General features: G+C 52.8%; 57 protein-coding genes (2 of these 57 only partly in view). 37 read left to right on the top strand and 20 right to left on the bottom strand.

The features are described 5' to 3' along the window. Positions 1-508: the 5' portion of a DegV family protein gene (locus tag HMPREF9412_RS30670; RefSeq protein WP_009595793.1), read on the bottom strand. The gene continues 350 nt to the left of window position 1, outside the view; the window shows 508 of its 858 coding nt (coding positions 1-508); it begins with the start codon at positions 506-508; its stop codon lies beyond the left edge, outside the window. Positions 509-682: 174 nt separating this feature from the next. Between HMPREF9412_RS30670 and HMPREF9412_RS30665 the strand changes: the two genes are divergently transcribed. Further along, positions 683-1573 (top strand): hypothetical protein, encoded by an 891-nt coding sequence (locus tag HMPREF9412_RS30665; RefSeq protein WP_009595822.1) that lies wholly within the window; start codon positions 683-685, stop codon positions 1571-1573. A 79-nt stretch (positions 1574-1652) separates the two neighbouring features. Here HMPREF9412_RS30665 and HMPREF9412_RS30660 read toward each other — a convergent pair whose 3' ends face one another. After that, positions 1653-2564 (bottom strand): molecular chaperone DnaJ, encoded by a 912-nt coding sequence (locus tag HMPREF9412_RS30660; RefSeq protein WP_009595782.1) that lies wholly within the window; start codon positions 2562-2564, stop codon positions 1653-1655. Between the two features lie 269 nt (positions 2565-2833). Between HMPREF9412_RS30660 and HMPREF9412_RS30655 the strand changes: the two genes are divergently transcribed. The 5 genes from HMPREF9412_RS30655 to HMPREF9412_RS30635 all read left to right on the top strand — a co-directional run bounded on the left by HMPREF9412_RS30655 (position 2834) and on the right by HMPREF9412_RS30635 (position 8350). Continuing rightward, the gene (locus HMPREF9412_RS30655; protein WP_009595696.1) at positions 2834-3583 is read left to right on the top strand and encodes a DeoR/GlpR family DNA-binding transcription regulator; all 750 of its coding nucleotides are present in this window, start codon (positions 2834-2836) and stop codon (positions 3581-3583) included. Then, positions 3583-4494: a 1-phosphofructokinase gene (gene pfkB, locus HMPREF9412_RS30650; RefSeq protein ID WP_036674171.1), complete on the top strand. Its 912-nt coding sequence runs from the start codon at positions 3583-3585 to the stop codon at positions 4492-4494. The genes HMPREF9412_RS30655 and pfkB overlap by 1 nt, the downstream gene beginning before the upstream one ends. An 81-nt stretch (positions 4495-4575) precedes the next feature. Beyond that, positions 4576-6546: a PTS fructose transporter subunit IIABC gene (locus HMPREF9412_RS30645; protein ID WP_009595748.1), complete on the top strand. Its 1971-nt coding sequence runs from the start codon at positions 4576-4578 to the stop codon at positions 6544-6546. A gap of 234 nt (positions 6547-6780) precedes the next feature. Continuing rightward, entirely contained in the window at positions 6781-7635 is an 855-nt protein-coding gene (locus tag HMPREF9412_RS30640) for an MBL fold metallo-hydrolase (protein WP_009595833.1), read from the top strand. A gap of 112 nt (positions 7636-7747) precedes the next feature. After that, positions 7748-8350, top strand: coding sequence for a YitT family protein (locus tag HMPREF9412_RS30635; protein WP_009595800.1), 603 nt, complete (start codon positions 7748-7750; stop codon positions 8348-8350). Positions 8351-8458: 108 nt separating this feature from the next. On the opposite strand, the gene HMPREF9412_RS30630 is transcribed toward HMPREF9412_RS30635, so the two are convergent. The 3 genes from HMPREF9412_RS30630 to HMPREF9412_RS30620 all read right to left on the bottom strand — a co-directional run bounded on the left by HMPREF9412_RS30630 (position 8459) and on the right by HMPREF9412_RS30620 (position 10523). Beyond that, a complete protein-coding gene (locus HMPREF9412_RS30630; RefSeq protein ID WP_009595706.1) occupies positions 8459-9130 on the bottom strand; it encodes a bifunctional 2-keto-4-hydroxyglutarate aldolase/2-keto-3-deoxy-6-phosphogluconate aldolase in 672 nt (223 codons plus the stop codon). A 65-nt stretch (positions 9131-9195) separates the two neighbouring features. Then, positions 9196-10158, bottom strand: a complete 963-nt coding sequence (locus HMPREF9412_RS30625; RefSeq protein ID WP_009595734.1) for a sugar kinase — start codon at positions 10156-10158, stop codon at positions 9196-9198. 158 nt (positions 10159-10316) lie between these two features. Next, positions 10317-10523 (bottom strand): DUF1657 domain-containing protein, encoded by a 207-nt coding sequence (locus HMPREF9412_RS30620; RefSeq protein ID WP_009595791.1) that lies wholly within the window; start codon positions 10521-10523, stop codon positions 10317-10319. A 161-nt stretch (positions 10524-10684) separates the two neighbouring features. Here HMPREF9412_RS30620 and HMPREF9412_RS30615 point away from each other — a divergent pair, with 161 nt between their 5' ends. Further along, the gene (locus tag HMPREF9412_RS30615) at positions 10685-11545 is read left to right on the top strand and encodes a DUF421 domain-containing protein (protein WP_009595817.1); all 861 of its coding nucleotides are present in this window, start codon (positions 10685-10687) and stop codon (positions 11543-11545) included. Between the two features lie 167 nt (positions 11546-11712). Here the strand turns inward: HMPREF9412_RS30615 and HMPREF9412_RS33750 are convergent, their stop codons facing one another. From HMPREF9412_RS33750 to HMPREF9412_RS30590, 7 genes are all read right to left on the bottom strand, one after another. Next, positions 11713-11796, bottom strand: coding sequence for a putative holin-like toxin (locus tag HMPREF9412_RS33750; RefSeq protein WP_223260591.1), 84 nt, complete (start codon positions 11794-11796; stop codon positions 11713-11715). A 274-nt stretch (positions 11797-12070) separates the two neighbouring features. Continuing rightward, positions 12071-13186, bottom strand: coding sequence for a GerAB/ArcD/ProY family transporter (locus HMPREF9412_RS30610; RefSeq protein ID WP_009595731.1), 1116 nt, complete (start codon positions 13184-13186; stop codon positions 12071-12073). Between the two features lie 32 nt (positions 13187-13218). After that, entirely contained in the window at positions 13219-13422 is a 204-nt protein-coding gene (locus tag HMPREF9412_RS30605; RefSeq protein ID WP_009595850.1) for a hypothetical protein, read from the bottom strand. Between the two features lie 11 nt (positions 13423-13433). Further along, entirely contained in the window at positions 13434-13922 is a 489-nt protein-coding gene (locus HMPREF9412_RS33535; protein ID WP_009595808.1) for a Ger(x)C family spore germination C-terminal domain-containing protein, read from the bottom strand. Between the two features lie 10 nt (positions 13923-13932). Continuing rightward, on the bottom strand, positions 13933-14601 hold the full coding sequence (locus tag HMPREF9412_RS33530; protein WP_009595715.1) for a Ger(x)C family spore germination protein: 669 nt from the start codon (positions 14599-14601) through the stop codon (positions 13933-13935). After that, a complete protein-coding gene (locus tag HMPREF9412_RS30595; RefSeq protein ID WP_009595769.1) occupies positions 14601-16061 on the bottom strand; it encodes a spore germination protein in 1461 nt (486 codons plus the stop codon). The genes HMPREF9412_RS33530 and HMPREF9412_RS30595 overlap by 1 nt, the downstream gene beginning before the upstream one ends. 205 nt (positions 16062-16266) lie before the next feature. Continuing rightward, the gene (locus HMPREF9412_RS30590; protein WP_009595805.1) at positions 16267-16794 is read right to left on the bottom strand and encodes a DUF2062 domain-containing protein; all 528 of its coding nucleotides are present in this window, start codon (positions 16792-16794) and stop codon (positions 16267-16269) included. Positions 16795-17027: 233 nt separating this feature from the next. Here HMPREF9412_RS30590 and HMPREF9412_RS30585 point away from each other — a divergent pair, with 233 nt between their 5' ends. From HMPREF9412_RS30585 to HMPREF9412_RS30485, 21 genes are all read left to right on the top strand, one after another. Continuing rightward, on the top strand, positions 17028-17378 hold the full coding sequence (locus HMPREF9412_RS30585; protein ID WP_009595802.1) for a PadR family transcriptional regulator: 351 nt from the start codon (positions 17028-17030) through the stop codon (positions 17376-17378). A gap of 2 nt (positions 17379-17380) precedes the next feature. Next, positions 17381-18061, top strand: a complete 681-nt coding sequence (locus tag HMPREF9412_RS30580; RefSeq protein ID WP_009595723.1) for a permease prefix domain 1-containing protein — start codon at positions 17381-17383, stop codon at positions 18059-18061. Beyond that, the gene (locus tag HMPREF9412_RS30575) at positions 18058-18630 is read left to right on the top strand and encodes a DUF4825 domain-containing protein (protein WP_009595816.1); all 573 of its coding nucleotides are present in this window, start codon (positions 18058-18060) and stop codon (positions 18628-18630) included. The genes HMPREF9412_RS30580 and HMPREF9412_RS30575 overlap by 4 nt, the downstream gene beginning before the upstream one ends. A 26-nt stretch (positions 18631-18656) precedes the next feature. After that, the gene (locus tag HMPREF9412_RS30570; protein ID WP_036674166.1) at positions 18657-19979 is read left to right on the top strand and encodes an LLM class flavin-dependent oxidoreductase; all 1323 of its coding nucleotides are present in this window, start codon (positions 18657-18659) and stop codon (positions 19977-19979) included. 256 nt (positions 19980-20235) lie between these two features. Further along, the gene (locus HMPREF9412_RS30565; protein WP_009595781.1) at positions 20236-21216 is read left to right on the top strand and encodes an aldo/keto reductase; all 981 of its coding nucleotides are present in this window, start codon (positions 20236-20238) and stop codon (positions 21214-21216) included. A gap of 78 nt (positions 21217-21294) precedes the next feature. Continuing rightward, positions 21295-22641, top strand: coding sequence for an LLM class flavin-dependent oxidoreductase (locus HMPREF9412_RS30560; protein WP_009595847.1), 1347 nt, complete (start codon positions 21295-21297; stop codon positions 22639-22641). A gap of 5 nt (positions 22642-22646) precedes the next feature. After that, the gene (locus tag HMPREF9412_RS30555) at positions 22647-23423 is read left to right on the top strand and encodes an ABC transporter permease (RefSeq protein WP_009595767.1); all 777 of its coding nucleotides are present in this window, start codon (positions 22647-22649) and stop codon (positions 23421-23423) included. Between the two features lie 41 nt (positions 23424-23464). After that, positions 23465-24481 (top strand): ABC transporter substrate-binding protein, encoded by a 1017-nt coding sequence (locus HMPREF9412_RS30550; RefSeq protein WP_009595709.1) that lies wholly within the window; start codon positions 23465-23467, stop codon positions 24479-24481. Between the two features lie 21 nt (positions 24482-24502). After that, positions 24503-25276, top strand: coding sequence for an ABC transporter ATP-binding protein (locus tag HMPREF9412_RS30545; RefSeq protein ID WP_009595814.1), 774 nt, complete (start codon positions 24503-24505; stop codon positions 25274-25276). A gap of 34 nt (positions 25277-25310) precedes the next feature. Further along, entirely contained in the window at positions 25311-26153 is an 843-nt protein-coding gene (locus HMPREF9412_RS30540) for a sulfurtransferase (protein WP_009595773.1), read from the top strand. Between the two features lie 137 nt (positions 26154-26290). Next, entirely contained in the window at positions 26291-27070 is a 780-nt protein-coding gene (locus HMPREF9412_RS30535; RefSeq protein ID WP_009595843.1) for a helix-turn-helix domain-containing protein, read from the top strand. 163 nt (positions 27071-27233) lie between these two features. Continuing rightward, positions 27234-28130, top strand: coding sequence for a phytanoyl-CoA dioxygenase family protein (locus tag HMPREF9412_RS30530; RefSeq protein ID WP_009595777.1), 897 nt, complete (start codon positions 27234-27236; stop codon positions 28128-28130). Between the two features lie 209 nt (positions 28131-28339). Further along, positions 28340-29188, top strand: coding sequence for an AraC family transcriptional regulator (locus HMPREF9412_RS30525; protein WP_254664142.1), 849 nt, complete (start codon positions 28340-28342; stop codon positions 29186-29188). Between the two features lie 289 nt (positions 29189-29477). Next, complete coding sequence (gene bglS / locus HMPREF9412_RS30520; protein WP_009595710.1) at positions 29478-30248, top strand: beta-glucanase; 771 nt, start codon at positions 29478-29480, stop codon at positions 30246-30248. Between the two features lie 225 nt (positions 30249-30473). Continuing rightward, positions 30474-31352, top strand: coding sequence for an AraC family transcriptional regulator (locus tag HMPREF9412_RS30515; protein WP_036674163.1), 879 nt, complete (start codon positions 30474-30476; stop codon positions 31350-31352). A gap of 133 nt (positions 31353-31485) precedes the next feature. Then, positions 31486-32439 (top strand): ABC transporter permease, encoded by a 954-nt coding sequence (locus tag HMPREF9412_RS30510; RefSeq protein ID WP_009595807.1) that lies wholly within the window; start codon positions 31486-31488, stop codon positions 32437-32439. Between the two features lie 22 nt (positions 32440-32461). After that, entirely contained in the window at positions 32462-33355 is an 894-nt protein-coding gene (locus HMPREF9412_RS30505; RefSeq protein WP_009595815.1) for a carbohydrate ABC transporter permease, read from the top strand. Positions 33356-33428: 73 nt separating this feature from the next. After that, positions 33429-35096, top strand: a complete 1668-nt coding sequence (locus tag HMPREF9412_RS30500; protein WP_009595840.1) for an extracellular solute-binding protein — start codon at positions 33429-33431, stop codon at positions 35094-35096. A 105-nt stretch (positions 35097-35201) separates the two neighbouring features. Continuing rightward, positions 35202-36194: an N-acetylglucosamine kinase gene (locus HMPREF9412_RS30495; RefSeq protein WP_009595693.1), complete on the top strand. Its 993-nt coding sequence runs from the start codon at positions 35202-35204 to the stop codon at positions 36192-36194. Beyond that, the gene (locus HMPREF9412_RS30490) at positions 36179-37492 is read left to right on the top strand and encodes a 6-phospho-beta-glucosidase (protein WP_009595828.1); all 1314 of its coding nucleotides are present in this window, start codon (positions 36179-36181) and stop codon (positions 37490-37492) included. Before HMPREF9412_RS30495 ends, HMPREF9412_RS30490 begins: the two co-directional genes overlap by 16 nt. Positions 37493-37723: 231 nt before the next feature. Beyond that, entirely contained in the window at positions 37724-38242 is a 519-nt protein-coding gene (locus HMPREF9412_RS30485) for a DinB family protein (protein WP_009595775.1), read from the top strand. A 74-nt stretch (positions 38243-38316) separates the two neighbouring features. Here the strand turns inward: HMPREF9412_RS30485 and HMPREF9412_RS30480 are convergent, their stop codons facing one another. Next, the gene (locus HMPREF9412_RS30480; protein WP_009595842.1) at positions 38317-39345 is read right to left on the bottom strand and encodes a LacI family DNA-binding transcriptional regulator; all 1029 of its coding nucleotides are present in this window, start codon (positions 39343-39345) and stop codon (positions 38317-38319) included. Between the two features lie 329 nt (positions 39346-39674). Here HMPREF9412_RS30480 and HMPREF9412_RS30475 point away from each other — a divergent pair, with 329 nt between their 5' ends. The 3 genes from HMPREF9412_RS30475 (at position 39675) to HMPREF9412_RS30465 (ending at position 44171) form a co-directional block, all read left to right on the top strand. Beyond that, positions 39675-40724, top strand: coding sequence for a 2,3-butanediol dehydrogenase (locus HMPREF9412_RS30475; RefSeq protein WP_009595713.1), 1050 nt, complete (start codon positions 39675-39677; stop codon positions 40722-40724). A 205-nt stretch (positions 40725-40929) separates the two neighbouring features. Then, a complete protein-coding gene (locus HMPREF9412_RS30470) occupies positions 40930-41688 on the top strand; it encodes an ABC transporter ATP-binding protein (RefSeq protein ID WP_009595730.1) in 759 nt (252 codons plus the stop codon). Then, on the top strand, positions 41685-44171 hold the full coding sequence (locus HMPREF9412_RS30465) for an FtsX-like permease family protein (protein ID WP_009595837.1): 2487 nt from the start codon (positions 41685-41687) through the stop codon (positions 44169-44171). The genes HMPREF9412_RS30470 and HMPREF9412_RS30465 overlap by 4 nt, the downstream gene beginning before the upstream one ends. A 110-nt stretch (positions 44172-44281) precedes the next feature. On the opposite strand, the gene HMPREF9412_RS30460 is transcribed toward HMPREF9412_RS30465, so the two are convergent. Then, positions 44282-45286, bottom strand: coding sequence for a FecCD family ABC transporter permease (locus HMPREF9412_RS30460; RefSeq protein WP_009595749.1), 1005 nt, complete (start codon positions 45284-45286; stop codon positions 44282-44284). 2 nt (positions 45287-45288) lie between these two features. Further along, positions 45289-46329 carry a FecCD family ABC transporter permease gene (locus HMPREF9412_RS30455; protein WP_009595839.1) on the bottom strand — a complete coding sequence of 347 codons (1041 nt, stop codon included), beginning with the start codon at positions 46327-46329 and terminating at the stop codon, positions 45289-45291. Between the two features lie 151 nt (positions 46330-46480). Here HMPREF9412_RS30455 and HMPREF9412_RS30450 point away from each other — a divergent pair, with 151 nt between their 5' ends. Then, on the top strand, positions 46481-47497 hold the full coding sequence (locus tag HMPREF9412_RS30450) for an iron-hydroxamate ABC transporter substrate-binding protein (protein WP_009595844.1): 1017 nt from the start codon (positions 46481-46483) through the stop codon (positions 47495-47497). Positions 47498-47731: 234 nt separating this feature from the next. On the opposite strand, the gene HMPREF9412_RS33070 is transcribed toward HMPREF9412_RS30450, so the two are convergent. Beyond that, positions 47732-47875: a hypothetical protein gene (locus HMPREF9412_RS33070; RefSeq protein ID WP_009595787.1), complete on the bottom strand. Its 144-nt coding sequence runs from the start codon at positions 47873-47875 to the stop codon at positions 47732-47734. 250 nt (positions 47876-48125) lie between these two features. On the opposite strand from HMPREF9412_RS33070, the gene HMPREF9412_RS30445 reads away from it, so the two are divergent. Then, positions 48126-48878 carry an exodeoxyribonuclease III gene (locus HMPREF9412_RS30445; protein WP_009595796.1) on the top strand — a complete coding sequence of 251 codons (753 nt, stop codon included), beginning with the start codon at positions 48126-48128 and terminating at the stop codon, positions 48876-48878. Positions 48879-48988: 110 nt separating this feature from the next. On the opposite strand, the gene HMPREF9412_RS30440 is transcribed toward HMPREF9412_RS30445, so the two are convergent. Next, on the bottom strand, positions 48989-49888 hold the full coding sequence (locus tag HMPREF9412_RS30440; RefSeq protein WP_009595694.1) for a LysR family transcriptional regulator: 900 nt from the start codon (positions 49886-49888) through the stop codon (positions 48989-48991). Between the two features lie 144 nt (positions 49889-50032). Here HMPREF9412_RS30440 and HMPREF9412_RS30435 point away from each other — a divergent pair, with 144 nt between their 5' ends. Continuing rightward, positions 50033-50782, top strand: a complete 750-nt coding sequence (locus HMPREF9412_RS30435) for an SDR family NAD(P)-dependent oxidoreductase (RefSeq protein WP_009595792.1) — start codon at positions 50033-50035, stop codon at positions 50780-50782. A gap of 222 nt (positions 50783-51004) precedes the next feature. Next, a complete protein-coding gene (fabV, locus tag HMPREF9412_RS30430; protein WP_009595788.1) occupies positions 51005-52195 on the top strand; it encodes an enoyl-ACP reductase FabV in 1191 nt (396 codons plus the stop codon). A gap of 115 nt (positions 52196-52310) precedes the next feature. Here the strand turns inward: fabV and HMPREF9412_RS30425 are convergent, their stop codons facing one another. Next, positions 52311-53003, bottom strand: coding sequence for a GyrI-like domain-containing protein (locus tag HMPREF9412_RS30425; RefSeq protein WP_009595764.1), 693 nt, complete (start codon positions 53001-53003; stop codon positions 52311-52313). Between the two features lie 95 nt (positions 53004-53098). Here HMPREF9412_RS30425 and HMPREF9412_RS30420 point away from each other — a divergent pair, with 95 nt between their 5' ends. Next, positions 53099-53593, top strand: coding sequence for a GyrI-like domain-containing protein (locus tag HMPREF9412_RS30420; protein ID WP_009595804.1), 495 nt, complete (start codon positions 53099-53101; stop codon positions 53591-53593). Positions 53594-53769: 176 nt separating this feature from the next. Here the strand turns inward: HMPREF9412_RS30420 and HMPREF9412_RS30415 are convergent, their stop codons facing one another. Together HMPREF9412_RS30415 and HMPREF9412_RS30410 are read right to left on the bottom strand one after the other, a co-directional pair. Beyond that, positions 53770-54627, bottom strand: coding sequence for an AraC family transcriptional regulator (locus HMPREF9412_RS30415; RefSeq protein WP_009595758.1), 858 nt, complete (start codon positions 54625-54627; stop codon positions 53770-53772). 133 nt (positions 54628-54760) lie between these two features. Beyond that, the gene (locus HMPREF9412_RS30410; RefSeq protein ID WP_009595841.1) at positions 54761-55873 is read right to left on the bottom strand and encodes a DUF3626 domain-containing protein; all 1113 of its coding nucleotides are present in this window, start codon (positions 55871-55873) and stop codon (positions 54761-54763) included. A 246-nt stretch (positions 55874-56119) separates the two neighbouring features. On the opposite strand from HMPREF9412_RS30410, the gene HMPREF9412_RS30405 reads away from it, so the two are divergent. Continuing rightward, positions 56120-56716: the 5' portion of an SDR family NAD(P)-dependent oxidoreductase gene (locus tag HMPREF9412_RS30405; protein ID WP_009595827.1), read on the top strand. Its footprint extends 165 nt past the window's final position; only the first 597 of its 762 coding nucleotides appear in the window; its start codon is at positions 56120-56122; the stop codon falls past the right edge of the window.

Below are 56716 nucleotides of genomic sequence, written 5' to 3'. Positions count from 1 at the left end.
TATACAAATAATCCAGCGTATCGACAACGAATTCGCACTCCACTTCGTTTACGGTACGGCTTAATAGCTCCACAATTTGCGGTATGGACGAGCCTTCATTGGCCGCGTGAACAGCCTTCATCACAAGCAGTCCGATGCCGGAGGAAAGATTGCGCGAATCAAACACGGTAACCCGTCCCTCGGGCAGCTCGCCTGCAGCTATCAACGCATTTTGGTAGGTGGAAGAAAGCTCTGACGAAATGCTGAGGAACAGGATATCCTCACCCTGTTCAATCGAAGGCGAGAAGGCCGCAATGAAGTCGGACGGAGAAGGTGCCGCTGTTTTGGGCAGGCTGCCGATCTGATCGACTTTGGCATACAACTGTTCCGGTGTAATGTCGACTCCATCCCGTAAGGATTGTTCTCCGAATACGACGTAGAGCGGAACGATGCCGATATTATATTCGTCTATCCACGAAGGTGGTAAGTCGCAGGTGCTGTCAGCAAAAATTTTAATTTTACCAGGCATGAACATCTCCCTTTATCAACTATTTGAGTCTGTATTACTACTAGAATACCTTGTTTGATCAGAAAAGGAAATGCTCTTGTCGTTTTGAACGCGAATGCGAAGGAATCGCCCAAAAAGCGGGAATTGTGCAACATTAACCCCAGGATTCCCGTTAATCATAATGGAGGTGGTTATATGGCAAAGCGAAAGCATTGGAGCAAAATAATCACAGCAGCTGCCGCAGCTATGCTGATCATGGCAATGACGGCATGCAGCGGCGAAGGCCCGACTTCTCAGCCGCCGGCGGATCCGAATCCAGTCGAGGATGACGTGAAGGAACCGGCTGAACCTGCAGAAGAGCCCAAGTACGAGATAAAGCAAGGAACCGGTACTTACGTAGGTCAAATCGATAACAATTCGATCGAAATCGAGACGGCCGACGGTCCGACCGCATTCCGGCTGGGCGAGGGGATGGATCAGGTCATATCCAAACTTCAGGGAGAAGAGTCCGTCTCCTATGAGTACAAGGAACAGCCGGTTGAAGGCGAGGAAGATTTGAAGCAGCTGATCCTCATCGAATTGACGGTGGACGATGAAGGCGGCGGCTCGGGTTCCGAGAACGCGCAGCTTCCGGAAACCAAGGATTTCGAGCTGGAGCTGGAGGGCATGAAAGAAACCAAAGCAGCCAAACTGGCCGAGGGTGACGGCTATGCGCTGTATATATTCGATATTTTTTCCTTTGATGCAAAAACCGACAGGCTGACCATGAATGTGGACCCGGATTATTACGTCGAGATTACGAAGCTGCCTTCGGATTACAACGCGGACATACTCAAGCTTGAGGGGGAGAAGGAGCTTGCGGAGGTTGGCAAAGTCCATGAAGCTGAGGGCAGTGAAAGGCACAAAGTCATAGAGGATGCATCCGTGTATATGATAGGCGAAGGCGAGGGCCTGACCAAGATGTACATTGTGGATGAGTTTGACGGCCAGGGTTATATATTCCGCGTAAATAACCCTCACCGCGAACCTTCCGAAGGATTTGCTACACATGCTTTTACATCCTTGAGCTCGATTGTTAATCGATAACGCTCATGCAAACAGCCCCTGTCGTTTGGCCATAAGGCCAAGCAGCAGGGGCTGTTTCGATATTAGAGGGGGTCCGACGTTACTTGGACGTCTCCAAGTACTGCTTAATGAAGCGCAGTGCATTCGCATCGCGTTCCGTGCCTTCGCGAATCCCCGCAAACATTTCTTTCTTCAGGACGGGCAGTTCTTCGCCAAGCGGGCTGCCCATAATATCCACGGCATACACATGCTCCGCGCCGTCTTCCTCATTTGTACCCTTCACCAGCATCTCCGGCGTAAGCAGTTCCTTCAGTTCGCCTTCGACTTCCCCTTCGAGCGGGCGTACCATGCCTTGATTGCCAATCCAATCAAAGGCGGTTTGGTCCATGATATACAGATCAGGACGTTCGGTGGACAGCACCAGCAGTGCCTTTTGCAGCATGGCGGCATCCTGCGGATTGTTGGAATCCAGGGGAGGCACGTAGTTAATGTTAACGGTTACGCGTTTCCAATCGGGAAATTGGGCCAAAATCGCGTCTTCGATCGGTTTAAGGTCCTGTCCGCCATCCTGGCTCATATAAGAACCGAGGAACATGACTTCCAGGTCAACCGGGGGCAGGCTGGCCAGCCGTTCCTTCTCTGCCTGATGGTTGAAAATGCTGATCACGATATAAATGAGTACGCCCACCAGGGCAATGCCGCCGAGCACGTGGAATTTATAATAACGGAAGAAATGGTCGGTTTTCTCCGCCGTCCCGGCAAACCTCTTGTATTTACCGTACCGTTTCAGATTCATCTCTTCCAAAGCTTTACGGTTCTCTTCTTCAAGGATGAATTTATAGGCTTTGGTGATTTCGGCAAACTCGGCTTCGATCTCCTCCACCCGGTCCGGCTCCCGCCTTTGATGCGAACGGGTTTGGCGCATGAGCAGCGTATACCGGTCGTCAAGCTGTTCCTTGGTTGCATCCTCCGGCAGACCGAGCCGCTCATAGGCTTCTTTCAGTTGGTCCATTCATGTCACCTCTTCTATACTGTGAGAGTTTCCTAGTTACCAGTATATAGTGTAGAGGCAGCAGGTTACAAACGTTTATGAGATGTTTCGACGCTTCTCGGCTTGCTATGGGGCAAACTGTCATCCATAAGAGGAAACCATCCGACTTGACAGCTTGCCAGGATGGTAAATCATTCATCGATTTCCTGAATGATTGTGAATGTTTTTGAAAGTTTTAGATTGTTTTTTGAGGCGAATATGATACTATATGCTGTAGAGGGGGATTCATTATGCTGACGGAAGAAAGATACCGAATCATATTAGAGCGCTTACAACAGCGAGGTGTCGTGAAGCTGCAGGAATTGGTAGAACTCCTTGAAGCTTCGGAATCGACGGTAAGGCGAGATTTGATCGACCTTGAAGAACGTCAATTGCTAAAGCGTATTCATGGCGGAGCCGCTCTGCCGAGCCCAAAGATACAAGAACCTGGAATTGAGGAAAAAACGTTCAAAAACATTCAACAGAAAAATGCGGTTGCCCGGCTGGCTGCTGCACAGGTTGAGGATGGAGAGAGCATTTACCTGGATGCGGGTACGACCACGCTAGCCATGATTCCGTTCATCGACGCCAAAGACGTCACGGTTGTCACGAACGGTTTATCCCATATCGAAGCGTTGGTCAGCAAACGGATCAAAAGCTATCTGCTGGGCGGCATGATGAAGATTCATACCAAAGCCGTCATCGGAAGCATCGCGCTGCAAAATATGGACAATTTCCGTTTTGACCGGTGCTTTCTGGGCACGAACGGCGTGGATGCGGAGATGGGCTACACCACCCCCGATCCGGAAGAAGCCTTGATCAAGCGGCGGGCCCACCAGCTGTCCGCTTCCAGTTACGTCCTTGCGGATTCCAGCAAAATCGGAGAGGTTTCCTTCGCCAAATTGCTGGACCTGAGCGAAGCAACGCTGATTACCGAGTCCTTGTCGGAATCATGGAAGAAGGTCATTTCACAGAAAACCAAAATAATTGAGGGATCATGATGATATATACGGTTACACTGAATCCTTCCATTGATTACATCGTGGAAGTTGAACATATCGAGCTTGGCGGATTGAACAGAATGACCCGGGACATGAAGTTTCCTGGCGGGAAAGGAATTAACGTATCGCGTGTGCTGAACCAGCTGGGAGCCGATAATACGGCTATCGGTTTTCTTGGCGGTTTCACCGGCCGTTATATCGACGAGATGCTCGGTAAGGAAGGAATCCGCACGGATTTCGTGAACATCGCGGACGATACCCGCATCAACGTTAAGCTGAAGCATGGCGGAGAGACCGAGATCAACGGCTTGGGACCCGATATCCGGGAAGACGAAACGAAAGAGCTGCTCCATAAGCTGTCACAACTTGAAGCCGGCGATATCGTTGTGCTGTCAGGCAGCGTGCCGCCTTCGCTGGGCTCGGATTTTTATGGCCGTCTGATCGAAGCCTGCCGAAAGGGCGGCGCCGAATTCGTCATGGATACCACCGGCGAGGCTCTAATGAGGGCATTGGCCTATAAGCCGCTCCTTGTGAAACCGAACCACCACGAGTTGGCCGAGTTGTTCGGCGTTGTCATTGACTCGAGGGAGCAGCTTGTGGAGTGCGGACGAAAACTGCTTGAGAAGGGCGCGCAGCATGTCCTGATTTCCATGGCCGGAGAAGGGGCGCTGTTCATCACGGCCGATCGGGTCTATCACGCCCATGTTCCGCCGGGTACCGTCCGTAATTCGGTCGGTGCCGGCGATTCGATGATTGCCGGATTCGTCGGCACGCTTGCGAAGGGCCAGGGTCCGATCGAGGCATTCCGGACGGGGGTCGCCTCTGGAAGCGCTACGGCGTTCTCGGACGACTTGGCGGCAAGGGAAGCGATTGATGAGCTGCTTCCTCTGGTTAGGATCACGGAGTGGTGAGCCGCTTCACATCAAATAACCGGTAATGGGCGGTTATGGCGCGGTTATCACCGCGAAGATTTCAAGGGAGTGTGAATCAGCATGAGAATTACGGATTTAATGATACAAGCAACGATGATCATGGATCTGAAGGCGGCCACGAAGGAGGCTGCCATCGATGAACTGATCGGGAGTCTGGCCGCCAGCGGGCGGATCAACGATCCGGTTTTGTTTAAAGAGATGATCCTGAAGCGTGAAGCCGAATCCAGTACGGGGATCGGCGGCGGCATTGCGATGCCCCACGCCAAGACGAAAGCGGTTAACGAGCCGACCGTCGTGTTTGCCAAGAGCAGCGGGGGCGTGGATTTCGAAGCGCTGGACGGTGAGGCGGCGCATGTATTTTTCATGATCGCCGCTCCCGAAGGAGCGGGGAATACGCATCTGCGTACCCTTGCAGCGTTATCGAGGCTGTTGATCGATGCGGAATTCATCGCGCAGTTGATGAAGGCGGAGACGCCGGCGGAGGTAACGGCTTTATTCGACTCCAAGCAGACGGTTGAAGAAGCCGCCAAGGCTGAGAGGGAAGCGGCCAAAAAAAGGGAAGCCGCACAAAAAGAAGCGGAGAACAAGCATCGGGAATCCGACATTGCAGCCCAAGCTGACCAACGGGATGTTTCCGCCGGGGACTCGACTCCGTTCGTGGTTGCCGTAACGGCTTGCCCGACCGGCATTGCCCATACGTTTATGGCCGAAGACGCCCTTAAGAAGAAAGCCCAGGAGATGGGCGTCGAAATCCGGGTGGAAACGAACGGCTCGGAGGGCGCGCAGAACGTATTGACGGAAGAGGAAATCCGCAGGGCCTCAGGCGTCATCATTGCCGCCGACAAAAACGTGGAGATGGCCCGCTTTAACGGAAAACCCGTTCTCCAGCGTCCTGTCAGCGACGGCATCCGCAAATCGGAGGAGCTGATCCGCAAAGCGATGGGCGGCGATGCGCCGATCTACCGCAGCGAAGGCGGCGGTGAGCCGAAGGCGAAGGACGCGGAGAAGGGCAGCATAGGCACAAAAGTGTATAAGGACCTGATGAATGGTATTTCGCACATGCTGCCGTTTGTCGTGGGCGGCGGCATTCTTCTCGCCATCTCCTTCCTGATCGAGCAGCTTGCCGGCGAGGATCATCCGCTCTTCCAGCTGCTGCAAACGATCGGCGGAGGAGACGGTGCCTTCCACTTCCTGATTCCGGTTCTGGCGGGCTTCATAGCGCTCAGCATAGGCGATCGTCCGGCATTGATGCCCGGCATGGTCGGAGGCCTGATGGCCCTCAATTCCAATTCGGGATTCCTTGGCGGTCTTGCGGCAGGTTTCTTGGCCGGTTACGTGGTTATCCTGCTGCGCAAAGCGTTTGCGGGGCTGCCCCGAGCGCTTGACGGCTTAAAGCCGATTATGTTGTACCCGGTCGTCGGCCTGCTTATTACCGGAACGATCATGTTCTACTTGTTCGATCCGTTCTTCAGCTGGATCAATCTCGGCCTGATTGATATTCTTAACAATTTGGGTACCGGCAACGCGGTGATTCTCGGTCTGATTCTGGGCGGGATGATGTCGATTGATATGGGCGGTCCCTTCAATAAAGCGGCTTATGCATTTGCGATCGGCGTATTCACATCCAGCGGCAACACGAACGGAGCCATGATGGCTGCGGTCATGGCCGGCGGGATGGTGCCTCCGCTGGCCATTGCTCTGGCCACGACGTTCTTCAAGCATAAGTTCACGGAGCAGGAACGCAAATCAGGCGTGACCAACTATGTGATGGGCCTTTCCTTCATAACGGAGGGGGCGATCCCGTTCGCCGCGGCCGACCCGCTGCGCGTACTGACATCCTGTATTCTCGGTTCCGCGGTGGCAGGCGGGCTGACGCAGCTGTGGAGCATCAACGTTCCGGCCCCGCACGGGGGAATCTTTGTCGCTGCTCTTGCCAATCATGCGCTCCTATTCCTGCTCTCGGTTCTCATTGGTTCGGTGATCTCGGGTGTGCTGCTTGGAGTTTGGAAGAAGCCGCTTGAACGAAAATAGACTCAATTACACGGGTTCAGGGTAAGCCATTCAGCTTACCCTGAACCCGTTTTTTCTTTTGACGGCAGGTCCTGATTTTCTGAATAAGAACGCTTAGGAATGGTGTACCGAGCGGGAATAAACGGGGGATCCGCGATTTTATTGGGGAACAGAATCTATGAACATCCGGATTTCTACTGGGTACGTCATGGTATAATCTAGTCATGTTAGAAACAGGAAGGAGAGAGGACAGAGATGAGAGAACAGAACAACAGCAGCCGGGGGCCTGAGCAGCTGATCGATGAAATCAACCGGACGTCTACAACCGATGGGATGGCAGCCGTATGGTTTTTGGGTCAGGAGAGCGTTGTCCTGAAGGGCGGAGAGGTCGTTATCTATATCGACCCTTATATGTCAGCCGACCTGGAGCGCAAAGCGGGATTTCAGCGAGCGTTTCCGGCTCCGCTGCAGCCAGAGCATATTACGAATGCAAACATGGTCCTGATCACCCATGAGCACGATGATCATATGGATCTCGGAACGATTGCGGTCATCGCCAAACAGAATCCGGAAACAGCGTTTGTAGCGCCGGCATGCTGCCATGAAGCGATGCGCGGTGCCGGCGTGGCGCCGGAGCGGCTGTTTGCGGCCGTATGCGATGAATGGCAGCAGTTTGACGGCTTTCGTCTGATGGCGATTCCGGCTGCCCACGAGACCTTGGATGAGCATGAAGAGTTTGGACACCGATTCGTCGGTTACCTGGTGGACATCCAGGGCATGTTGATCTACCATGCGGGAGATACCGTAGTTTATCCCGGATTGGTGGAAAGGCTGCAGGCGCACTCCATCGATATCGGGATGGTGCCGATCAATGGGGGAGATGCCTTCCGCCGGAAGGACGGCATCGTCGGGAACATGGGCTTCCGGGAAGCCGCAGAACTTGCCGCAGCGTCGGCATTCGATTTGACCATTCCGATGCATTACGATATTTTTCCATGGAATGGAGAGAAGCCGGGGTACTTCGTGGATTATTGCTATGAGAATCATCCGTATATGAAAACCAAAGTGATGGCGCGCACCGAGCGTTTGCTTTATGTAAAAGCCGAATAAGCGATAGACATTCCGATGGAATTTTTTTTCAAATGCGGGACAGCGAGTTCGCAATTTTTCGAAATGACAAGCATATGAATAAGACATGCCTTTATAAATGGAGATGTGGGATATGCTGTCATTTCGAAAACATGTCATTATCGTGATCGGAAGCTTCCTGATCGCGATGGGGACAAATTTTTTTCTTGTCCCGCATAAAGTTCTGGATGGCGGAGTTATCGGGATTGCTCTGATCGCCAACTACGTGTTTGACCTACATATCGGATTCGTAATCATTTTGTGCAGCATCCCCATGTTTATCGCCGCCTGGATGTTAAATCGCGAAATCTTTTACAACAGTCTGTCAGGCATGCTGATATCTTCGTTTGTCATCGATTTGCTCTCCCCGTTGCAAACGGATTTTTTGCGTTTTTTTGCTCCCCATGTGATAATCAGCGCGCCCATAGGCGGTGCGTTGATCGGAGCCGGGCTAGGATTGATGCTGAGGAATGATGCAAGCACGGGCGGAACGGATCTGTTGGCTCATTTTCTGGCAAGGTATGTGCCATTGAATGTAGGCGTCATTATTTTGCTGATGGATGCCGTCATCATCGGATTCGGCGGCGTTCTGCTCTCGGGAAGCACCTTCGTGTACTCCATTCTGACGATTGTTGCAGGCGGTTTTACAACGGGCATGATTACACAGAAACGATGGTTTTCGAAAGAGAAGGATTAAATAACAGACAAGCCTATCAAGATCGACTTGATAGGCTTGTCTGTTATTGATGAAGATGAAACATGCAGCGATCGCCATCTATGAATTACTACGGCATGTGCATAAAGATTATTTATGGGAGGTTTGAGCTTCCTGAAAGGCGTGGATATAAGCACGGGCCTTCTCCGTAATCAAATTGAAGTCTCCGCTCTTAAGCGCGTCTTTGGTCAGATCGGACCCGATTCCGACCGCGAATGCCCCGGCCTTGATCCATTCATGCAGATTGTCCAGATTCACGCCTCCGGTCGGCATGATATTGGCCTGCGGCAGCGGGCCCTTCAGAGACGGTATGACGGACGGAGAGTACAGATTACCCGGGAAGAGCTTAACGACATCGACGCCAAGCTCAAGCGAGGCAACGATATCATGAACGGTAACGGCGCCCGGCATGACCGGAATGCGATATCGGTTGCAGAGCATAATCGTATCGCGGTCGAACCCTGGGGAGACCACGAACTCGGCACCGGCCAGGATCGTGATTCTGGCTGTTTCTGCATCCAGAACCGTTCCGGCTCCGATGATGGCATAGTTGTCTGCCTGCGGGTCTTTGGAAGAGTACATTTTGGATAACGTCGTAATGGCTTCCGTAGCGAACGGTACGGTCATGGTCACCTCGATGACCTTGATGCCGCCTTCAATCGCGCGTTTGGCAATCTCTACAACCTCATCGGGAGAATCGCCGCGCAGGACCGCGACAACGCCAGCCTGATGGATCTGTTCGATTAGTTTCAATTTTTTCATGTTATACACTCCTTCTTAATCTATGCATTCTATTAGATGATGGCTTGATATCCAATCATAGCGGGTCAACGTTCGATATGGGCGGCATTTCCTCGCCGCTGTTGAACTTCCTCCCAGGTCGGAAGCGCTTCCCAGTCACCTGGGGCTTGGATGACCAGGGATCCGGTTAATCCGCCTAGGGACAAGGCCTCCTCCGGTGTCCAGCCTTTGGCGATGCCTGCCAGGAAGCCTGCGCAGAAGCCGTCTCCCGCGCCAACGGTATCCACTACGTTATCCACACGCTCAAAAGGAAGGGAGTAGGTCCCGGTTTCCCGAACAATAACGTTGTTTCCGTCGAAACTCTTGATCACGGACATGCCGGGCAGCTGACGCAGACGGTCCAGGATCACCTGCTCGTCCTCCGTTTCGAACAACAGCTTGCATTCATCATAGCCAGGGAGGAAATAATCACAGCTTTCGGCAAGCTCCAGCAATACGGGGCGAGCCTCCTCAATGTTCCACAGCTTCAGCCTGAGGTTCGGATCAAAGCTGATCTGGACGCCATGCGTTTTGCATACGGAAATGACATGCCGTATCGTCTCCAGGCAGCTGCTGCTTAAGGCGGCGGTGATGCCCGTGAAATGAAGGATGCGGGCCTTGGCTATGTATTCGGAGTCTACATGGTCCGGCGTCATTTGGCTGGCGGCAGAGCCCTTGCGGTAGTAATAGACGGAGGATTGACCGCGAACGTTCTGTCTCAGCATAAGGCCGGTCGGTGCCGCATCCGTTTGTCTGGCGCTGGAAACATCGACCCCTTCACCTCGAAGCGTTTTCAAAATGCCGGTTCCGATCGGATCGTTGCCGAGCTGGCCGAACCATCCGCTGCTGCAGCCAAGCCTGGAAAGCCCGATGGCGAGGTTGCTTTCGGCGCCCCCGAAGGACTGGGCCATGGTTCCTCCCTGGCCAATGCCTCGTGTGCCTTCGGGATATAATAATCCCATCGATTCGCCGAACGTGATGACATCGATAGGACGCATACCATTATTCATAGAATTTACCCCCTTATATTCAGTCTCCGTTATTAACACTTTACCCTGATGGTGATGATAACTCAATAAAAAATAACACAATATAAATAACCTCCTATCCGAGAAAGATAGGAGGTATGCATGGGCTTTCAGCATAGGAGAAAGCAAAAAAATAATGCTTAGAAACCTTTATACTGAGGCTCTTCCTGTTCAAGCTGCTGAACCCGCTGGGCTACTTGGTCTACGACTTGCTGCGTTTGTTGTGCCGCGGTAGTGAACAGGTCCTTGGCATTTTGATCTTGCGTAGACAGCGCAAATTGCTCAAGGCTAGCCTGAGCGCTTTTTAAGGATGAGAGGCATGTTTTCACATCGGAAGCTACGGTCATTGGTTTTTATCACTCCTTTCATGCGTAATAATGTACGCATTTTGGAGAAGAACATGCATGAAGCATGGCAAGGAAAATAATGGTGTGATTTCAAATAGGATATTTGACAATAATCTATATAGTGATTGCTATGTCATTACATCGAAAGGAAGGTCGTTGTTGTGCCTCAATGGTTGGAAATCGTACTTAGAACCGTATGTGCCGTGGTCGTGCTGTTCCTGATGACGAAACTGCTTGGCAAGCGTCAGGTGACGCAGCTATCTTTTTTTGAATATTTAACAGGGATCACGATCGGTAGCATAGCTGCCTATATATCGTTGGATCTGGAAGCAAACTGGTATTTAGGGCTCGTGGCTCTGGGCGTCTGGGTTGCCTGCTCGCTTCTCATCGAATTCCTGCAAATCAAGAGCAAAAAGGCAAGGGATTTTATCGACTTTAAATCAACCGTGCTCATTCAAGGCGGCAAGATATTAGAAGATAATTTAAAGAAGGAAAGGCTGTCGACCGACGAGCTGATGCAGCAGCTCCGCAAAAAAGACGTGTTTCAGGTCGCCGACGTGGAATTTGCCATCATGGAATCCAGCGGTGAGATCAATGTCCTGCAGAAGCGCGAAAGTTTGCCTTTGACTCCCAAGGATCTAGGTATACAGGTAGCGCCGGAAAAACCTGGGCAGGTTGTGATCATGGATGGGGAGGTCATGGATGAACCGCTGCGCGTCTCGGGCTTCAATCATGGATGGCTGGTGGAAGAGCTGGACAAGCAGGGCGCCAGGATCAAGGACGTATTCCTTGCTCAAGTCGATACCTATGGACAATTAACCGTCGATTTGTATAACGATCAGATCCAGGTGCCCCAAAATGAGGAACGGAAGCTCTTGTATGCAAATTTAAAGAAATGCCAGGCGGATTTGGAATTGTTCAGTCTCAGCACGAAAAGTAAGAAAGCTAAGAAAATGTATGAGGAGAGCTCCAAACGGATGGAGAAAATTTTAGCCGATGTACAGGCGATTCTGAAGACGTAATGGGTGTCGCCGAGTCATAAATCCGCAAAAACCGGAATAGGATATTTTTGTGTATCACAAAAGGAGCCGGTTGCCGCCGACTCCTCGTACAGCAGATCTTCGCCCGCAAGGTGGATTTTTGCTTGCAACCAGACGTAAGAAATAGATTCATCTGTTCCAGGACGGGTCTATTTCTTATTATGGAAGGCAAGGATCGAAACGACCAGAGTGGCGAACGAAATCATTAAAGCCAAAGCTTCATTCACGCCCATGCCTATCACCTCCTGCTGCCACCCTTGCTTAGCTGGTCTACTGTACTATATAATATGCCAATTGCTTACAATAAAAGAACCTTTTTGTAGGAAGCGCTTACATAAAATGTTGGTTTTTTGACGAGATCAGAAAGCATAAACATCGGAGGATTGTCATACTTTCCGGGAAAATTTTCCCTTAACCCATAAGATGGGAGCGGCTGACGGCCGCTCTTTTTCATGTTGAAATTCGAACGTAGAACAGGATGGAAGGGGCATTACAAGTTCTAGACTCTCAAGCGGTTTTTTGGTCAGGCTTTGGTCTTGATTTTGGTTTACGCTTACGTTTATGGAACAGGGAGGCAATCCAATAGAAAATCGGGATTAACTCCATGAGAATGAAAAATACCGCCATCCCGAAGGAATTGAAGTCTTGCTGAAAAAGGATCGGATTTTGCGAATACTGGTACGCAATTACGATAGCGGTTCCCCCAATGATCGCGATCAGGGGACCATCCATTTGTTTCAGGTTAAGGAGTTTCGCCATACACCTTACGCTCACGTGGATGAGGAAGGCACTGTGGAAGAACATCGAGCTGCTCCATAACCCAATGATCAGCGGATCGGAATTGCCGAGGAACCCGCTGGCTGCACGCATTAATTCGACGAGCGGATACTGCATCTCGCGCCCTAGATAGGGGCCGAAATTCAGCAATGCCGATGCCCATTGGAGCATTACGCCTATGGTGACCAACAGTCCTGCCGCAGCAAGGTTGCGAAAGGATTTTTTGTTGAATTGGATATAAGGAGCGAGAAAGAGGAACACGATCCATTCCGCGAAGAATGAAAGACAGAACAAACTGTCCTTGATCGCCGACTCATAATTGTGATGCCTGACCATCGCGATCATCATATCCCAATGCGCTTCCTTGAAGAAAAACATATTCATGGCAACAATGGCAACAACGATGACAAGAAACAGCCCGTCGGAAATATAAATCATCGTCTCCATGCCCCACCTAGCCGTAACCATAACGACCAGGCCCACAATCAGGAGGATGAACCACTGGGGAGATTCCCGCATGTAATTGGTATCGAAGAATAACGTGAAACCTTCGATATCCATCCCTATGTAATTGATGGACCAGAAGAATACCAAAGCGACGACAGGGAAGTGAATCCACTTGCTGACCAGGGCACTGCCAAAATCGATCCAGGGTTTCCGAGGATCCCACAGCCCGACCTTCAGCATAAACCACAAGAAGACCAAACTCATCGCATAACCGCCCAGAATCGAGGCCCATCCCAAATATGCCGAGTTCCACAAGAGAGGAGTGACTAGAAATCCCGTAGGTATGGCGTTAAGATAGACAAATCCGAGACGAAACAGCTGCCAGGGCGTATTGCGCATGTCGGGTTCGTACCCCTTTCGTTTTATAGATGTTACAGCTTATCCAGCCAGCCGAACAGCAGCATGATCAGATGGTTGGGGGTCAGCCACTCGTAAGAATACAAGGCGATTATATTCCAGACGGAAAAGGCAAGGATCAGAATGAGCATCGTCCATTTTTCACGGCGTGACCTTACTTTTTTCTTCGCGAAGTACCATTCCGTCAAGGCGTAGACGAGGAACAGAAGAGCCAGCATGACACGCCTCCTTATTTCGGATTCGTTTTGAGTACGGCCCCGAAGTTTCGAACCTTAATGTCGGTGACCACCTGAATCTCCACTTCGTTTTTGTAATAATCAGACCAGTTGGAGCGAACCTTCTGCCAATGATCAGGGTAGTTCCAGTCCACCAGCATTCCGAGCTGCAGGACGTCTGCGCCGACTCGCTGCGAGGTGCGGAGCGCCTTTCGGAGATGACCTGCAATGAGCTCGTTGAGCTCACGCTCAATAAGCTCTTTCGCCTGAAGGGTATCCAATTGCTTATGAATGTTTTTGTAAACAATATCGCCTGTTCCGCTCAGCTTGACGGTGAATACCGGATGGCCCGAAACCATGCGTACGGATTTGCTGGAGCGGGTTGAAATCAGGAAAGCGCTGGCTTTTCCTTTTTCACCCCATGAAACGGTATACAGGGGGGCTTTTAATTCATTCACTCCCCAACTGATGGCAAGCGACTCTTCCATAGGAAGGGTGGCCAACAGCTTATCCTTATCGAAACAGCGCCGTGCCTTGAATCCCCGTCCACGGCTCCAGCTTCTCCTGATCAGCGACCATAGGCTTCATGCCTGCCGCCAAGTAGGTCAGGGCATATCCTTGATTGCCCGAATCGGCAAAGAGGCAATCCTTCAGGTTCGTGGTGATCATGTTGTGCTGGTCCGCAAACCGGATGAGCACCTCCGAAGGCATCTGTTCAAAAACCGGCGTCAGCTCGGCGACCTTTTTCGCGTCTCCAGGCGCAACCATGATATAGATGCTCATATTCGTTGTCGGTTCCCGCTGGAGCCAATCCATCAGATCCTCTAATCCCGCTTCCGCATAGCTCTTGCCTACGACAACAACCTTGGTGTGGCTGAAGTCGAAACGCCGTGAAAGATCCCGTTGGATCAGGTGGAGGGCATCCTGCACGGTGGTGGAGGATTTGGTTACCATGGCATACGGATCTCCGCCACCCTTCCCGCCTGCTTGACGCCCGGATGTGAGCCGGTTCGGCAAGGGGGCGCTGATCGTAACTTCCACGCTTCCGTCTTTCTGGCTTTTATTCACGTACATGGCAAAAACAAAGGTTTGCTCGTTGATCTCAACCTTGGTCAGGTTGAAGCCGCAGCCTGTCAACAACGATAATGGCAGCAGAATTTTCAACCATTTGAGTAGAAGCATTATCGTTTTCGTCTCCTTAAATTGTTGGATGATGCATAGATTTTAGGCCTGTTCTTCATCAGCATGGACGGCGCCCGCACGAAGGTGTCCTTCCATTCCGATAAGACAAGGGGTGCAACGGGCTGCAGATACGGCGTATTGAACGACTTCAGGGAAGCCATATGTCCAAACACCAGGAAGGCGGCCGTGAACACGCCGATCAGACCGAGCGTCCCTCCAAGTATGAGGATAGGAAATCGCAGCAAGCGGAACGCCAGCCCCAGCTCGAAGTGCGGAATGATGTAAGAAGCGATGCCCGTTATCGAAACCACGATGACCATGGGGTTCGATACGATCCCCGCTTCCACCGCGGCCTGTCCGATGACAATGGCGCCGATGATGGATATCGTCTGCCCGACGGGCTTCGGGATACGAGTCCCGGCTTCTCGCAGCGCTTCAAAGGTCAGTTCCATGATCAGCGCCTCCGCTAAGGCGGAGAACGGTATATTTTCACGCGATGCGGCTAAAGTGATCAGCAAATCGGTTGGTATGATGGATGGCTGAAATGTTGTGATAGCGACATACAGGGCGGGCATCAATAATGAAATAATCGCGAACATGAACCGGACGATCCGAATCCAGCTGGAGGAGAAGAAGCTGTGATAATAATCCTCGGACGACTGCAGCAGGGAAAATAGGGTGACGGGCACGATCAGCGCCGACGGCGTTCCGTCCTGCATGATGCCGACCCTGCCTTCGAGCAGGGATGCGGCAACGGAATCGGGGCGTTCCGTGTACTGAAACTGAGGAAAGGGGGATTTTACGCCTTCCTTCATTTGCTCGGACAAGGTGCTGATCCCGAACGTCCCGTCGATGGACATGCTGCTCAGCTGCCGGTCCACTTGAGCGACGATTTCAGGTTTGCACAAACCGTCGACGTACACCATGTACACGGCAGTTTTGGAGTAGTCGCCGATCTGGTAGCGCACGGTTTTGAGATCCGTATGTTTGATTTTGTGCCGGAGCAGCGATAGATTTGTTCCGATGTCTTCGATAAACGCTTCCTGCGGTCCGTTCACGACCAGCTCGTTCTGGGATTCCGAAACCGCCCGCTTCTGATACAAGACGATGTCGAACAAATAAGCCTCCGCCAATTGTTCCACAATCACGACGGCCCTGCCTTCAACGATCATATCGGCAATATACTCGGCGGAGGAAGAACGCTCGAACGGAACCGACAGCATGTCTCCGCGATCCATGCGGTCAATGAAATTAAGGAAATCATGCTGAACCTTCGCGGCTTCCTTAATCAATGGTTTGACGATGTATTCATGCAGGGTGCTGATATCCACGATAGGTTCAATGTAGATGACGGTACACGTGGATCCATGGAGACGCAAGGATTGGTAGATGACATCTTCGCAATGTTCCAGCCGCATTTTAACAGGATCGAGCAGTGCGGGCCGTACCTTCGATTTCATTGAAACTTCCCTCCTTTGCCGGTATATAGTAAGGCTCATCCTCTTTAGAATGCCGTACTTTTAGCAACTTATACCGAATTTTCCAGAGAAAACGGCTCATAGCTGAAGGGGAAATCACGAATAGACCGAGACTATTGAGCTTGAACGGTATAAAAAAAAGCGCCCGGAATAGGATTCCGGGCGCTTTTACAGGGGGAGCTTCGGGCTAAGGCTTCGATTTTCCTCTACGAATGGATTCTTTGATCTTGTGGAGCAAAGGTTTGCGGTAGACGGAGAGCATGATTCGCAGCAAAATGTAAAGGATCAGCGTAGATAGAACGCTGTTGATCAAGGCGCCGACGAGAAAGTTAACGCCCATGTCGCCCAACCTGCCGAAATGGTCCGTTTCAACGATATAATCCGTCTCCGGAACGGGAACCGTGAGCGCATCTTCGATTTCGAAGGTCGCGGGAAACGTAGTGAACAGGTGCACAAACACGCCGATTCTATAGTTTAGATAGAACAGGATCGGCCACAAGACGGAGCCTGCGGAGGCTGCAAGGAAGGCGGAGGGGATGTTTCCCCTTACCATGCGAGCCAGCAGCGGAGCCAGCAGCAGATCGATGCCAAAGGTGGGATACCAGCAAGGGAAGAAGCCGACGGCAAAGCCGAGAGCGATCCGATGATCGCTATTTTGCATGCGAAGGGTCCGGAGAATATAGTATTTCAGTCGTCGAATGTATTTATGAAGCAAAACCGTTTCCTCCTGCGGGTACTGATGGATACAGATATATTGGGATCTCTTGCGCAGCTTTCTATGGGATCCTATTTATAATAGGAAGAACTTTCGAGAATTATATAGTAGACGCTCGCAAACCGTCAATCCAAAGAAGATTATAACTGAATATATGCGTGGAATATTACTTTGACATACATAGTAATGCGCGTTATATTATACCCATTCCATCCGTTAGGAGGTTCGGGTATTTGATTGAACCCTTACATAACAGTGACTTGATACGCGGCAATATCGATACCTTTATTTTGCGCGTGCTATCAGACGGAGATAATTACGGCTATCAGATCATTAAGGAGATCGCGATCCGAAGCGGGAATCGATTTGAACTGAAGGAGCCTACGTTGTATTCAAGTCTGAGGAGGCTGGAGAAGCAGGGATTGATACGCTCCTATTGGGGAGAAGAAACTCAGGGCGGGAGGCGTAAATATTACAATCTCAGCCAGGAGGGAATGAAGCGCTTGCTGCGCAACCAAGAAGAATGGAAGGCGGCACGCGAGATTATCGATGTTCTGATCGGAAACGGAAAGGAGCTGAAATAGCAATGACCAACAGGCATGATCTGGAGATTTTTGTGGATCGCCTATTCGCGAATCAACGCAAAACCAAGGAAGTTGTGGATCTGAAGAATGAGGTTCTCAGCAATTTGGAGGCGCGGGTCACGGATTATATGGAGAACGGCATAGCATATCAGTCGGCGATCAGTCTGGCGATCGAAAATATGGAAGACATCGAAGCTCTGATTGACGATAACCAGAAAATCTACAGCTACCGTTTCCGTCATGACCTCCTTCAGAGCACCCTTATTTATTCCTTGCTGGCCTGGATCGCTACCATTCCGGCCCGGTTTTTGCCAAACGGGATGTGGGTGAACACGCTCCTCCTCTGTTTGGCTGCATTAACCGGTGCGGCGTATCTTTCCATGTCACGGCATCTGAAACGATACGAAAAGCAGACAGCCGTCATCAACGCAGGCAAATTGAACCAGTGGAGCAAGTGGGCATGGTGGCTGTGGTCGATATTTATCGTGGTTATCTCCATGTATACCTTCGTGATTCAATACGGCAGCGATTTATGGTTTGGGCGTGAACTGTCGGTCGATGGGCCTTATTCGTTCTACGTGACCGTCATGCGGTATGTTATCCCGATGACGTCGGTCATCATTCCGCTGCTGGTCCAGAAAGCTTATAAACTAACGTTTCAACTTGAGGTGAATGAACCATGAGCAGAAAGAATTGGCTGATCGTTGTCCTGCTGCTGATCGGCATCGGGGGCATGGCGGCCCTGGAGGGATACATCAAGCCCAAGGCAAATGAACAAGCGGTTCAATATGAAGCGGAGCAAAATGATCCGTTGACGCACGATATACGGAATTCGCTGAACTTCGCCAGCCCATACATGGGCAATGCCGGGAACCTGATCAATTTGAACGCTTCGCTTCCCATGCGTGACATTGAGCGGACGTTTCAGCTGTATCCGGAAGAATTGACGGCCGAGCTTCGGTTCAGGTCCAGGATCGGTGATCTGAAAGAGGACATGCTGAAGCAGACGCTGGTCTATAATTCCACTGCGAATTTTGCCATGATTGATAATTTGGATACACTGATTTTCAAGTTTGAAGACCGGTCTTTCACCATCCGTCGGGATGAGGTGGAGGCATGGTATGGCAGCGGGACGGGTCTTGCGTTCTTGCGGGAAGCCGTGACATGGGAGAAGGAAGTACAAGCCCGTCTTCACGATAACAAGTATGTCAGTGAATACGTAGATAACCTCATCGAGATCAAGAATCTATAGAGATAAACCGGAGGGGAGTGAACGTGATGGGTTCAGATCAACGCCAATTCATCCTGGGCGCTTTTCTGATGAATTACGGCCATCATATCGCTGCATGGCGGCATGCCGATTCGGCAGGGGTCGGGGCGATGGACTACGATTTCTATAAACGCTGCGCCCAAGCAGCCGAACGCGGGAAATTCGATATGGTATTCCTTGCGGACAACAACTCGATCCCGTTGATCGAGGATTTACGGACGAATGTCAGCTTTCTGCAGCCCGAAGCGCTCACCATGCTGAGCGGCCTCGCCGGGGTGACGGAACGTATTGGATTAGCCGGAACGGCCTCTACAACCTTCAACGAGCCGTACGGATTGGCCAGGCGTCTGTCCACGCTGGACCATATCAGCGGCGGCAGGGCCGCCTGGAATGTGGTGACCTCCACGAAGGATGCGGAGGCACGCAATTTTGGATCGGCGGAATTAATGGAACACGACAAACGGTATGAAAGGGCGGAGGAATTTCTACGAGTCGTGACCGGATTATGGGACGGCTGGGAGGACGATGCCCTTGTATTGGATCGGCAAAGGGCGGTCTTTGCCGATACGGCACGGATTCATCGGGCGCATCATGAAGGCGAGCACTTCAGGGTGGAAGGGCCCTTGAACATGCCCAGATCTCCGCAGGGGAGGCCTGTCATCATTGAAGCGGGGACCTCGGCTGCCGGAAGAAGGCTGGCGGCTCGAACGGCTGATGTCGTGTTCACGGCCTGTGAGAGTAAGGAGGATGCGATCAAGTATTACCGCGAGTTTAAGGACTTGCTCATGGAGTATGGACGGGAGAGGGAAGAGGTAAAGGTTCTGCCGGGGCTTCAGATATTCCTTGGGGACAGCGAAGCTGAAGCTGTGGCATATCACCGGACATTCAGCGAGCTCATTCTGCCGGAGGCAGGGGTGAAGTATGTGTCCCAGCTGCTGAATGCGGATTTGACCGGATATCCGGTAGACGGCCGGCTGCCCGATTTGCCGCGGGAAGGAAACAGCAGCCGGGCGATCATGATTATGGATATGGCCGCGAAGTCAGGGATGAGCATTCTGGAGCTCGGTCGGCATTACGCGGTGGCGAGGGGACATATGACGATGGTTGGCACTGCGCGGCAAGTTGCCGATATGATGGAGGATTGGTTCCGCAGCATGGCATGCGATGGATTCAACATTATGGCCCCTCTCCTCCCGAGCGGGCTCGAACAGTTTGTGGAGCGCGTAGTCCCACTGCTTCAGCAGCGGGGGCTGTTTCGCGAGGAATATGCGGGCAGGACGTTACGGGATCACCTCGGGCTGACCCGGCCGCAAACCCAACATGAAAAATAATTGACGACAAAATTAGACGGTGTTATAATCCAACTTAACATATCGGAAATGATAGAATTAGATCGTTTGTTTATCTACCAAACCAACGGAGATGAACGAGACGTTCGATTCTAAGGGCTTCATGACATTTATAACGCTAATATGATTGATGCACATTCTACCGGACAACCGGAGATGCATCCTTGGATCAAGTTGTGATCCGAGGGGTGTCTCCGGTTGTTTTTTTATGAATCTAGCAAAGTGAGGGGTTGTCATTATGCAGTATAGAACACTGGGCAGAACCGGGGTTCAAGTGTCGGAGGTAAGTCTCGGGACGATGTCTTTCGGGCGCTGGATCGATGAGAGGGCTTCGGCCGCCGTATTGGATCAAGCGCTTGGTTCCGGCATCAATCTGATCGATACGGCTGACGTATACGGCACGGGCATGGATAACGGAAACGTCAAGCAGCTCGGGGAATCGGAAGAAATTCTGGGCAGGCTGCTGAAGGAGCGAAGACAGGACATTCTCCTGGCAACCAAGCTGCATAATCGCATCGGACCCGGCATCAATGACCAGGGCCAAAGCCGCTATCATATCTACCGTGCGCTGGAGAACAGTCTTGCCCGGCTCCAAACGGATTATATCGATCTCTATCAGGTGCATCGGTTTGATGAGTTAACCCCGCTGGACGAGACGCTTGAGGCGCTTACGGATCTTGTACGGCAGGGGAAAGTGCGGTACATCGGCTGCTCGAACTACGCGGCTTGGCAGCTCGCCAAGGCCCACGGCATCAGTGCGCTGCATGGCCTTCGCCGGTTCGAGAGCGTACAGCCGGAATACAGCCTTATTACTAGAGAGATTGAAAGCGAGCTGATTCCCTTTGCCCAGTCCGAGCAGGTCGGGGTTCTCGTGTACAGTCCGCTCGGACGGGGTATATTGTCCGGCAAATATCGGGCGGGCGAAGCACCCCCAACGGACTCGCGCCTAGCTGCAGGCGAGCAGCGGTTACGATTGCTGCTGAACCAGCGGCATGCGCTTTCCATCGTGGAAGGGATCCGGCCGCTGGCCGAGCAGCGGGGATGGACGCTTCCGCAGTTCGCCCTGAATTGGGTGCTCAGCCGCCCTGGCATCACGTCAGCCATTGTCGGGGCATCGAAGCCTGAGCACATCGCGGATACGCTGAAGCATTCGGATGAACGGCTGACAGAGGAAGAGCTGCAGGAGATCGACCGCTTGACGGAGGAATTCCGTGGATAAAGCTGATATAACGCCAGTATCTATTCGGGATGATCATGATCAACCATAACCAATATGGATCAGGAAGGTGACACAACCATGAGTATGAGTTCAAAACGTCGTCAATTGCATCTTGGATTGTTCTTATTCGGGACGGGCTATCATCCCGCGGGCTGGAGGCTGCCCGAAGGCAAAACGGACGGGGCTTACGATCCCCAGTTCCTGAAGGAGGTCGCCCAGAAGCTTGAAAAGGCCAAGTTCGATTTCTTTTTCCTGGGGGACCGATTGGCCACGAGCGCGGATATGCAGCATTTATTCCCTTCCCAAATGACGCGGCTGGAGCCGTTCACCATGCTGTCTTATCTGGCAGCGGCAACGGATAAAATCGGTTTGATCGGCACGGTGAACACCACCTATGCCGAGCCTTACAACATCGCACGCTTCACGGCATCGCTGGATCATCTCAGCCGGGGCCGGGCCTCATGGAATGTCGTGACAGGCTCCGATACGCGGGCTGCGCTGAATTTCAGCCGGGAGAAGCATTGGGATAACGCCAAACGGTACGACTATGCCGAGGAATTCATCGAAATCGTCAGCGGGCTGTGGGACACTTGGGAGGATGACTCCCTTCCGCGGGACAAAGCAAGCGGCGTGTTCGCCGACGGCAGCAAGGTGCATGCCCTGGACCATGTCGGCGAGCACTTCTCCGTCGCCGGGCCGCTGAACATTCTGCGACCGATACAGGGACAGCTTCCGCTGATCACAGCAGGAACCTCCCTGCGCAGCCAAATGCTGGCGGCCCAATATTCCGACATGGTCTTCACCGGAACGAACGTCAAAGAAGTCGCCGTGAAATTTTACCAGGAAGTGAAAGGACGCCTGCCGGAGTATGGAAGGGAAGCTACGGATTTGAAGGTCCTCCCCGGGCTGGTTCCGATCGTGGGCCGGACGGAGGAAGAAGCACGGGCCAAATATGCGGAGCTGAACGAACTGGTGGTGACCGATTTCGATCTGGGACCCCTTTCGGATAAGATCGGAATCGACCTGAGGGGATATTCGCTGGAGGATCCGCTGCCTGACCTATCCGCTTCGGAAGCCGCGCTGCACTGGGCCGACTTGGCCAGAGGGGCGAACGGACGCGAGGATATAACGATCAGGGACCTGTTCTATTTCTTCACCGTCACGGTCCGCGGGCATCTGCTTGTGGTCGGCAGCGCGCAGCAGGTAGCGGATATCATCGAAGAGTGGTTCCGGGATGAAGCGGCCGACGGATTCAATGTCTGCCCTCCCTATATGCCTGGCGGTCTGGAGCTGTTCCTGGAGCTGGTTGTGCCGGAGCTACAGCGCAGAGGCTTGTTCCGCACCGAGTATGAAGGCAGCACCTTCCGCGAGCATTTGGGACTGAGCCGCCCAAGGAACCGTTACGACCTGATTGCGAAGGGGTGAGCCGGATGGGAACGAGGAATGCCAAGAAATCCCCAGGCATCTGGGCGGGGCAGGGGGCATTGCTGCTGGTCATACTGGGGATCTGCGAGATTCTGGTTCGCACGGAGGCCGTCAGCAGCTTGTATCTGCCTGCGCCTTCCCAAGTATTCCGCGAACTATTCAACCTGTTCGGTGACGGGGAGATCTGGAAGCACCTGTACGTCACATTGGCCGAGTTCGTTGCGGGCTATGGCATTGCGGCCATTGGCGGGCTCGCCGTCGGCATGGCTATGGTGCTGATCCCATGGGCGGAGCGATTCTTCCGGCCGTACCTTTCGGCGCTGATGGCGATTCCGAAGGTGACGATCGTTCCGCTGCTGGCGCTCTGGCTCGGGATCGGGATCACGCATAAAATATCGATTGTGTTCCTGTTCTGTTTCTTTACGATCACGGTCAACACGATGACCGGAATCAAACAGACGGCGGACAACCATCTGAAGGTCGCCAAAGTATTCGAGGCGACGCGGTATCAGACCATCATGAAGGTGATATTGCCATCGGCTGCGCCCACCATTTTTGCCGCTCTCCGAATTTCGGCCGCTACCGGACTGGTCGGGGCGCTGTTCGGGGAGATGCTGGCGTCGAAGGATGGCCTTGGCAATATTCTCGTGAAGGCGACATCGCTGTACAATACCGCGCAGGCTTTTGCCATTGTAGCGCTGGTTACCGTCGTATCCGTACTTATCATTTCATTAATCGATTTGTTGGAACGCAGCGTTTTTTTGAAATGGAAATCATCATAGACCATCGGGCAAAAGCATCACTATCAGGGGGAGAGAACCATATGAACAGAAGAGGAATACGTCCATACCTAATAGCACTTGCGGCGCTATGGCTGATCGCCATGACGGCCGGCTGCGCAAGCGGTCAAGATAACGGCAAGGAAGCGGCACCGTCCGCCGGGGACGGAGAGAGCGCGGCAGGCGCCAAGCTGGAGAAGATCCGGTATGCGCCGCTTAGCGGGGTCAGCGGGCTGGCGGTGTCCTTCGGGGCGGAGAAGGGATTCTTTGAGGAGGAAGGACTCGACGTCGAATTTATCACCACCAAGGACCCGATAGCCGGTCTGACCAGCAAGGACATTGACGTGGTCGACGTGGCTACGACGACGGCGATCGTGGCTGCGGGCAAGGGCGCTCCCGTCAAAATCGTCTCCTCCATGTTCCGGACCAAGGGGCCGTTCTACCTGATCGCCTCGCCGGAGATCCAGAAGGTGGAAGACCTGAAGGGCAAGAAGGTGGGCATCGCCGTGTTCGGCAGCGGTCTGGAAGTATATACGCAGGTCATCCTGAAGGAGCACGGATTGAGTCCGGACGATGTGACCTTCATTGCCAACAGCACGCATCAGGCGGCTTACGCGAGTCTGGAAACCGGACAGGTCGACGCCACCATCATTCATGAGCCGTTCGCTTCTCTTGCGGAAAAGCAGGGAAAAGGCCATATCATCGCTACAGGCTGGGATTACCTGCCGACTTTCCACACCGGAGTGCTGGCGGCGCGCGACGGTATTCTGGAAGAGAAGCCGGAATTGGTCGAGAAGCTGCTGCGAGCTTACTTCAAATCGCAGGAGTATGCGAAGAGTCATCCGGACGAGTTTAAGACTTACTATCTGAACAACATCGAGATCGATCCCGAGGTGCTGGATCTGGCGCTGAAGCGCGAAGAGGTGCTGTGGGAGAACAATCCGGACGTGGACGTCAACGCGTTGAATGATACCCAGCAGATTCAGAAGGAGCTGGGGTTCCAGGATGAGATCTACAAGGTGGAGGACATTCTGGACCTCAGGTTTATTCCGAAAAAATAAAGTATGGCAGGAGGCGTTCCTATGTCCGGCTTTACGGTTGAAAATGTCTCGAAGGTTTATGGCGGCGATCTTCCAACGATCTCGCTTCAAAATATAAACCTGCAGGTGCGGGACGGCGATTTCCTGTGCGTCCTCGGGCCGAGCGGCTGCGGAAAAAGCACGCTGCTGGAGCTGCTGGCGGGATTGCAACTTCCGACGGAGGGCGACATTTGGCTGGATGGCGAGAAGGTTCAGGGGCCCACGCGGAGCTCTGGGGTCGTATTCCAGGATGCATCCCTGTACCCGTGGCGCACCATTTCGCAGAACGTCGGCCTTGGGCTGGAGCTCGCCGGCATGAAAAAAGCGGAGCGGCAAACGCTCGTGGACAAATATCTGAGCATGGTCGGCTTGGAGGGGTTCGGCTCGAAATATCCACATCATTTATCGGGAGGCATGCGGCAGCGAGCAGGGATCGCAAGGGCGCTCGTAAGCAGTCCCAACATCCTCCTGATGGACGAGCCGTTCGGCGCGGTGGACCATCTTACCCGGCTTCAGCTTCAGCAGGATCTGCTTCGCATATGGCAGGAGGAGCAGAAAACGGTGGTGTTTGTGACCCATGACGTATCCGAAGCCGTCTTTCTCGCAGACCGGGTCGTCCTGCTGTCCCCGCGCCCCGGGCGCATTCACCATATTTTCGACGTTCCCCATGAGCGTCCGCGCAAGCGGGAGGATGCCAGCCTACTGAAGATTCAGAACGACATCTACGCTGCGATTTATGACGTCAAGACGGAAGAGGATTTGGAATTTACGATTTAAACGGCAGCTTGATATCAGAAGGGACGAGGAGCTTATGTCAAATATCGTAAGCAAGGAATGGGTGCTGGAACAGCTTCAGTCGAATCCGGGTCAGCTTGTCGTTGCGGACGTCCGATTCAGCCCGGGCGATGCGAATTACGGCTACGAGGCTTATCAGCGCGAGCATGTGCCCGGTGCCGTATTCGTTGATTTGAAAAAGGATTTGACGGATTCTCCAGGCGAGCACGGCGGCCGGAGCCCCTTGCCGCATACGGAGGAGCTGGCCCGGCGGCTCGGCAAGCTCGGGATCGATGCGAGTACGCCCGTCGTTGTCTATGACGATGACCTTCGCCCGGAAGGTGCGCGGTTATGGTGGATTTTGAAATACCTGGGCCACGGTTCGGCATATATATTGGATGGAGGATTCGTCGGCTGGAAGTCGGCCGGATATCCGCTCACCTCGAAGAGAAGCGAGGCGGCTCCGCGCGTATTCCAGCCGAACGTGCGGGAGGAATGGCTGGCTGATGTGAATGAGGTAAGGGCAAAGATCGGCAAAGCCGGCGTGACCCTGCTCGATTCAAGGGATTGGAAGCAGTTCACGGGAGAAACGGCACCACAGGATCCCGTGGCCGGACATATTCCGGGAGCGGCGCATGCCTATTGGAAGGACGGGATCGATGAAGACGGGACGCTAAAGGGAGCCGAGCGGCAGCGGGAGCGTTTTGCCGGGTTGTCCTTCGATGATGAAGTGATTGTATATTGCGGATCAGGGTTGTCGGCTTGCCCGAACGTGCTGGCTTTGCGGGAAGCCGGGTACCGCAAGGTGAAGCTGTACGCAGGCAGCTGGAGCGATTGGATCAGCTACAAGGACCATGAGATTGCTGCAGGTGAAGTTTGATCATGGATCATGCTGAGGCTGCCGCAAGTTAAGGTGCTTCTCGCAGGTTATCCCGACTTGACGTAAGGATTATCGACGGTATAGTTGAAAACATAACCGTTCGAAATCGACATGCGGCAAGGGGGTTAACAACCTTGATGGAATGTAAAAGTTTTATTGGCGCGCATGATGAACATTGGGAAGATGACGGCTTAAGAAGCCACCAGGAACTGGAGATTACGTTGATCATGGAAGGAAGCGGCCGCTTTTGCGCGCACGGCAGGGAAGCGAGAGTGGAATCCGGGAACGTGGTTCTCATTCCGTCCGAGGTTCCCCATTCGTTCCGCGCGCTGTCCCCTATACGCTTCGGCGTGCTTTTGGCGGACCGCATTCCGTCTGAGGTGAAAGAGCTGTTCGACAGGCTTATTCCGGATGGCAGCACTCGTATCATCGCCCTGTCCCGTCTGGATCGGGACCGTTATGAACGCTTGTTCCGCGAATGGCTGAGAATCCGTTCTGCCCCGTTGAAAGATCCGATACGGAATTATGCGGTCTGGGTGGAGCTGCTTTTATTGTTTCTTAACGAACACGCCCATTCCGATCATCAGGCGCTGTCCATCTCGTTCATCGGCGACTACATCCGTCAGCATATCCGGGATCCAATGCATGTCTCTACCCTGGCGGAAATGGCAGGACTGTCCGAGGATGGCTTCCGCAAGCAATTCGCCAAAATATACGGCATGACCCCGAAGCAGTACCAGCAGCTATGCCGGCTTGCGGAAGCGAAGTGGCTCTTAAGCTCCTCCGATAAAGACCTCCAGTCGCTTGCCGAATCGGTCGGCTTCTCCCAGCTTCACTCGTTCTCGCTCTGGTTCAAAAAAATGGAGGGCTGCCCCCCATCGGAGTGGAGGAACCGGCAGCGCCTATATCATCACTAACGTGCTTACGATAGCCTGCCGCGGATACAGACGGGTTTTGCGTAAATATGGTTCGGTTTTCGGTAACGACTTCCTCTTCCAGATCCAATAGGATAAGGATACTTGAAGCGTGGATGTTTCGCTTCAGGTTATCCTGACGGACAGAAAGGGAGGTAGGTTTGTTATGAAGGTGACCATCGGACAAAGGGAATTAGAGTGGGGAGGTAAATACCTCACGGAATTAAGAGACTGCAATGACATGCTGGAGGATACGGTAGCGCTGCGAAACCGGCTGCAGGAGGATGGATATCTCCTGATTCGCGGTTTCCATAAGCGGGAACAGGTCTTGAACGCAAGAATGGAGTTCCTGACCAAACTCGGGGCCATGGGCAGGCTGGATCCCCAGGCCCTTGTCGAAGACGGGATCATCGGACCGGAGAATAAGGGCGGAATGTGGGGCGGCAGTACCGAGCAATTGCAGCCGGATTTCCCCCAGTTTTTGGACGTTGTCAATTCGCGGGCGGTGCTGGACTTCTTTGGACGATTGCTGGGCGGAGCCGCGATGACATACGACTACAAGTGGCCGCGCGCCGTCGCTCGCGGAGGCAATACCGGGGCTCATTACGATGTTGTGTATATGGGTAGAGGCACGAAGGATCTGTACACCATGTGGACGCCGTTTGGGGATATCCCTCTTGAAATGGGAACGTTGGCGATGTGTCTCGGGTCCCAGCATTTTACGAAAATCAAGCAGACCTACGGGGAAATGGACGTTGATCGTGACAATGTTGCCACGGGCTGGTTCTCCGAGGATCCCGTCGAGATTGTGGACCGCTACGGCGGGCAATGGGCGACGACCGCTTTTGAAGCCGGCGACGCCATTATATTCGGAATGTACATGATGCACACCTCGCTGACCAACAACACCAGCCATTACCGAATCAGCGCGGATACCCGTTATCAGCTTGCATCCGAACCGGTGGATGAGCGATGGATCGGCCGCAAACCCAAGGGTCATTATGCTTGGGGACGAACGCCGCAGAAGTCGGTAGCTGAAGCCCGAAAGGAATGGGGAGTATAAGCGATCCCATGGCTTAAGCTCGGATTGCGAGAGTAGAGTACATCTCAAAAAAAGAACACAAAGCTCGTCGACCAGATGACTGGAGGCATGGCCATGAAGCCGTGCCTCTTTGTTGTTTTTTAGCGGTGAAGGCAGGCGTATCATGCTCCGCATGTTGCATTTGGCAGGAAGCATTTTATTTGAGGCGGGAGGGATATCATGTGAAGGAGATGGTCTTCGAGCATGCGAATATGAAGTACTGCATACCTTCGGATATGGAAAGAAAGGGCGGGATCTGGATTCTCCGTGCAGGCCGGAGTTTGGCCAGGCCCAACTACAGCGTCGGCCCCAAAATATCCGAGAACTATGCGCTGCATTTTGTCCTGAACGGGAAAATCTCGCTGGCATTCGGGGATAAGGTGGTTACGTTGTCGGCAGGGGATGCCTTTTGCCTGTTTCCACATACGAGGTACAGTTATTGGGAACCGAACGGCGATCCCGAACCGACGCTGCGCATGCAGTGGATCGTCTTGGACGGAGAAGCAGCGGAGAGCGCATTGACCCGAATCGGGCTGCACCCATCCACGCCCTTTCTGCCTAACGTGATGAAGGGCGGGCTGCAGGCGGTGCTGGATCAAATTTACGGGTGCGTGGATGACGATACCATCGGTCACGAGTTTGGACGGCAGAAATGGTTGTATCAGCTGTTTGAACTTTTGGCTGCCACCCCGGCCAAAAGAGGAACTAAACCGAATTGGCTCGAACAAAGCGTGCATTACATGGATTCCCACTACATGGAAGGGATCACGGTGACGGATGTGGTCCATCAAGCCGGCGTGCACCGGACGCATCTGTACTGCGAATTCATTCGGGTGCATGGCATCAGTCCGAGCCATTATTTGATGAAGCTGCGGATGGAGCGGGCAGCGGTTCTGCTGACCGAAACCGACGTGTCCGTGACGGAGGTGGCGTTCTCGCTGGGGTATTCCAACCTCCACACGTTTTCGAGAGCATTCGCTAAGTATTACCGCATATCGCCTACCTCGTATCGGCTGCGGCATGCGCCGGTACCTCTATAGTGAACCAGACGGATTGGGGATAACAAGACTGTGACAGGGCGGAGTATAAGGCCCGTTGCAGTCTTTTTTTTGCTTGGGCAGGGCAGCAAGAGCCGTTAAATAGTGTCGTTTTATCCTTAAAATGGATAAGATTTCCATGAGATTTGCATGTAGGATAGAATGGATCAACGATTTTTGGTGGTCAGACGGCTATGAGATGAAGGGAGGGATTGAGCGGTCAGGGGGATGAGCAGCACGGGATCTTAGAGCTTTTTTCCGTTTATTACATTTCAAGAAAGAGGTGTTATTCATGAAAAAGCTAAGTATGTTCAGAAAGAGAATGACGACAATGCTTATGGCTGGCAGCTTGTTATGCGGATTGTTGGTACCGATTCAAGCGTCGGCTGCCGACGTTGCATTTAATGAGCCGCTGAATAGCAAGAACCCTAATCTGTTTTATACTTCCGACGGATGGGCGAATGGTCCGGATTTTGGGGTGGGCTGGAAGGCGGCAAACCAGGAGTTCTCTAACGGGATTATGGCTTTACGGCTTGATAATGCGGGATGTCCTGCGAGCTGCTCGGGCAAATCCTATGCTTCCGGTGAATACGCGACACATCTGAAGTACGGCTACGGCCGGGTTGAAGCGCGGATCAAGGCGGCTAAGGGAACGGGCTTGGTGACGAGCCTCTTTACGTATTCCGGTCAAGCCACAGGCACGTCCAATGACGAAATCGATATTGAAATCCTGGGGAAGGACACCACAAAGATGGAAACGAATTATTTTACGAATGGCGTAGGCCAGCATAGCACCATCATCAACTTAGGGTTTGACGCGTCGCTCGATTTCCATAATTATGCGTTCGAATGGTCACCATCATTGATCAAATGGTACGTAGACGGTCAACTGGTTCATACGGAGAATGGCTCCCGCGGGGCGCTTCCGACAAGTCCGGGCCATATCATGGTTAATCTGTGGTCAGGATCGGGACCGGCTGAGATATGGACCGGAACATTCAATTACACGGGTACGCCGGTACGCGCGTACTATGACTGGATCAAATTCACGCCGGCCAACTAGTTTATCGGGTATTCAGCCGATGATTTTATTAGGTATGTTGGAGTTTCTTTGATTAGCATCCGCTCATTGTTCTGGAATCATCGCACCAACAAGCTGCCCTAGGTCAGAAATGACATTTGGGGCAGCTTTTTATTTACAACTATGGAATATAGATGATAGAGTTTTTTACAACAAATGTATGGATGTAACGCTTACAAGAAAATATCGGTTATGGAGGGATTTATCATGCCATCGATCATGCGGGAAGAAGCGATACCGAAGGAAAAAGTAATATTAGCCAAGAATTATCCGATTTTTGTCGCCGATACGATTGGCGTGACCAGCCCCTATCAGAAACTTCATTGGCACAATGTGCTGGAGATAAATTACATTAAATCCGGTACGGGTTACTACATCATCAATGGGCAAAAATTTGAATTCCAGCAAGGGGATGTACTTCTCATCAACTCGAATGATCTTCACTGCGCTTACGAGACGAAGGATCTGGTCATGACGGTCATTTCATTTGATTCGACTTGGTTTATCCATAACCTCCGGTTCGATCCGGAGCTGTTCAGCCCGTTCCGCGAGATGGGCAAGCATTACATGAACCTGATCCCCCGCGACCATCCGGCCATGGGGAAGCTGCGTTCGCTGCTGTTTGAGCTGCAGGAGGAGCATGTGGGGGAACAGCGGTCTTACGCTACGGTAGTATACTCGCTTCTGCTCCAATTCCTGGCCATCGTAAACCGGCAGTGCCGGATCGAAGGGGAAGGCGGAAGCGAACCCAGCATCAGCGAACGGCAGTTGGAGAAAATGCGTCAAGTCATCATGGTGATGGAGCAAAATTTCGCCCACCCCTGGACGCTGGAGGAGTTGGCTTCCCTGGTCTATCTGAGTCCTTCCAGGTTCAGCGAAATATTCAAACGTGCGGTCGGCATGCCGCCCCTCTTGTACCTGATCCACATTCGGCTGGAGCAGGCGGTCACAATGCTGGAAGGAGGCCATATGAAAGTGATGGACGTCGCCCTGGAATGCGGCTTCCGCACGCTGACCAATTTTAATCGTCTGTTCAAAAAGCACATCGGCATGACGCCGAAGGCTTCACAAAAGCAACATTCCTGAAAACCAGTGAAATAGTGCTGGTTTTTGCTTGTTTTAGCAGAGAAATGAGCCTGGTCAGGCGATACAATAAAGTGGCAAGCATCTCAAGAATGTGTCAATAAACCTAACACGAAATAAAAAGGGGGAGATGCCAATGCCGCAAATCGAGATCGACAGCAGGGCGGGGACACATGTGAAGAAAGGGCGCTTGCGCCGCTTTCTGAAGCAATGGGATATACAGCTGATGGTACTTCCGGCTATGATGTTCATTCTGGTTTTCAGCTACATTCCCATGTACGGGGTACTCATGGCGTTCCAGGACTACAGCCTGTTCAAGGGCTTTCTGAACAGCCCGTGGGTCGGCTTCAAGCATTTTGAGATGTTTTTTGGGGCGCCGGAGTTCTGGACCATTATGCGGAACACCTTGGTCATCAGCCTGCTGAAGCTGTGCATCGGGTTTCCTGCACCGATCCTGCTCGCACTGATGCTCAATGAGGTTGGGAGGCATTCCTTCAAACGGATCGTCCAGACGATCAGTTATCTGCCTCACTTCTTATCGTGGGTCATCGTCTCGGGCTTTGCGATCTCCATTCTGTCCACGGACAACGGCAGTCTGAACATTCTGCTGCAGAAGCTGAGCCTGATCGATGAACCGATCAATTTTCTATCGGAGCCAAAGTACTTCTGGAGCATCCTGACGGTAACGAATGTGTGGAAGGAGATCGGTTTTTCCTCCATTGTGTATTTGGCGGCCATTGCGGGCATTAATCCCCAACTGTATGAAGCGGCTTCTATTGACGGTGCGAGCCGTCTGAAGCAGATCATCTCCATCACTATTCCGTCTATTATGCCGATCATCGTTGTGTTCTCGATTTTGGCGATCGGCAACTTCCTGAATGCCGGTTTCGAGGACATTTTGCTGCTGGCTGGCAATCCGGTATTGCGGGATGTCAGCGACGTGCTGGACACGTACGTCTACCGGATTGGCATTCAGAACAGCCGATACTCCTACGCTACGGCGGCGGGTCTATTCAAGGCAATCATCAGCGTATTGTTGTTGGCCGGAGCCAACTACTGGGCCCGACGGTCGGGGAACAGCTTATGGTAGGGCGGAAGGGGGAGAGATTCATATGAGGCTGTCAAACGGGGATCGGGTATTCGTTGGGTTCATCTACGGCTCTTTGTCATTGCTGGCATTTATCGCGCTGTACCCATTCTGGAACGCTGCCGTCATCTCGTTTAACTCGGGGTCCGACACGATGCAGGGAGGCATTACGTTCTGGCCGCGCGAATTTACGCTGGAGAATTACCGCGTAGTGTTCAAGGACGAGCGCCTCATTGACGGGTTCGTCATCTCGGTGCTCCGTACGGTGACCGGTACTTTTCTCTCCATTGCAGCAACCGCGATATTCGCTTATGGCATATCCAAACGCGAGTTGATGGGCCGGAATTTTTATATGGTCACCTGCATCGTGACGATGTACTTCAGCGGCGGACTCATTCCGAATTATTTGCTGATTCGGGAGCTGGGCCTGATGAACTCGTTCTGGGTTATGGTCGTACCAGGCATCATCAGCGTGTGGAATATGATTATATTCCGGACGTTCTTTAAGGGCATCCCGCCCGGCCTTGAGGAGTCGGCCCATATCGACGGTTCCTCGAACTGGGGCGTATTCTTCCGAATCGTGCTTCCGCTTTCGGGACCGGTCATTGCGACGCTGTCGTTGTTCACGGCCGTGTATCATTGGAATGATTGGTTTGCGCCAAGCATTTACATATCCAACACGGATTTGCTGCCGATCCAGACGAAGCTTCAGCAGATCCTCAATGCCAACATTATGATGGAACAGATGCAGAACATGGATGCCGGGGCGCAGGGCCGGATGAGCGCGATGAAGGCCGTAACGACCAAGTCCTTGTCCATGGCGACCATGATGGTGGCAACCGTCCCGATCCTGTGCGTATACCCGTTCGTTCAGAAGTATTTTGTGAAGGGCGTATTAATCGGTTCTTTGAAGGAGTAATTCACCAGCCATCTTGCCAAGGGTTTGAAGCGGCAGCTTTGACCATAAATGAATCATGAAGGGAGCACTTGGAATGAAAAAAAGGGGAAAAAGGCTTCTATCTGCATGGTCAGTCACGCTTGTCATCGTCATGGCTTTAACGGGATGTTCGGGTTCGGGAGGGAATGCCGCAAGCCCGGAGAAGGAAGGTCCAAGCTCGCAAAACAATGAGAAACCAGCCGGAGAGGATACCTTTGTGCTGGGAGAGAAGCCGCTGGAATTCTCGTTCTATGGCCACTATGACTGGTATACGATGCCGGATTGGGGCGCGGATCTTGCAACCAAGTGGATCCAGGAGAACAAGAAGGTCAACGTGGTTCCGGTCAGCTCCGGCGGCGTTGCCAAGAACAAGCTCAGTACGATGATCGTGTCCGGGGAGCTGCCGGATGTCATATGGATGGAACGGGGCGCGGAGGTCGAGAAGCTGCGTGCCGAGGGCATGCTGGTGCCGTTCGACGATTATCTGGATAAATACCCAAATCTGAAAAAATGGGCCGGGGAATCCACGCTCGATCTGCTTCGCTCGCCGGACGGAAAGCTGTATCAATTCCCGAACTGGTACACAACGCAGCCGAACGGCAATGCCGGCTATCTCGTCAATAAAAAGATATACGAGGAGCTTGGAGCGCCAAAACTGGAAACGCCGGATGATCTGTACGCCTATTTGAAGCAAGTGAAGGCGAAGTATCCGGATGTCGTTCCTCTGGAGGTGGGCCAATCGGCAGCGGGCGTGGACATCATGGTGTCCGCTTTTGCCGAGAACCGCCCGTATACGTTCAACAGTATGATCGCCGTACCCCAGGGGGATCAACTCGTATCGCTGTTCACGGATCCCGTTTATCGCGAGCTGCTTCAATACATGAGCCGATTGTACCGCGAGAAACTCATTACGCAGGATGCCTTCACGCAGAAGCTGGAGCAAGTCGAGCAGAAGATTCTGAGCGGCAACGTGGCGGTTTATGTAGCCTCCAGCCCGACCGAGTTCGGTTCCAAGGGCAACAATCTGCTGAAGGCGCAGGACCCTGATGCCGGTTACATCATGATATGGCCGGTACACAAGGAAGGATTGGATCGCGACAAGATTTTCCCGGGCGATTACAAGCAGCTAGGCTGGAATGTCAGCGTCATTACGCAAGCGGCGAAAGATCCGGAAGCTATCTTTGCATTCCTGGATTGGTTCACCGGTCCCGAGGGCCAGCGGACGATCATGTGGGGACCTGAAGGCTTGTACTGGGACGGTACGGACGAAGAGGACGTGCCGCTGTTCACCGATAAATTCACCAGCGATGCGAAGGGGCGCGATGAGTTGATGAACGCCACGGTGAACTTCCAGTGGAACGGCAACACGGTGTATGTCGACAATTCCAAGATGAAATTCGAATCCACGCTGCCGCCGGAGAAGCGGAACTTTGAAACGTATTGGCAATCGGAGATTACCTGGAAGACGCAGATGAACACGACGGAATACGTCAACCTCGATCCGGCAGGCGATTCCGAGGAAGGCATAATTGCGCAGCGCGTGTTCGAAATTTATGAGCAGGCCAGAGCCAAGGCGATCAGCTCGGCCTCCTCGGACCAGGAAGTGCTCTCGCTTCTGGATAAGGCAGAGGCAGATGCGCAAAAAGCGGGTTACGACAAGCTATTACAGTACAAAACAGCAAAATGGCAGGAGAATAAGCAGAAGCTGGAAGCATCGAAATAAACGTCACGGCGAAGCCGTCCATTCCTTCAGGGGCTTGCGGAATATGCGCTGGCATTCGCTGGGCAGGACGGCTTCATGAGCCGGGCATCATAGGAGAGATCATACTTGAATTACTACTTGGGAGTCGACGGCGGAGGAAGCAAGACGCTGGCCGTCGTGGCGGACGGAACAGGACGAATCGCTGGAAAGGGAATGGGCGGCTGCGGCAACCATCAGCTTGGCGCAGCTCGTGCGGAAGCAAGCATCAGGCAGGCCGTTGAAGAGGCGCTTGGACAGGCGGGACTCGGGCGAGAGGACATCGCCTGCGCGTCGTTCGGGCTGGCGGGAGCCGACCGCGAGGCGGACTTCCGCATCTTGCGGCCCATGATCGGCGCCATGGGCTTCAAGAAACACCATATCGCCTGCGATACCGTCATTGCCATGAGAGCCGGCACAAGACAGAGGGACGGCGTCGTCCTTATATGCGGAAGCGGGACGAACGGTTATGGCGTCAACGCGGCAGGCGAGGAGGTTCAGATCGGAGGATTCGGTTATGCGTTCGGCGATTTCGGCGGAGGCGCCGACCTGGCCGTCGAGGTATTTCGGACGGTCGTTCGTTCCTGGGAAGGCCGTGAGAAGCCGACTTCATTGACGCCGCTAACGCTGGATGCGCTAAGGTTCGGCAGCGTGGAAGAGATGTTTCACCGATTTTTGGACGAGGGCAGAAGGGCGCCGCATACACTGGCGAAATTGCTGTTTCAAGCCGCACCCGCCGATGAAGCTGCAAGAGAGATATTGGAAAGGCAGGGCATGGAGCTGGGGAAGGTCGCCAGCGCGGTAATTCGTAAGCTCGGCATGGGCAATGACACCTTCGATGTCGTGCTGGCCGGCAGCGTACTGACCCGGGGAGAAAGGGATTACGTCGTTCCGTATATTGAGTCTCAGGTTCTTGCGGCAGCCCCGAATAGCCGGGTGCGCATTTTGGCCCTTGAGCCCGCAGCGGGTGCCGTCCTGCTCGCAATGGATGAGAACGGGGTGGTTCCTGGCACGGCCGTGTATGAACAATTGCAGCATGAGCTTGCCGTGAAGGAGAGGAATGTAGAATGGGCACTGGATTGAAGGTTGCTGTTATCGGGGGCGGATCCTCGTATACCCCCGAGCTGATTGAAGGTTTCATCCGTCATTATGAGTCGTTTCCCGTGACGGACATCGTCCTCGTGGATATCCCGGAAGGCCGCCGCAAGCTCGAAATTGTAGGCGGTCTGGCCCGGCGGATGATTGAGCGAAGCGGATTGCCGATTCGCATAACGTTGACCTTGGACCGTCAGGAAGGACTGAAGGATGCCCATTATGTATCGACTCAGATGCGAGTCGGACTGCTGGAGGCCAGAGGCTGGGACGAAACGATCCCCCTGAAATACGGGATGCTGGGGCAGGAAACGACCGGAGCCGGCGGCATGATGAAGGCTCTGCGTACGATACCGGTGCTATTGGATATATGCAAGGACATGGAGGCATTATGTCCGGATGCCTGGCTGCTGAATTTCACCAATCCCGCCGGGATGGTAACGGAAGCCATCATGAAGCACTCCGACATCCGCTCCATCGGTTTGTGCAACTCCCCCATCGCCGCTTACAAGTGGTTGTCCGGGCTTTACGAGGTGCCGGTCGAGCGAATCTACTGTGAGTTTGCCGGATTGAATCATCTGCACTGGATCAGCCGGATCGAGGTCGATGGCGTGTCGAAGCTGGAGGAGCTGCTGGCAACGGGAGGGAGCTACTCAGCTCGCAACGTGCCGCAGCTTGCCTGGAACGATACGCTGATCCGGGCGATGGGCGCGATTCCATCCTATTATTTAAAATATTATTATCTCCACCGGGAGATGCTGGAGGAGCAGCAGGCTGCCGCGGCCAGAGGCGAGACAAGGGCCGAAACGGTCCAGCGTCTTGAGGATGAGCTGTTTGAGATTTACAAGCGGCCGGAACTTGCCGAAAAGCCGAAGCAGCTTGAGCAGCGCGGCGGCGCTTATTACTCCGAGGCGGCTGTCAATTTGATGAAGGCCATTCATACGGATAGTGGGGAGATTCAAACATTGAACGTGATGAACGGCGACACGCTGGACTTCCTGTCGGCGGATGCCAGTATCGAAGTGAACTGCGTCGTGACGAAGAACGGCGCGGTGCCGGTACCTGTCGAGCGAGTGCCGGCTGCGGCGATCGGCCTGATCCAAGCCGTGAAGACCTACGAGAGCCTGGCCATCGAGGCAGCGGTCACGGGCAGCAGGGAGAAGGCGCTGCTAGCTCTTAGCGCGCATCCGCTCACCGATTCCGTCAGTGCCGCTGAAGCCATGCTGGATGAGATGCTGGAGAGGAACCGTTCGTTTTTGCCGCGATTTTTCCAAAAGGTCAAAGATTAGGAATGAAGCCGGCAGGTATTGTAACGCATATCGTTTTTCCAGCGTCCATGAGCAGCCTGACGTGATTTTACCACCTGGGAAACGTCATATATGCTAGAATGGGATTAGGTTAATTTCAGGAGGCGTTCGAGATGAAAACAACAATCGTTCACGGGCAAACTTATATGGGGATTAGCGCATAATTGCCCTTAAACTGCGTGCTTCCCCGCCTATGAAAAGGGGAACGACGATTTGAAAACATGGATATTGAAGCAGTACGATTACCACGTATGGGCTAACCGGAAGGTTTGCGAATATTTGCAGGGGCTTTCGGAAGAGGTATACCGCAAGGAGATTGTCAGCGTCTTTCCATCCATTTATGACACGATGGTGCACATCTATGTCATTGATTCCGGCTGGCTGTCGTTCTTTAACGCGGGCGGAGTCACGGAGGTGTCGCCTGCGTACTTGGAGAGTCTGAAGGATTCGATTGCTCGGCTGGTTGCGGAAACGGAAGGCAAGCGCATCGAAGAATTGGGCCAGCTAATGGACGATCTGGCGGCGCGCTTCCGGTTGTTTATCGAACAGCATGAGAATCTGGACGCCATCTATCCGTCCGGAGATTTTAGAACCAGCTGCCTGGATTATATCCAGCATATAATTAATCACGGGACCTATCACCGGGGGAACGTAACCGCCATGCTCCGGCAAATCGGACATCCCGGCACGCCTACCGACTATGGCTATTATTTGTATACGTTAAGCCATTAAGCGTTCATGATTCAAAATGGAAAAGAGCCCGGAACATCGCGTTCCGGGCTCTTCTTTATGGGTCCGAATCACGCCTAGTCGGTTGTTGCGTTTCGGATCACGGACACGCTCGATTCCCTGACGATAAGCCGCGGCTCGAATTGCACGCGCTCGTATTGGCCGGTCTTTTGCTCGCGAAGCCGCTTCAGCAGCAATTCCGTCGCAAGCCGGGCTACTTCATCGCCCATGATGGACACCGAACTGATCTGCGGCGTCGTGACGGTGGTCCATGCATTGTTATCGATGCCGACGACCGCCACATCGTCGGGAACCCGAACCTTCAGCTCCTTAAAACGGTTGACTATGCCGATGGCAACCATATCGTTAACCGCATAGATGGCATCCGGCATATGCTTCAGGCCATAAAAATAGTCCGCCGCGCGAACCCCCGTCTCAAACGAGAAGTCCTCCCCGAAATAGACAAGCGACGGATCGACTTTCTGCAGCGACTGCTCATAAGCCCAATACCGCTCTTCGATTTTATCCTTGGGCGCACCGGCATAGGCGATTCGGCTTCGCCCGATTTTCAGGAGATGCTCCATGACGAGCTTGCCCTCCTGGCGTGCCAGACCAACGATATCGGCTTTATACTCATCTCCCAGCTGTTTCCCGTAATTAATAATCGAGACGGGCAAGCTTGATTTGTTAATCAGGTCACCCAGTGTTTTGGGATAAGCCAGCGGCATGATAATCAGGCCGTCCACGTGCAGTTTTTTGATATCCCTGACGATTTCCAGCTCGTTCCGTGCATTTCCGGCCGTATTGATCTGAACGACCCGATAGCCGTGCTGTTTGGCGGTCTGCTCGACCGACCAGGCGATTTCCGGGATGATCGCATTTCGGATGTCAGGCACGGCCAAGGCGATTTGATTCGTCTGCCGGACCTTCAGGCTTTGGGCCGATGTATCTGGACTAAAGCCGATTTCTTCGATCACCTGCATGATCCGTGCTTTCGTTTTCGGACTGATGCCCTTGCTGTCGTTGATGGCCCGGGACACGGTTGCGATACCGACACCCGCTTGTTTGGCGACATCTTCAATCGTTACTTTTTTGGGGTTCACCATATTCGATAAATTCCTCTCTATATCGGAAACGTTTCCTGTTCATGTGCTGATTTAAGATGAGATTGGAGCCAATAACTATATTATAACATTAAGCACGTCCTTCCATCACGGGATTCGCAAGGGGACAACGGCATCTAGCAAGCAATGCGGTACCAATCGCTGCATTTCCACGGCAAAGTCAGGGGAACGGCAGTCTGTAGTTGTCCATGACATTTCATACATTTTGGTGAAACAGGTTTGACAGATTGTCAAAACTGTGACATATTTGATTTCGGAAACGTTTCCTGTTTTGTTTTTATTTTTTTCGAACCTATAAGGAGATGAAGACGATGCAAGCACTACGCTGGCATGGAGTAAAGGACCTGCGTTTGGAGACGATCGCGGAGCCGCAAGCTACGAACGGAAAAGTGAAAATCAAGGTCGAGTGGTGCGGGATTTGTGGCAGTGATCTGCACGAATACGTGGCCGGGCCTATATTTATACCTGAGAATACGCCTCACGCCCTTACCGGAGAACAGGCTCCGGTGGTTATGGGCCATGAGTTTTCCGGCAAGGTGGTAGAGGTTGGCGAAGGCGTTACGAAATTCAAGGCTGGCGACCGTGTGGTTGTTGAGCCTGTATTTGCGTGCGGAAAATGTGCGGCTTGCAGACAAGGGAAATACAATCTGTGCGACAAAATGGGCTTTCTCGGGCTCGCCGGCGGTGGCGGCGGTTTCTCCGAATATGTAGCTGCGGATGAGCACATGGTTCATAAAATCCCGGACAGCGTTTCTTATGAACAGGGGGCTCTGGTGGAACCTTCGGCAGTCGCGCTGTACGCCGTGCGCCAAAGCCAGCTGAAGGCCGGAGATCGGGCGGTCGTATTCGGTGCCGGGCCGATCGGCCTGCTTGTCATCGAAGCATTGAAGGCAGCGGGAGCATCCGAGATTTACGCCGTGGAGCTGTCCCCGGAACGCAAACAGAAAGCCGAGGAATTGGGGGCTATCGTCATTGATCCGAAGGCCTGCGATGTAGTAGAAGAGCTTCATCGCCGTACCGGTGCCGGAGTCGATGTGGCATTCGAGGTGACCGGGGTTCCGCCGGTTCTTACCCAAGCGATCAACTCGACGAAGATCGGCGGACAGATTATGATTGTCAGCATCTTCGAAACCTCCGCTCCGATCGTGCCGAATGACATCGTGATGAAGGAACGTAACATTACCGGTATCATCGGCTATCGCGACGTATTCCCGGCTGTGATCAGCCTGATGGAAAAAGGCTTCTTCCCGGCAGATAAGCTGGTCACCCAGCGGATCAAACTGGATGAGGTTATCGACCGGGGCTTTGAGGCTCTGCTCAAAGAGAAAAACCAGGTGAAGATCCTGGTGAGCGCTCACTAATATCGAAAGCTGCGCTTCGCAGCTGCATGGCTTATGAAAGACCGCGTAACGCGGTCTTTTTTTCTTTGAATGTTTATGCCAATAAGATATCAAACTAGTCAATTACATTCCATGGATTCCATGAGATTACATATATAACCAAATCTGATATACTCATAGAGTATTTTATCCAGGTTTAGACAAATAAATTGAGTGGAGGGATTGGATGAATCAGAAGAGTTTGTTATCAGTTCGCAATATCCACAAAACCTATGATGGAGACGGATTTAAAGTTCAAGCGCTAAAGAATGTTTCGTTTGGGCTGGCGGAGGGCGAATTGGTGGCGATTATGGGAACCAGCGGCTCCGGAAAAAGCACCCTGCTTAACATTATCAGCTCCCTTGACACCCCTAGCTCAGGAAGCATCGAGTTAAAGGGAGAGGTCATGGACCATATCTTCGTAGAACCTCATGCAACCCGCTACCGGCGTGAAAATATCGGTTTTGTATTTCAATCTTTTCATTTATTGAATGACTTAAGCGTAGAGGAAAACATGGCGATTCCCTTGATCCTGCAAGGGGTATCGGAGACAGAAATTCAGCACAAAGTACAGGACATGCTGACCCTGCTTGGACTCGCGAGCTGGAGGAAGAAGCGGCCGGTTCAGCTGTCCGGGGGACAGCAGCAGCGGGTAGCCATCGGACGGGCGCTGATAACGAACCCGCCGCTGCTGCTGGCAGACGAGCCGACCGGCAATCTGGATTACAATACATCGAAAGAAATTCTTGAGGCTTTAGTGGAGATGAGAAACGCCTTCAATCAAAGCATGATTATGGTAACCCATGATCCGAATGTTGCGGTATATGCGGATCGGGTGTTATTTTTCCATGACGGTCAAATCGTGGATCAGTTTGAGAGCGACGGGGAACGGAAGATAGAGCCGATATTGAACATATTCAAGAACATGATGGAGTTATCCGCATGATTCATTCCCTACGAGGCATAGCTTTTCGTATACTGGCCCGTAACAAGTCGCTCCTATTCTTTTCCTTGATAAGCGTAGGTCTGGCCGTGTTTCTGATGATTACGATGTCTTCCTTCCTGGCGAATGCCAACCGTTCCATTGACCACGAAGTGAAACAGCAGTATGGCGATGTCGACATGATGGTGGGATACACTAACGAAGTGGATCATGAGACATCAGATCAACGCATTATGGATTTAATGCAGTCCACAGGCAGGGTACGACAGGCCTCTCCGGTCATGCTGTCCCAGATGTTCGTTAATGATCTTGCAGCACCTGTAGCCGTTGCCGGTATTGAGGATGACGCATTGTCGAAAAGCCGCTATCATATCCAGGTTCATCCGGAACGCGGGGAGTTGATTCTAAACCAGTCGCTGGCCGAAGAGCTGCAGCTGCGGGCGGGCGGTCGAATGAAGGTCGAAGGGAAGGCATACATCGTCAAGGAGATCATAGGGGATCCGGTTGCTGCTGGCGCAGCTTCCGATCTGCTGCTTATGGACCTGGAGGAAGTCAGGCAGATTCAAACTGCCGGAGCCCGGCATGCTGCGGTGTCGAGTTATTTGATGGTGCAGGCGGAGGATGATACCGACCTGATGGTTTTGGGGGAGCAACTACAGGAGCTGGATCCTGGGATAACGCTCGAGATTGCCGCGGAGAATTCAACATTGAAGGCTAGCTTGTCCGTCTTGGGCAATTATATCTTGGTCATCTCGGTCCTGATTGTTATGGTCATCTCTTTGTTGATCATTTCTAATTTCGAAGGGATGCTGCATAAATACCGTTTCCAATTTGCCGTTCTCAGGTCCATGGGCGCACAAACCGAACAGCTCTTTAAGATGGTGTTCATTCAATGCACGGTAACCAACGGGCTCGGCATTCTAAGCGGTCTATTGGTATCGCTGTTAAGCTACACCTACATCATTCCATGGATATCCGGCCTGTTTGCGTTTCCGCTGACGAATTTCCGTTTTGATGGTGGCGCCGCGGCTCTGGTTGCCGTAACAAGCTTTATCATCCTTGAGATATTTATGTTGGTTCCTGCTTACAGAAGCACCAAGATTCTGCCGCTTAAGATGCTGGAGATGAACCAGAATAATGATTTTAAAGGGCGGAAAAGAGGGAAAACCTTAGGGAAAGTGCTGATGGCAGCCAGCCTGTTTTCCATCCTTTTTGGGGTTGCATTCTCGGGTACGCCGTCAGCTAATGCGGAATTCGGCTTTTTAATGGGCTTTCTATTGTTCGTATGGTCCGTGTTTACGATGGTGCCCGTATATCTTCCCGGTGTGTTGGCTAAGATGTCGCCAGTGTTGAAGTTGATAGCGGGGCGAGTTTCGTATGTTGCAATCAAAAATCTTGTGCCGCAGGTTAAGAAAAACACCTTCGTTATTCTGACGATCAGCCTTGCCATGATGATTGCCGTCATCGGCTCGTCTCTTCTGAATACGATACAGCATAACGAACGGAATTATATCAAGACGCAGTATGCCACGGATATACAGGTAGTCGACCGGCTGGAGAACTCGTCATCGATTGACCCAGAACAATTAAAGCAGCGGATTTCGGAATTGGAGGGGATACAGGAAGTCAGCACCGTCAGCAGATTAAGCCCTGCCAAACAGGGACAAGACGGTAGGGCTATCGACTATGCATTGGCTGATTTGGACGCGTTGGCGGCTCAGCGGCTGCTGCCGAAAATTTCTGATGTAGGGAATGCCGTTATCGTATCCAACCGTTACGCTGACGAACATGCGTTAAGCATCGGCGACTCAATTACTTTGTCGGTATACCAAGAAGAAGATCCAGAGAACTTCAAGAATGCCGGAACATTGACGGTAGCGGCCATTACGGAGCCATTCCAACAGGCGGATATGTACATCGATTGGTCGAATAGCGCCTTCCATACAAAGTTTACGGTATTCGGAACCGCTTATGTAACACCCGCAAATGAAAATGCGGCCTTGAAGCAGCTGCAAGGAATCAAGGGGCAGTTTCCAACGGTCGATGTCAGCAGTTACGCCCAAGCTTTGGAGAATTCAAGCAACATGTACACGCGGGTATGGTCTTTTTTCTTAAGTGCCATCATTGTGATTATGCTAAGCGTGACCATCGGCGTATTTAATTCCCTCATTAACAATATTTACAGCAAACGTAAGGAATATGCCGTATTACGGGCTATATCCGTGGACAAAAAGGGTCTCGTCGGGATCATTCTAACGCAGGTGCTGCTGTACCTCTGTATCGGCATGATTGTGGGGATTACGCTCGGGATCATTCTGTTATATGCATTTAGGCTGATTGACCCGGCACCTATCCATATTCATGCATCATTCGTTACTGCGATCATGGGAATGATGCTGGCGCTGGCGTTTGCCGTATTCCTTCCATATGCCAGTAGCCTTGCGAACAAAAAGATCGTCCCCGAGCTGAATGAGAACCGTGCATAGCACGCTCTTGTGAACCAATCAAGCTCGGCACCACGATATAAAAAGAACGGCGATTTCCTCCTGCATGGACAGGGAGGCGATCGCCGTCTTTTTTGTTAAACCATTCCAATTTAATCCTTAATCAGCAAATAGATAAAGTAAGGCGCTCCGAGACAGGAAACGACCAAGCCGACCGGGATTTCGGAAGGGGCCATCAGGTTCTTGCCGATCATATCGGCCACAAGCAGCACCAGCGAGCCGAGAAGCGCGGAGACAGGCAGCATTCCCTGATGACGGGGGCCCACCAGCTTGCGCGCCAGATGCGGAGCTACGAGTCCGAGAAACGCGATGCCGCCGCCAACGGCGACGCAGGCGCCCGCCAGGGCAACGGAGATGAACAGCAGCGTTCTACGCTCGCGCTCGACCGTAACCCCAAGCCCGGCAGCCGTGTGGTCCCCCAGGTTGAGCACATTCAAATTTTGCGATTTATATACGGCCCAAGGAACCAGGAACAGGATCCACGGAAGGATCGCAACGACATACTCCCAGCTTGCCCCCCAGATGCTGCCGGACAGCCAGATGGTGGCCTGCATGAAATTGTTAGGGTCCATCATCAGCTGGAATACGATAATCAGCGCCCCGAAGGCCGCGTTGATGCCGATCCCCACAAGCACCAGCCGGATCGGCGTGACGCCTTGCTTCCAGGCCAGCGAATAGATGAGGAAGGCGGCAAGAAATGCACCGACTAGCGCGGCAAAAGGCATGATATAGACGGACCATATGCCGGAACTGAACGAGCTGCCTTGAAAATAAAAAATATACAGTACGACGGCCAATCCTGCCCCGGAGTTGATGCCGAGAATGCCCGGGTCTGCCAGCGCGTTTCGCGAAACGCTTTGCAGTATGGCGCCGGAGACGGCGATTCCCGCACCGATCAGGATGGCAATGACCATGCGGGGAAGGCGAAAGTGCATCAGGACGGTATAATTCTGTTCGGAACCTGTCCCATTGAACGCTTTGACCACTTCGGCCAGCGGGATTTTCATCGTTCCCATATTCAGGCTGACCAGGAACACGGCAATTATAGTCAGCAGCAAAATCATGGATACGGACATGATTTTTCTCGTTGTATTCATCGTTACAGCCCTCTCCCTTCGCGCCGTGCAAGATAGAGGAAGAAGGGAACGCCGATCATCGCCGTAATTGCCCCGACCGGCGTCTCGAACGGAGGATTGATCATCCGCGCACCCACATCGGCAAACACCAGCAGAAGTGCTCCCATGACGGCGGAGCAAGGGATGATCAGCCGATAGTCGGGTCCGACGATGAAGCGGACGATATGCGGGATGACGAGCCCCACGAATCCGATCGTTCCGCCTACAGCCACCGCTGCGCCTGTCAGCAGCAGCACGACGAGCGTGCCCAGGAACTTGACGGTTCCCGTTTTTTGGCCAAGCCCGGTAGCGACCTCCTCGCCAAGGCTCATGACGGTAATGGATCTGCTGAGCGCCAGCGCAATCAACAGCCCGACGATGGCGACGGGGATCAGAAGTTTCACGTTCACCCATTGCACGCCAGACACGCCACCGGCATACCAGAAGCTGATATCCTTGGCAACGTTAAAGCGGATGGCAATGGCCGAGGATATCGAGCTCAGCAGCGCGGTAACGGCTGACCCGGCCAAGGCCAGCTTGACAGGCGTCAATCCCCGCTTGGATAACGAGCCGATCAGCAGCACAAGCCCGGCCCCCAGGCCGGCGCCTGCAAAAGATAACAGCATAAGCGTAGTAATGGATGGCGCCTCCATAAAGGCAAACCCGATCGACATCATGAAGGAGGCACCGGCGGTGACACCCATAATGGAAGGGGAGGCGAGCGCATTCCTTGTCATGCCCTGCATGATGGCTCCCGATACGGCCAAGGAACCGCCGATTAGCGCAGCCGCCAAGGCCCTGGGCATTCGAAGTCTCTGGATAATCTGATGCGGGGTGGAATCGGCATCGAAGCGGACAAACGCCTCCCATATGGTAGACAGTTTAATGTTCGACGCGCCATAGATAATCGAAGATGCCATCGCGGCAGCCAGCAGACCAAGCCCCAGGAGAATGACGGCCGCCGCTGTTTTGGGACGGTAAATGGATTTTGCGGTTGTTTTGTGATTGGGATGATTTGCCTGCATGTTCACCTAAACCTTTATGTTGATAAAAATATTGAAATAACGTATTGTAAATGAGAATGAATTTCATTATCATGGTTAGTGTTATTATATCACTTCATGCGTAGAATGCTAGTGATTGCGCCAAAAAAATATACATAGGGGGAAACGAAAGATGAGTCTTTTCAAGAAAAAAATATGGATTATCGCAGGACTGCTGGCGGCTTTAACGCTGCTTGCAGCTTGCGGAAACAGCAAGGACGCAGCCGGCAACGAGCCGACGGGGACGCCAACGCCAAGCGAGCAGAACGGCGGCACCGAAGCCAAGCCGGAGGAAGGAAGCACGGAAGCGAAGACGGAACGAACGTTGACGGACGCCATGGGCCATGAAGTGAAAATTCCGGCGGAGCCGAAACGGGTGATCGCTTCTTACTTGGAGGATAACCTGGTGGCATTGGGCATTACCCCGATCGCGCAGTGGTCGGTCAAGGGCGGAAACGTCCAGGATTATCTGCAGGATGCGTTAAAAGACGTGCCGACCATTGAGCATGATCTTCCCTTTGAAGCAGTAGCAAGCTTTCAGCCGGACCTGTTGATCATGGACTCCGCTTCTATGGTAGAAGGCAACAAATACAGCCAGTACAGCAAGATTGCTCCTACCTACGTCATCGGCAACGAAGTCAATAACGATTGGCGCGAAGAGCTGAAGAAAGTAGGCGAAATCTTTGGCATGGAGGAGGAAGCTCAAGCGGCGCTTGATCGATACGAGCAGAAGGCCAAGGATGCCAGGGAGCAAATCCAGCAGGCGATCGGCGGTGAATCCGCTGCGGCTATATGGCTTGTCGGCGGCAAATTGTTCGTTGTCAGCGAGACGCTGTCCAGCGGCGCCGTAATGTACGGCGACTTGGGACTCACCGTTCCGAGCGTGGTGAAGGAAATCTCGGCATCGGCTACCGGCAACTGGTCTTCCATTTCCCTGGAGAAATTGGCCGAGCTCGACGCGGATCATCTGTTCTTTATTAACAGCGACGGCGAAGGCGCCGAAGTGCTTCAGGATCCGCTCTGGGCGAATATTCCGGCCGTCAAGAACGGCAACATCTATGAATATGGAAAAGATACAAGCTGGCTCTATACCGGCACGATTGCCAACAGCCAGATCATTGATAACGTGCTGGAAAGTTTGGTGAAATAAACGCTGTCAGAGTGAACAAAGCAGCCGCCTCCCGATATGGTCGGGAGGCGGCTTTTTGGTATGGATATGGGTGACGGAGCAAACGACAGCGAGGAGCAGAATGGTTATAACCGACGAGCATTTTGTTCGTCCAGATGATCGAATTGGAAAAACACCCATCTCATTGCCTTGGCATGGATGGGTGTTTTTGCTGCGGTGATTATCGAATGGGCATCGACAGCCGTATCAATTCCATTATTCCTGATCCCGACAATGCTCTTCGGCCGCGGAGGTGAACTCCTCTTCGTTCTCGGAAGCCAGCTTGTCTCCGTATTGATCCAAACGTTCAGGGCTGCTGGAAGGGCCGTCGTTCTTAGGCTTGCTGTTTCTGCCAGTCATTTGCTGCACTCCTCCTTTCGTGGGATTCTCATCGATTGGGTGCGAAATGACCGCACTTCGTTTACGTTTATGTTGTTCCTGATTTGGGGCAGGATTATGCACGCAAGGCCTTATCTTATCGTTTCATGAAGTTATGATGAAAGGGGCAAAGCTTCTTGTTCGTTTCACCCGTGACATGATACCATTATAGAATTTAGAAGATTCATAGATTCAACGCGCAAAACGATATGGATACCACGGAGGTTACGATATGAAGCTAGTATCATGGAACGTCAACGGATTGCGGGCCTGCGTTACGAAAGGCTTTATGGATTATTTTAATGAGGCGGATGCCGATATATTTTGCGTGCAGGAAACGAAACTGCAAGCGGGACAGATCGAGCTCGATCTGGGTCCGGAATATCAGCAGTATTGGAACTATGCAGAGAAGAAGGGATACTCGGGAACGGCGGTATTTACGAGAATCGCCCCGTTGTCCGTTCGCTATGGTCTGGAGGAAGACAGCGAGCCCGAGGGCAGAGTGATCACGCTGGAGTTTGAGGACTTCTATCTCGTGAACGTATACACGCCGAACGCGAAACGCGACCTGAGCCGGCTGGATTATCGGCTGGAGTGGGAGGAACGGTTCCGCACTTACCTGCTTCAGCTCGACGAACGCAAACCCGTGATCGTATGCGGGGACCTGAATGTGGCACATCAGGAAATCGACCTGAAAAATGCCAAATCCAATCATGGGAATTCCGGCTTCACGCTGGAGGAGCGCGGCAAAATGACCGATCTGCTGGCAGCAGGCTTTATCGATTCCTTCCGCCACTTCTACCCCGACCGTACGGACGTATACAGCTGGTGGTCCTATATGGCCAAGGTGAGGGAACGGAATATCGGCTGGCGCATCGATTATTTCCTGACGTCTGCCCGTTTAGCCGAGAAGCTGAAGGATGCCGAGATCGACTGCCATGTGCTCGGAAGCGATCATTGCCCGGTGAGTTTGACGCTTGAGTAATTCATTAACATAAGGATCTTGTTAAAAAAGCCAACCGGCGAACGGGGAGACTGGTATAATGCCACGACCCTATTTGCCGGTTGGCTTTTCATTCGGCGAACCCAAGCCCCTTATCCAATCTGATGCTTCAGCTTGTCCAGAAAGATCGCCGCCGGCTTCGACAGGTGGTGGGTTCCGGGCTGCACCCACCCGAAGGAGGAAGCGGCGAGGCCGGGAGGCATCTCCAGCTCCAGCGTCACGATGTTTCCCGAAGGAACGGAAGCGAAGCTGGTGAAGGACAAGTCGACACCTACCGTAACCGCCACATTCTCTTCGACGAGCTTCTGTATGACCCTCGTTTGGTTGGTGGAGAACAGCACATCCATGTCTCCGTACTGCTCCTGGAATACATCCATCACCTTGAACAGATTGTCATCCTTATACAGTACCAAGGGATATCCGCGGAGCTCTTCGGGCGTGATCGATGGCCGCATGGCGAGAGGGGATTGGCGGCTGACCCCCACCACGAATTTGCTCTCGAGGAGCTTCCCGAAATGCAGGCCGCGATGCTGCTGAATGATGGATTCATCGACGAAGATCAGACCGATATCCGCGTGATTCTGCTTGATATCCTCAATAATATCGAGCGTCGCTTTCTCCGTGATGTCGAGTTTGATTTGCGGAAAGTCTTTTTTGAACCGGATAATGGCATCGATGGACAGCGTTAAAGGCACCGGTACGGTAGCAATCCGCAATGACCCGCCAAGCAAATTAGAATAGCCTTCGGCCTCCGCCTTCAGCTCCTGAAATTGCTCCAAAATGGCATAAGCCTTCCGCAGAATCCGCTGACCCTCGGCCGTAGGTACAGCACCAAGCCGCGAACGGGTGAACAAAGAAAAACCGAACTCGGCTTCCAGGCTGGATACGGCTTGGCTCACCGCGGAAAGGGTAACGTTGCAATTCTGGGCTGCCTTGGTTAACGATCCTGTCTTGGCCGTCTCCACGATATATTCCAATTGTTCGAGATTCACATGACCTCATCCTTAAGTTGAAGTTAATTAACATTAATTATGTTTAAATTTACTTAAATATAACCCGGCATTACAATGAACACAAGGACATGGACACACAATGTTCAAAACATAACGCTATTTTACCCTAGGAGGTCATTGATAATGTCAGAACAACGTGTAGCGGTAATTACCGGTGGAGCGAGCGGAATCGGTCGCCAGGTCTCCCTTAAATTCGCAAGAAAAGGCGATCGCGTCGTCGTTGCCGATTTTAATGAAACTGCCGGGCAAGAGACCGTCGATATGATCAAAGCAGAAGGCGGCGAAGCTTCATTCGTTCAAGTCGACGTTTCCAAACAAGAAAGCGTCGAGGCGCTTGTGGATAAAGCGGTTGAGCTCTACGGCCGCATCGACGTCATGCACAACAATGCCGGCATTGGCGGCGCCGGGCCGGTCCTTGAACAAAATATGGATCTTTACCATCGCACGATGAACGTGAATCAGCACGGGGTTGCCTACGGTATCATCGCGGCAGGCAGAAAAATGAAAGAACTGGGCATTAAGGGCGTTATCATCAACACGGCTTCCGTATTCGGCTTCTTGGCTTCGCCGGGAACATTTGCTTACCATGCGACAAAGGGTGCCGTCATCATGATGAGCAAATCCGCCGCGCTTGAACTGGCCCCATACGGCATTCGTGTTGTGGCCGTTGCTCCTGGAGCCGTCGATACACCGATCATCCAGGGCTATAAAGATTCCGGCATGCTGGATTCCATGAGAGCCAAAGTCATGGGCGGAGAATTGACGCAGCCCGAAGTGGTCGCCGATACCGTGTATCTCGTGTCGCTGGACGAAGCGGCTGCGATTACGGGCAGCGTGGTCATGGCCGACCAGGGCTATGCTTCATTCAAATAATCCGTCTGGTGTTTTATGGTAGAAGATATAGCGCATTAAACATAAAGAACCTCTCTTTGGAAGGAATGCAGGCTGAAGCCTCTTCACACCAAAGGGAGGTTTTTCTTGATTTTCCCGTCAAAAAATTTCCTCTCTCCGCAAAAAACAGTTAAAATAGAGGGGAACTTGGCAGACCATACATAAGGTATGAAACGACGGATACGAAAAGAGAGGTATATAAATATGATCATTAAACCTAGAACACGCGGATTTATTTGCACGACATCCCATCCTGTAGGCTGCGAAGCCCAAGTGCAGGAGCAGATCCATTATGTACTGAAGCAGCCTGGAATCGAAGGGCCGCGCAATGTGCTGGTCATCGGCGCCTCCACGGGGTACGGCTTGTCGGCCAGAATAGCTGCCGCATTCGGCGCCCGGGCGAATACCGTGGGCGTATATCGTCCAAGTCAGGCCACCGAGAAACGGACGGCATCCGCGGGCTGGTACAATTCGGCCGCTTTCGAGAAGGCAGCGGATGCCGCCGGCTTGAAATCGTACAGCGTGACGGGAGATGCCTTCACGCAGGAGACCAAAGCCAAAACGGTTGAACTGATCCGCAAAGAGCTGGGCCAGGTCGATCTCGTGGTCTACAGCGTTGCGTCGGCTCGCCGCACGCTCCCTGAAACAGGCGAGACGGTCAGCTCGGTATTGAAGCCGATCGGACCAGCGTATACCAACAAAACGGTTAACTTCCACACCGGTGAAGTGACGGAGGTTACGATTGAACCGGCAACGGAAGAGGAAGTGAAGAACACCGTTGAGGTCATGGGCGGCGACGATTGGGAATTGTGGATGAACGAGCTGGCGGAAGGCGGCGTATTGGCTCCTGACGTGACCACCATTGCGTTCTCTTATATCGGCTCCGAGATTACCAAGGCCATTTATCGGGACGGATCTATTGGTCAAGCCAAGGATCACCTGGAGGCCACCGCGCTGAAACTGAACGAGAAGCTTGCCACCGGAGGCGGACGCGCATACGTTACGGTGAGCAAAGCGTTAGTGACTCAATCCAGCTCGGCGATTCCGGTCGTGCCGCTGTACGTATCGGCGCTGTACAAAGTCATGAAGGAAAAGGGGCTGCACGAGGGCTGCATTGAGCAGATTTACCGTCTGTTCTCCGATCGTCTCTATAACGGGCAAGAAACGCCGGTGGACGAGAAGGGCCGCATCCGTATCGACGATTGGGAGCTTCGCGAGGACGTGCAGGCCGAAGTAGCCGAATTGTGGAGCAAAGTGACCAGTGAAAATATCGAAGAATTGACCGACCTTGCCGGTTACCGCCGCGAGTTCTTCCAGCTGTTCGGCTTTGAAACCGACGGCGTGGATTATGATGCGGATGTAAATCCCGTGGTCGACAATCCGAAAGCCATTTAATCGAGCAAAGGCGAGCTCCGGAAAGGATCCGGGCTCGCTTTTTTTTATATCGCCAAGGGGTAAGCCTGAATATGCGCATCCGCAGCGTACCATTTCCCGGAATGAAATACCTGATTCAGGTTATAGGGATGTAGATCTGGGTCTTCGAGGCATGCACCGAGGTTCTCAGCTCCAAGCTGTAGTGTTCGGGGTTCGGCATAAGTCCGCGTTGTTTCAGAAGCTGAAGAACATAGGAATAGGACTGGTCGGTATCCTCCCGTTCGGAATGACCCTCATGGATGTACATCGCATATTCCTGGGTCGGCAGGGTTAAACTCACCATCCGCTCCGGCATATCACGGATCGTGCTGACCTCGAACCCTGCTACATAATGATAGATCGGCTGCCGATTCAAAACAGCAGCAATAAACAAGGGGTTCGGCGTTTTATGGCGGATATAGGGAATCTCCTCCATCCGGTTTTGAAGCTCCTGCCACAGCCTGGGCTTGAGGGCCTGAGACATGTAATAGGCCGTGAAGGGGAGCTTCATCTCCAGGCCGACGATCAGCGTCCGCGGTTTGATGATCCGCTGAATGGTCTCGTTCGTCTGCTCGGATCGTTCCCGCTTCTGCCGAGAAGTCAGGATGGAATAGCCGCCATTCTTTCCTTCATTGGCGTATAAGGGAACGCCTAGCCGAGACAGTTCATGAAGATAGCGGAGCATCGTACGATACGAGACCGAGAATTCCTCGGCTAACTCGCCGACGGTGAAGTTCTGCCGTTCATACACTCGCTGCATGACGTTAAGGATCCGTTCGGTTTTGGGCATAAATCTGCTCCTTGAGTATTTTATATACTGTGACAGTTTCTGGCATAGTTCAAGTATATAATGAAACTAAAAAGAGGATAAAGGAGTATTTACCGATGAACATCGATCAACGAAATGAAGCAGCGGTTACGAGAAAGCCGGCATTTCAGGCGGTTGGATTGAAGTGGGAGGGCACATTTGCCGAGGCAGGCGCGGGTGGAATCCGGGCGGTGCAGCGGACGCTGCAAGAGCGTCTCGCGGAGATTCCTTACGCAATCCATGCGGACACCCTGCTCGGATTATCTTACCACGCGGCTCCCGGGGGTGAAGGATTCATCCATTATGCCGTCGTCGAAGTGGAGCGGATTGAGGAAGTACCGGAAGGGATGGTTACGATATCCGTTCCCGCATTAACCTATGCCGCTTGTTCCCATCGCAAAGGGCAGAGCATCGACCAATCTTACAACAATATCTACGCCTGGATTACGGAACAAGGCTACTCGGAATACAATCCGGATCATTTAACGCATTTTGAACAATATCCGATGAGTCAGGACCCGTATACGGATGACCCTGAGTTTATGATCATGATTCCCGTTCAAACCGAATAGCCGGATCTGGCAGGAACACCGCAGGCAACGAAGGACGGGCTTTCTAGCCTTATCTACAAACTTATGCGAAAAGCTGAAAACCGCTCTGATGAGGAGCGGTTTTTTCATATTTCCATCTTCATGCGGATGGAGGATATCTTGTTTATCTGCCTGCCGAATGCCTTCAGCAGCGAAACTTATTGCGCCTTTCGAATGACAGGAACCCATAATTCGTTCTTATACTCGTCCGGGGGAAGATAGCATTCGATTGCAGGCAGCGGGGCAAGATCGTAGGCATGGGACGGGATCCACTCGGTATAAAGACGCTTCCACATCTCCGCAATACGGCTCGGATCTCCTTCCAGCTCGAATACCGCCCATGCAGCGGCAGGGAAATGTCGCAACACCATCGGTTCCGGAGGATTATGCGTCGATACGACGGACATGATGTAGTCGAAATACTCGTTCTTCCCGTAGTCGCCGTCTGCACAAACCCCGAGAATTCCCCGGATGGGATGATCTTGTGCGCGGTAGTTCCACAGCTTGTCGAAGATGCCTTCCGCATGGGCGTCCTTCCAGAGAAGAGGAACGTCTTCATAGGCACGCTGCGTGCTTACTTGCTTCTTGAATCCGACAACGGAAAATGCCTTCAATTCTTCGATTCTGTAATTCATTTCGGCAGCCCCTCGCATGGAGAATTGAAAGGAGATGCGGGGATAGGCCTTCAGCTTGGTACCGGCCTGGCGAGCGGCCGACGGCGTTGTGCCGTGCATGTTCTGGAATGCACGCGCGAACGACTCCGGGGAATCATAGCCGTATTTAAGTGCAAGGTCGATGACCTTGATTTCGCTGTTTTGCAGCTCGAAGGCGGCCAGCGTCAATCTCCGTCTCCGTATGTATTCGGAGAGCGTGACATCCGTAATGAACGGAAACATGCGTTGAAAATGGTATACGGAGCAGCAGGCGACCTGCGCCGCTTCAGCGTAATCGATCTCTTCGGTTATGTTCGCTTCTATATAGCCGATGGCTTCATTCATCCGCTGGACCCAATCCATCCGGTCATCATCCTTTCTAAGATCAATATATAAGAAGCTGCATCGGATAGGCCTAGCCGTTTCTGCACGGATTTCGCTAGCCATGCTATCCGCGGGCGGACATTCCGTTGGAAACGCAAGCCGCAAACGCCGCTCAGCGGTCTGCTGCATTCGGATTTGGATGTCCATATTTTACGAGCACATGCCACAGCTGTTTGAGATGCTGAAAAGTCTCTTCATAGGTTCCCCAATCCCTCCAATGGCTTGGATCATCCTCCAGGTGAGCAGCCGCTTTGCCGATGATGGCCGCATCCAGGACGCCTTTCGAGCCTGCGTAACTCTGGTCGATCCGCTTGGCCAGCGGCGGCATGGCGGGTCCCCGGAAGTTATCGGGGACATCCTGCACGGCAAGAGAGAACCCTGGATGCCAGGACAGGGCAAGATGATATCGCTCACACAGCGCATAGAGCAGGCGGCCGATCGGGGTATGCTTGTAGGACGGGTCGGCAACCAGGGCCTCCGCATCGCTGGACAAGCCGATCGTACCATGGATTTGTGCTTCAATATAATCGTCCAAGGAGCGGCCGACCGGTCCGGAGGGACCGGTATGCGATGAAGGAAGATGAATCAGTCGCTCCAGCATAGCTGGAATATTTACATTCGGAGAACCCAGGGCCGAGCCGGTGGATTCCACTTGCTGCAAGAGCGCAGCGAGAATCGAATCCCACTGACGGAGGGTGCCTACAAACTCGGGACCTGCATGACTGTCACCGAATGTAAAGGTACTGCGTTTCAATATGCCCGGAGACAGCACCAGAAAACAAGAACCGAAGCGGGGAGATGCCCCGTCAGCATAATTCATGAGATTGAGTGCGCCGTACTTCGGCCGCTCGTCATGGCGAACGCCGGGCTGCTGGTAGGCTCCGCCAAACAGGAGCCGTTCCCATTGGTCGCGGTCGCCGCCCGGGTAGGCCGTACGGCTTCCGTTGGTCACGCTCGTGATGAACTGGTTATGATATACGCCTTCCATCAGGAGAGACTCGATAACGGAGCGGCCTGTAGGCAGTATCCGATCCGGATGGAAATTCAACGTGACTCGGGCATGCTTCCCAATGCGCGTTAACTGTCGGCGCACCGTAACGGGTTCTTTTCCATGTTTTCGTAAAATATGCTCCGTCATGGCCGAGGTGCTCTTCCGTGAGCTCGCCGCTAACGATTCGACATGAAGAATCGCTTGCCGCTGCGCTTCGGTTAACCGTTCGCTCATTGTTGGAACCTCCTTTCCAGCGCCTACTCTGAAATGATTGATGATCCAAAAATTAGCCTTCATACTAAAATACAACGATACGATATTCCTCACTTCTATCCCTGATGCGTAGATTCCTCTATGGATGCAATTTTCGTGTTTCAGGAGTGGTGGATGAAGAGAACATCCGAAATGATTGCCTGAGGCCAAGACGTCATGCTTTAATGTAACTACATAAACGAATCCAAGGTGATGGAGGTTTACCCTATGCAGCCCAATTTCAGCATTCAGGATAAAATCGCAATCGTGACGGGTGCCAGCAAAGGCATCGGTTACGGACTAGCCCAAGCACTCGCAGCGGCAGGAGCCAAGGTTGCCGTCATGGCACGAAGCAAAGCGTCGCTGGATCGATTGGTTGAGGAAATCTCCCGGGCGGGAGGCCAGGCCAAGGCCTATGAGCTGGATGTGCGCAATGTGGAGCAGATCCGATCCGTATTTGGACAGGTAGCCGAGGACTTTGGCCGGCTGGATATCGTGGTCAATAACGCGGGTTTAGGAGAGGGCATGCTCGCGGAAGACATCACGGAAGATTATTGGGACGAGATGATGGACGTTAATTTGAAGGGCGTATTTTTCTGCTGTCAGGCTGCCGGCCGCCTTATGCTGGAGCAAGGCTATGGAAAAATCATCAACGTCAGCTCGCAGGTCAGCGTCGTCGGGATTACCGAAGGCGCTGCCTATTGCGCCTCCAAGGGCGGCGTTAACCAGCTGACGAAGGTGCTGGCGCTGGAGTGGTCCAGCCGGGGCGTCAACATCAATGCGGTGGGTCCCACCTTCATCCATACGCCGGGAACGGCCGAGAGA

Source organism: Paenibacillus sp. HGF5, assembly GCF_000204455.1.
GTDB classification, from domain to species: Bacteria; Bacillota; Bacilli; order Paenibacillales; family Paenibacillaceae; genus Paenibacillus_AQ; species Paenibacillus_AQ lautus_A.
This window is presented reverse-complemented; position numbering and strand designations above follow the sequence as displayed.

Excerpts from the sequence above, each read along its gene's own strand:
- HMPREF9412_RS30665 (WP_009595822.1), top strand. The coding sequence starts at position 683 with ATGGCAAAGCGAAAGCATTGGAGCAAAATAATCACAGCAGCTGCCGCA.
- HMPREF9412_RS30660 (WP_009595782.1), bottom strand. The coding sequence starts at position 2,564 with ATGGACCAACTGAAAGAAGCCTATGAGCGGCTCGGTCTGCCGGAGGAT.
- HMPREF9412_RS30655 (WP_009595696.1), top strand. The coding sequence starts at position 2,834 with ATGCTGACGGAAGAAAGATACCGAATCATATTAGAGCGCTTACAACAG.
- pfkB (WP_036674171.1), top strand. The coding sequence starts at position 3,583 with ATGATATATACGGTTACACTGAATCCTTCCATTGATTACATCGTGGAA.
- HMPREF9412_RS30645 (WP_009595748.1), top strand. The coding sequence starts at position 4,576 with ATGAGAATTACGGATTTAATGATACAAGCAACGATGATCATGGATCTG.
- HMPREF9412_RS30640 (WP_009595833.1), top strand. The coding sequence starts at position 6,781 with ATGAGAGAACAGAACAACAGCAGCCGGGGGCCTGAGCAGCTGATCGAT.
- HMPREF9412_RS30635 (WP_009595800.1), top strand. The coding sequence starts at position 7,748 with ATGCTGTCATTTCGAAAACATGTCATTATCGTGATCGGAAGCTTCCTG.
- HMPREF9412_RS30630 (WP_009595706.1), bottom strand. The coding sequence starts at position 9,130 with ATGAAAAAATTGAAACTAATCGAACAGATCCATCAGGCTGGCGTTGTC.
- HMPREF9412_RS30625 (WP_009595734.1), bottom strand. The coding sequence starts at position 10,158 with ATGAATAATGGTATGCGTCCTATCGATGTCATCACGTTCGGCGAATCG.
- HMPREF9412_RS30620 (WP_009595791.1), bottom strand. The coding sequence starts at position 10,523 with ATGACCGTAGCTTCCGATGTGAAAACATGCCTCTCATCCTTAAAAAGC.
- HMPREF9412_RS33750 (WP_223260591.1), bottom strand. The coding sequence starts at position 11,796 with ATGGGCGTGAATGAAGCTTTGGCTTTAATGATTTCGTTCGCCACTCTG.
- HMPREF9412_RS30610 (WP_009595731.1), bottom strand. The coding sequence starts at position 13,186 with ATGCGCAATACGCCCTGGCAGCTGTTTCGTCTCGGATTTGTCTATCTT.
- HMPREF9412_RS30605 (WP_009595850.1), bottom strand. The coding sequence starts at position 13,422 with ATGCTGGCTCTTCTGTTCCTCGTCTACGCCTTGACGGAATGGTACTTC.
- HMPREF9412_RS33530 (WP_009595715.1), bottom strand. The coding sequence starts at position 14,601 with ATGCTTCTACTCAAATGGTTGAAAATTCTGCTGCCATTATCGTTGTTG.
- HMPREF9412_RS30595 (WP_009595769.1), bottom strand. The coding sequence starts at position 16,061 with ATGAAATCGAAGGTACGGCCCGCACTGCTCGATCCTGTTAAAATGCGG.
- HMPREF9412_RS30580 (WP_009595723.1), top strand. The coding sequence starts at position 17,381 with ATGACCAACAGGCATGATCTGGAGATTTTTGTGGATCGCCTATTCGCG.
- HMPREF9412_RS30575 (WP_009595816.1), top strand. The coding sequence starts at position 18,058 with ATGAGCAGAAAGAATTGGCTGATCGTTGTCCTGCTGCTGATCGGCATC.
- HMPREF9412_RS30570 (WP_036674166.1), top strand. The coding sequence starts at position 18,657 with ATGGGTTCAGATCAACGCCAATTCATCCTGGGCGCTTTTCTGATGAAT.
- HMPREF9412_RS30565 (WP_009595781.1), top strand. The coding sequence starts at position 20,236 with ATGCAGTATAGAACACTGGGCAGAACCGGGGTTCAAGTGTCGGAGGTA.
- HMPREF9412_RS30560 (WP_009595847.1), top strand. The coding sequence starts at position 21,295 with ATGAGTATGAGTTCAAAACGTCGTCAATTGCATCTTGGATTGTTCTTA.
- HMPREF9412_RS30555 (WP_009595767.1), top strand. The coding sequence starts at position 22,647 with ATGGGAACGAGGAATGCCAAGAAATCCCCAGGCATCTGGGCGGGGCAG.
- HMPREF9412_RS30550 (WP_009595709.1), top strand. The coding sequence starts at position 23,465 with ATGAACAGAAGAGGAATACGTCCATACCTAATAGCACTTGCGGCGCTA.
- HMPREF9412_RS30545 (WP_009595814.1), top strand. The coding sequence starts at position 24,503 with ATGTCCGGCTTTACGGTTGAAAATGTCTCGAAGGTTTATGGCGGCGAT.
- HMPREF9412_RS30540 (WP_009595773.1), top strand. The coding sequence starts at position 25,311 with ATGTCAAATATCGTAAGCAAGGAATGGGTGCTGGAACAGCTTCAGTCG.
- HMPREF9412_RS30535 (WP_009595843.1), top strand. The coding sequence starts at position 26,291 with ATGGAATGTAAAAGTTTTATTGGCGCGCATGATGAACATTGGGAAGAT.
- HMPREF9412_RS30530 (WP_009595777.1), top strand. The coding sequence starts at position 27,234 with ATGAAGGTGACCATCGGACAAAGGGAATTAGAGTGGGGAGGTAAATAC.
- HMPREF9412_RS30525 (WP_254664142.1), top strand. The coding sequence starts at position 28,340 with ATGGTCTTCGAGCATGCGAATATGAAGTACTGCATACCTTCGGATATG.
- bglS (WP_009595710.1), top strand. The coding sequence starts at position 29,478 with ATGAAAAAGCTAAGTATGTTCAGAAAGAGAATGACGACAATGCTTATG.
- HMPREF9412_RS30515 (WP_036674163.1), top strand. The coding sequence starts at position 30,474 with ATGCCATCGATCATGCGGGAAGAAGCGATACCGAAGGAAAAAGTAATA.
- HMPREF9412_RS30510 (WP_009595807.1), top strand. The coding sequence starts at position 31,486 with ATGCCGCAAATCGAGATCGACAGCAGGGCGGGGACACATGTGAAGAAA.
- HMPREF9412_RS30505 (WP_009595815.1), top strand. The coding sequence starts at position 32,462 with ATGAGGCTGTCAAACGGGGATCGGGTATTCGTTGGGTTCATCTACGGC.
- HMPREF9412_RS30500 (WP_009595840.1), top strand. The coding sequence starts at position 33,429 with ATGAAAAAAAGGGGAAAAAGGCTTCTATCTGCATGGTCAGTCACGCTT.
- HMPREF9412_RS30490 (WP_009595828.1), top strand. The coding sequence starts at position 36,179 with ATGGGCACTGGATTGAAGGTTGCTGTTATCGGGGGCGGATCCTCGTAT.
- HMPREF9412_RS30480 (WP_009595842.1), bottom strand. The coding sequence starts at position 39,345 with ATGGTGAACCCCAAAAAAGTAACGATTGAAGATGTCGCCAAACAAGCG.
- HMPREF9412_RS30475 (WP_009595713.1), top strand. The coding sequence starts at position 39,675 with ATGCAAGCACTACGCTGGCATGGAGTAAAGGACCTGCGTTTGGAGACG.
- HMPREF9412_RS30470 (WP_009595730.1), top strand. The coding sequence starts at position 40,930 with ATGAATCAGAAGAGTTTGTTATCAGTTCGCAATATCCACAAAACCTAT.
- HMPREF9412_RS30465 (WP_009595837.1), top strand. The coding sequence starts at position 41,685 with ATGATTCATTCCCTACGAGGCATAGCTTTTCGTATACTGGCCCGTAAC.
- HMPREF9412_RS30460 (WP_009595749.1), bottom strand. The coding sequence starts at position 45,286 with ATGAATACAACGAGAAAAATCATGTCCGTATCCATGATTTTGCTGCTG.
- HMPREF9412_RS30455 (WP_009595839.1), bottom strand. The coding sequence starts at position 46,329 with ATGCAGGCAAATCATCCCAATCACAAAACAACCGCAAAATCCATTTAC.
- HMPREF9412_RS30450 (WP_009595844.1), top strand. The coding sequence starts at position 46,481 with ATGAGTCTTTTCAAGAAAAAAATATGGATTATCGCAGGACTGCTGGCG.
- HMPREF9412_RS33070 (WP_009595787.1), bottom strand. The coding sequence starts at position 47,875 with ATGACTGGCAGAAACAGCAAGCCTAAGAACGACGGCCCTTCCAGCAGC.
- HMPREF9412_RS30445 (WP_009595796.1), top strand. The coding sequence starts at position 48,126 with ATGAAGCTAGTATCATGGAACGTCAACGGATTGCGGGCCTGCGTTACG.
- HMPREF9412_RS30435 (WP_009595792.1), top strand. The coding sequence starts at position 50,033 with ATGTCAGAACAACGTGTAGCGGTAATTACCGGTGGAGCGAGCGGAATC.
- fabV (WP_009595788.1), top strand. The coding sequence starts at position 51,005 with ATGATCATTAAACCTAGAACACGCGGATTTATTTGCACGACATCCCAT.
- HMPREF9412_RS30425 (WP_009595764.1), bottom strand. The coding sequence starts at position 53,003 with ATGCCCAAAACCGAACGGATCCTTAACGTCATGCAGCGAGTGTATGAA.
- HMPREF9412_RS30420 (WP_009595804.1), top strand. The coding sequence starts at position 53,099 with ATGAACATCGATCAACGAAATGAAGCAGCGGTTACGAGAAAGCCGGCA.
- HMPREF9412_RS30415 (WP_009595758.1), bottom strand. The coding sequence starts at position 54,627 with ATGGATTGGGTCCAGCGGATGAATGAAGCCATCGGCTATATAGAAGCG.
- HMPREF9412_RS30410 (WP_009595841.1), bottom strand. The coding sequence starts at position 55,873 with ATGAGCGAACGGTTAACCGAAGCGCAGCGGCAAGCGATTCTTCATGTC.